Source organism: Nocardia speluncae NBRC 108251 (genome assembly GCF_001613245.1).
Classification (GTDB): Bacteria; Actinomycetota; Actinomycetes; order Mycobacteriales; family Mycobacteriaceae; genus Nocardia; species Nocardia speluncae.
In genome coordinates, this window is record NZ_BDBZ01000009.1 from 57,672 (window position 1) to 115,342 (window position 57,671).

The following is a 57,671-nucleotide window of genomic DNA, read 5'->3' on the forward strand; positions in this document are numbered from 1 at the left end:
TGATGACCGTCGATGTTGTGATCAGCGGAGGTGGCCCGAACGGGCTGATGCTGGCTTGCGAGCTGAGTCTGGCCGGTGTCCGCCCGCTCGTGTTGGAGCGGCTGGCTACACCGAGCGAGGAACCGAAAGCCAACGGGCTACTCGGCCAGGTCGTGCAACTGGTCGATCGGCGGGGCCTCTACGAGCAGCTCAGTGGTAGTCCGGCACCGCCGCAACCGAACTCCACCTACTTCATGTTCGCCGCGATGGCCCTGGACCTGAGCCTGCTCGACGACAGTCCGATCTACGGTCTGCCCGTCCCACAGCATCGCATCACGGAGGTCCTGGAAAAGCGTGCTGTCGAACTCGGCGCGCAGATCCGGCGCGGACACGAGGTCATCGGCCTGGCGCAAGACGACGACGCGGTCACCGTAGACGTCGCAGGCCCGTCCGGAACCTACCGGCTGCGTACCCGCTACCTCGTCGGCGCGGACGGGGCCCACAGCCTCGTCCGCAAACTGTCCGGCATCGGATTCCCCGGTGTCGGCTACGACCGCGCGACCAGCCGGGCGGCGCACGCCACCGTCCCGTCCGACTGGGTGGACCCGGCGACCGGTGCGCTGACCGTGCCCGGTTACGGGACCATCCGGCCGTTCCTGCCGCTGCGCACCGAGTACGGGGGGTTCTCCTACGCGCCATTTCCCGGCCATCCGCCGCTGATCAGCACGATCGAGTGGGACCAGCCCGATACCGGCGCTCCCATGAGCCTCAGCGAACTCCGCGCCAGCGTCCACCGCGTACTCGCCGCCGACATACCCCTCGGCCCGCCCGCCGGCCAGGGACCGCACGTGCTGCGGCGACTGAGCGGCGGCCACACCCGAATCGCCGACCGATTCCGAGACCGCCGCGTCTTCCTGGTCGGCGACGCCGCCCACATCTACACCGCGGGAGGCGGTCCCGGGCTCAACCTCGGCCTGCAGGATGCGGCCAACCTGGGCTGGAAACTCGCGGCCGATATCCGCGGCAGCGCCCCGGTCGGGTTGCTGGACAGCTACGAGACAGAACGCCGGCAGGCCGCCGCCCGCATGGTCACCTACGCCCAGGCACAATCCGCACTGATCGGGCCGGGCAGCGATGTCACCGCCCTGCGCGAACTGTTCACCGAACTGCTCCACGATCAGGGCACGGTGCAGCGTCTCGCCGCTCTCACTGCAGGCACCGATATCCGCTACGACATGGGTGGACCCGATACCCATCCACTCATCGGCCGGTTCGCCCCGGACATGGAACTGCTCACTCCGGAGGGGGCCGTCCGGCTGGCCGAGCTGACCGAAAACGCACGGCCACTGCTGCTCGACCTGACCGGCGATACGGGCTGGGCGGAATCGCTGCCCGAATGGCATGACCAACTCGATATCGTCACCGCACACCCCCAACCCGGATTGCCCACCGCACTGTTCGTGCGCCCGGACTGCTACGTCGCGTGGGCAACTGCATCGCCCCACCCGGACGCCACGGACCGGCAGGCCCTCCGCGCAGCATTGCAGCGCTGTCTCCTGCCGGTCGGGCGGACGAGCCGGCCGTCGGCGCCGGGAGCGGGAGCCTGCTGAGACGCTCATGCGGCTGCCGGAGGTTTCCGTCGTGACGCCGCCGTCGGCATGGCGGGCGAGCTTTCCGCGCAACCGTTCGACCTGTACATATTCGGTTCTGTTGCAGATCCACAAGCAGTTCGCAAATCTCGAACCCCAGCCGCTCACGGAACCGGGCGAATCGCCGGGCACGGTCGTTGTTCTCCACTGCACCGTGTATCCGCCGTCCCGCCCCATCCGAGGACGGCAGCGGGGCCCGGCGACCGGGTGATGATGCCGCCCGCCCGCCGGATGGTCAGTTCGGATCGGTGACGAGCTGGTGGTATGCAGTGTCGAGCGGGAGGTCGACGGCGAACCAGGCAGCGGGCCGATCGTCGTCTCGGGGGCACCACGCTGTCGTGATACACAGGCGGGCCACTTCTGCCGTGGTCAGACCGGGCAGATGCCACGCAACCCCGGCCGGACCCGTGTATCGCACACCGTATTCGACGGTCGTTTCATCCTCATCGGCCGGCAGCAGCTGCGCCCAGCGGGCCGGAATCAGCCGGCCGTCTACGGCCTGGGCGGCGAGTAGTTCGTAATCCGGGCCGCCGATCGAGACCATGAATTCTTCGTTCTCGGCGCTCACGGCTGCGAGACATTCGCCGGAGTCCGGGCCGCTGTCGGCATCGACCGGCATATCGGTCAGTTGGGCCGAGACCACCAGTCCGGATATCCCGGCGCGCGCCCGCACCTGCCAGATCGCGGCCCAGAGCGGGACCGGCGCCCCATCGCCCCAAGGCAGTCCATCGATACCACCGAGCAGTACATCGACCGTTGCGGCCGGATGCCGCCATCGATACAGGTGTGAACCATTCGCCAAACGCCATACAGTATCCGGTTCGGCCGGTAGCTCCTCCGAACCGAGCAGGACGGAAAACCGGACGGTTCCGAGGGTTGTATCGATCCGAACTGGATGCCGGTCGGCCTGGGCCAGGTGGTCGGTGCGGAGCATGCATCCCATTATCATCCGTCTCGCAACCGAAACCGACACCGCTGCCGCACACCACGACCAGCGAGATCGGCGCCCTGAATCCCGAGCTCGGCCACATCGGGGCCGGCGCCCCGCCGCTTTTGGATATTCAAGTACATAATGCGGTACGGTATGGCACATGGGCAGGCCGAGAGGGTTCGACGAAGTAGCGGTGCTCGACGCATCCGTGAAGCAGTTCCGGGTGCACGGGTTCGCGGATACATCGACAGAGCAGCTCTGTGCGGCGGCCGGTGTGCGTCGTAGCAGCCTGTACAACACCTTCACCTCGAAGGACGAGCTGTTCATTCGCTCTCTGGAGCGACATATCTCCATCACGCTGGAGCAGCAGGAGTCGATTCTGGCCGACGCCGATCTACCCGGCGGCGAGCGTCTCGTGACCCTTTTCGCACTGGTCCTCGACGAGGAACGTGCGGCCAGGAGCGACGGGCATGCGGCGGGCTGCATGATCGTGGCTTCGCGCATGGCGCCCGATATCGGCACCCGCGAGCCCCGGGTGCAGCGGATCCTCGACCGGTTCCACGACGGGCAGCTCTCCCTCATGATGGGCGCGGTGCGCGCGGGGCGCCTCGACGGCTCCCTGCGCGCAGACGTCTCACCGCGCGCGGCGGCGCTCATGATCGTTTCGGCGATCTCCGGTATACGCGTTCTCGCACAGTCGGGTACGGCAGTCACCGAGTTGCGAAAGGTCGCGGACCTCCACCTCGAGTCGCTGAGAGCGTAAAGGAAGGCGTGGCGATGTTGCGACGGCGCCGGTATGCCCTTTTTTTGTATTTTATAGTACATAACTAGATCACGATCCCTGAGGAAGTACCGATGAACAGACACCTGTACCTGCTGATGCTGACCATGCTCATCGTGGTCTCGAGCGAATTGCAGGTCCCGGCAATGATGCCGGAGATGGCCGAGGACCTCGGGGTGGATACCGGCAGGATCGGGCTGCTCGTCTCGATCTTCGCGCTGGGCATGGCACTCGGCGGGCCGGTGATCGCCTATGCGCTACGGCACCGTCCGCCCAAACAAGCATTGCTCACAGTGGTCGCCACATACGCGGTCCCCGAAATGCTTGTCCCCGTGGTGCATGAGTACTGGTGGGTGGTGCTGATGCGGATTCTGACGGGTTGTCTCGCCGGGGCTGCCGTGGGGCTGTCGATCGTCTACGCCACCAAGCTGGCACCGAGTCCGGACAAGATCGGTGAGGCCGTTTCGATCGTCCTCAGCGGCATCATGGCGGGCACCGTGGTCGGGCTTCCGGTTTCCCATTTCATCGCCGGCCGCTGGAACTGGCAGGCAACCTTCTACCTTCTCGGTGTCGCCGCGCTGGCCGTATTCCTGGTGAGTCTGCTCGCCCTCCCCCCGAGAAACGCCGCCACCGCGGACGATAACGCCCAGGACCTGCGCAACCTGCGTCTGCCCACACTGTGGTCGCGCTACCTCGTGAGCTTCCTGACCATCGGAGCTGCCTACGCGGCGTTCTCCTACTTCACTCCGCTGCTGGAACAGAGTGCCGGATTCAGTGCCGATGCGACGACGCTGATCCTTCTCGCGTACGGGCTCTGCTCACTCGTAGGCAACCTCATCGTCGGCAAGTTGGCGGACCGGCACGCTGTCGGTGTCCTGCGATTCGGCCACGCCCTGCTCTTCCTCTCGCTCGGGGTACTTGCCATCGCCGGTCAGGTCCAGCCGCTTGTGCTCGCCATGGTCCTCATCGTCGGGCTCGCCGGCGTCACCATGAACCCACCGCTGGTCACCCGTGTTGTCGAGATCGGCGGCGCCGGCAGCCTCGTCAGCACCATTCATACCTCGGTCATCACCCTGGGTATCACTGTCGGCACCGGCGTGAGTGCGTTCACGATCAGTACGTTCGGCGACGACCCCGGCGTTGCGATGTGGACGGGAAGTGTGTTTGCCCTGCTGGCGGCAATCACGCTCGCCCTGCAGAGCGGGCGCCGGAAAACGCACACTCGACGGCCGGTTCGGGAGCCGGCGCAATCCGTTGTGGGCGCGGAGTGACTGTTCGTAGATCTGATTATCGGTGCAGGTCGCGTCGGAGTGCATCGGAATGACACCCAGCACACAACGCGGTGCGGCGTGCAGTCGCCGAATTATGCAGGGTGGAGACAGATGAGCCCGTGTGCACCGAACTCGGGGCGCCGCGAGTGGCATGCTTGCGAGCTCTCAGTATTGGGTGCTTCGCGTATGTTTCGGCGAGTTCGAGTGGAAGAATCCGGTTGTACGACGCCACGGGCGGTAGGGCAGCGCGTGGCGTGATATTTCGAGAAAGGACCTCATGCAGGCATCGAAGATCCTCGGTTTCCTCGCCGTGCTCGTTGCGGTGCCGGTCATGTCGGCGGCATCGACAGGTGTCGCTGCCGCCGATGCGACCGCGACAGTCACTGCGGGTAAGAAGTGGATTGTGGTCTCGGTGACCACCACCGGCGGGGACCTGCCGGAATGGTGCCGGGTCGATCCCTATTTCGGTACGCCACAAACCGTCAGCCTGGAGGTTGCGCCGTCAGGGAACCTCTTCGTCGACAACGTACCGCCGGGGCCGAGGAAGGTGTCGGTATGGTGCCCGAACGGGGGCGCGAGCGTGCACGACGTGGTTGTCCAGGCATGAGCCGAGTGGTCCGCTCCCGTACTCGCGGCGTTGCCGGCGACTGCCGGAAGGCTGTTCTGGTGGCCGGCTGACGGACCGGGGACCCGGCGTCCTGACCGATAGCACCCTCAGCTGCGGTTCCTCGGATATCTACCTGATTGCCGGCGAGTGCCACCGCGGCCCCAGGTCGTGCGGCCCCCTGGAACGCGAGAAGCCCGGCCAATTCTCGTGCTGATCAGGGTTTCAGGCGTCCAGCATCCAGTACCAGCGTCAGATCGGGCCAGTTGATCGGGTGCTCGGTGTGTGCTCAGTCCGGCCAAGGTCGGGGCGACCCCGTTTCGCTGCCTGGGGATAGGGCTTCGCCTCGTGCCGAGCGGCGTTGTCGCCCGGGATCGCGGACCGGGCGAAGTCCGATCCCCAGGGGTGTTCTCGGGGCGCGTCGGGTACAGGTCCTGGCGGGTTCGCTCGTTGCGTTCCGAGGTACTGCCGCGCCTCGGCGGGCCTTGCCGCCGATGACTGCACCGGCCAGGTGGATCCTCGCGCTCTACCGGCGCTGGCGCAGGGCTCGCGACCTAACCAGAGCGGTGTGGAGGCTGTCGGCGGCGACGGTGGCCGTGTGTTCGCCCCTGCGCAGCCCGCCGGCGCGCTGTGTCGGTGGGGTCGGGTGGCCATAGCATTCACTGAAAATCGGGCAGATATAGCGGAGCCGCCGGCTAGGAACGGGTTTTCGCGCTCAGCATGCGCGTGGCGCCGGCTGGGGGAGCGCGCCGCACACATGTCGGGAGCCATAGGTGGCGTACCAGATATCTTGTGTCACAGACGCGCTAATGATCGAGCACCGTTTCGTATCGAAGCGTAACGAAATGGTCTACTCCTCGATTGTCCCTGCGAGGGCGGGGATAAGCGAACAGGAGAAATTCGTGCGAAGAGTATTTGTGGTGGCTGCACTGGTGGCAGCTGCCGTGGGCCTCACCGCCTGCGACAGCGCGGTCGACCAGAGAGGCGCACCGGTCACCACGTCGGCACCGAGCCTGCATGTCATCACGTCCGACCAGCAGACCGCCGGGCCGGCATCGGCGCCGGCGGCGGGCGCGCCGGTGTCCGGTTCGGCACCAGCGCCTGTTACGGCGTCGGAGAATGCCTCGGAGACCTCCGCTCCTGCCAATGGTGGCTTCACCGACGTCGACGCGAGTAAGTATCAGATCGACGGCAGCTATTTCTTCCAGTCACCTTCCGGGAACATCAAATGCGGCATCCTCGCCTCGGCGCCCTACGGTGTCGGCTGCCAGCTGGCGAAGGCGACCATCGTTACGCCGAAACTGCCGAACTGTACTGATGCGCCGGATCGCAAGGTCGCTGCGCACCTCTATGAAGGCAAGTCGGAGTTCCTGTGCACCAGCCAGGGCATCTTCGTCGGTATTTCGCCGGACGGCTCGCCTGCCGGTGGCGCGGTGCTGAACTACGGTGAATCCCTGACTGCCAACGGCTACACCTGCAGCTCGTCCTCGCAGGGTGTCCGTTGTGTCGCGGGCGGCCACGGTTTCGCCATCGCTGCCGAAAACCAGCACATCTTCTGAGAGCGAAAGAGGGAGCGGCGAGGCGAAGGCCCCGGAGGCGCTGGTGTTCCCCGGCGCACGAACTCCGGGCGGGTTGACTCGTGAACGGATGTCGCCCTCGCGGTTGACTTTCCCGTGATGTGTCTACCCGCATGCGACGAGTCAGCGCAGGCGACGAGGGCTTCGGTGGCGTGGTCTTCGCTTTCGGGCGCACACTCAAATGGTGGCCTGTTCGAGATTGTCGATGATGCGTGCCATGACATTCATCATCTGTGTGAACTCCTGATCGCTCACGCCGGCCGAGGAGAGGTCGCGGATCCGGGCCACCGAGTCGGCGGCCGTCATGCGGATGGTCCGTCCGGCCTCGGTGAGGGCAAAACGTCCCTCCGTATCCTGGCTTACCCAACCGCGCTCGCTCAGCGCGGCGACCACCTCGTGTGGGTCTTCGTTCTCGACCTCCCAGAACGGGCGCAGCGCGTCGGTCAGTTCTGTAGCGCCGGCCGGGCCGGCGGCGAGTGCGTTGAGGGTTTGCCAATCGCGCCGGGAGAGACCGGCTTCGGAAAGTCTCCGGTCGAAGGCCAGTTCGATCAGCTGATCGAGACGTTTGACCTGGTGGCCGATGAGCCGGTTTTCGCCGGCCGGTGCCGGTTCTACTGGCGCCGGCTCGGCTGCGGCCGGCTCACCGCAAGCGGCGGCCAGCGGTATGAGCAGCAAGGTGGCGGCGCCGAGGAGCAGGCTGCGGGCGTTCATCGGTTCTCCCATCACATAGATAACAGACAGCAAGTAGTTGTCGGAAGGCATGTACATGTCTGTAATAACATGTTCTGGTGGACGATGTCGAGTGCGTAGAACGAGCGATGGTTGCGATCCGCCGTCGGCAGACCCGGCGAGCGCTCGCGAAAGAGGGGGAACCGGCCGGGCAGTCCTTCGATGTGCTGGACGTGATCGAGGCGACGCCGACGCCCACGGTGTCGGTGGTGGCGGCTGCTCTGGCCGTGGACCAGCCCCGAGCCAGCAAGCTGGTGGCGGCCGCCGTGGCGGAAGATCTGGTCCACCGGGTCGCCGATCAGGCCGACGGTAGACGTTCGGTCCTGGTCCTCACCGAGCGCGGACGCGAAATCCTCGAACTGTCCCACGCCCGCCGCCGGGCCGCCTTCGAGGCCGCCATGACGGGGTGGACCGTGGGGGAGCGCAGCGAATTCGCGCGGCTGCTCGATCGTTTCGTGCGTGCAATGCCGTGAACGTTTGAGAGGCGCGCAAATACGTAGAGCGGCACAACACTTACTCTTGGATGTTGCAACCCGGCGGAATGGGCAGCCCCGCGCGGCGGGAATTTCGACCGGCCGACACCGGTGAGCGGCCCAAGGTGACTCGGCAGGTCGTCGCCCTGCTTCGGGGGGATCGGCGGAGTGCGGAATCCTGGAAGGGCAACCGGGACCTGCGAACTCCCCGCCGCCACAGACGCCGGTATCGGCCGCCGCGGAAGTACGGGGTCGGCCGCGGTGAGCCAGATATCGGTAGAGTGACCTGATCTCGAATCGGACATTCGGTAGCAGGCCAGGCATAGCGCTCGGTCAGTGACTTCATCCTGCGGCAAGTATGCTGATCCGCTCGTCCACACCATCCGGTTCCGGCGCCGAACAGCACTCTTTCGCCGTATCCGATGGTGCTGCCATTCTCGGGAAGGCCGGGTGCCTGCTCGGATGAGAAAATATGTGCTCGTGCCTCGACTACCGGCAAAGGCGGCTAGTTGGAGATCAACTCGGTAGAGGGGACAACCGATCCCAAACCGTCGCCCTCGCCGGGACCGTCGCCGTCGCCACGCCTTTCGAAGCCCGAGGACTGGCAGGTCGAGCTCGACCCTCCATGCCAGGCATCGAAAGCTCTGGCCACCTATGTGGTCAAGGCCCGATCCATTTTCCGAAATGTGGCCGATACTCTGGGCACCCCGGACTATGCGGTCCCCCCACCCATAGCTCCACTCACGAATCCACCCGTGCCGTCTGCCGACATGACCATCAGTTTGGCCGGACTCGCCGCCGCATCGTATTCGACCGTCCAGAATACCCTGCAGGGCCATTCGGCGGAGTGGGATGGCGCCGACGGCACCGCCGTCACCATCACGCAAGGAGCCGCCACCGTAGGATCGGCGGCCCTGCGAAGAGTCAAGTACCTAGTGTGTCGATTACAGGATGTGTTGAACACAACCAACCTCGACCGAACGGTGCCCGCCTCCTACACCGAGCACCCTTCTGCCGGCGATGGTCTTACCTCGTATGCCGAATACAGGCTTGTCCTCACCATCGAACAAACGCTCGATCAAACCGTCGATATCGTCAGCAAGACCCAATCGGATCTGGGCCTCACAGAGTTGATTCCGTTGATTCCGGACTTTCCGATTGTTCCCGAAGGAATAGTGCCGCCCGGGCCCGTCCCCTTGCCCGAACGGCAGCGGCAGCCACAGGGGCCCACGGTGCTAGAGGTTTGACAGGTGGCGCCTCGACGGCCGGCCGTGACCGTCACATGCGCGATTGATATTCGTCGTCGGACCACCACAGGAGCGTCCGACGGCATGATCAAACGGTTCGCTGGGGCCTGGCCCGGATCCGTTGCCCCCCTGTGTGAACCACGCGGGTTCGCGCACCGGCCGCGTGCTGGTGAACGCGTACGAGCGGGAATCCACCGCCACCTCCCGATCGGGTTCGTCCATCGCTTCGGCGATCACTGGCACCCGTTGCATGAGCATCACCGAGGTGCCGATGCGTGACCACTGCCAGAACTTCGTTGTAGACCGTTTTCCAAGGCCCGTATCGTTCGGCAGCTCTCGCCACGCCGCACCGGTCTCGGCCTTGTAGAGCATCACGTTCAGGATCTGCCGATCCTCCACTCGTGGGCGGCCTTTTGCTCCCGAGGCCGGCAACTACGGCTCGATCGTGCGCCACTGTTTCTCGGTCGACTCATGTCTAAGTGCCACGACCACACATCACATCAATCCGGCGCCTCGACAGCACAGGCTTTGAGGACACTCTCCAGCGATCTCCCGGCGTCGCGTCGCCTGACCGATCGCCCCCAACAGTGGCCCGACAACGTGGTGCATGCTGCGACGCACGGGAACCTGACCTTGCTCGGTGAGCGGGACGGCGATGATCTCGATCGAGTCGGGTCCGCTCGGAGTGCGGACGACGGCAGCCCGGAAAGTAGGTGTGCTCATATTTCGCTCCTGTAGGGGTCGGTTCCGATGAGCTCGACAATGGTCCCCGGGTTTTGGAAGGTACTCGGAGCCGACTTGGAACGCTGTGGCCGGTGCACAGGACACCCGCCGCCCGACGCGGTTCAGCGTTGCCGCGGGGACGAAACCTGGCTGCCGAGATCATGATCGGCGTGTGTTCGGGCGTCGGCGGACCAGTGTGGGGCAGGCCACTGGTCGGCGACGGCGGCGGCCCGGAGGAAGTGGGCGGCGGCCTCGTCGTGCCGGTCGAGGAAGAGGGCGAGTTCGCCGAGCGTGTGGACGGTGCGTAGTCATCAAGGCGGGGAGCAGATCGGCTACGACGCCGGTAAACGGGTGCGGGGCCGTAACGGCATCTGCTGGTCGACACCGGTGGGCTGCTGCGTGGGCTGGTGCATTCGGTGTCGGTGCAGGACCGGCCCGGTGCCCGGATGGTGCTGGGCAGTATCCGGGCACGTTACCCGCTGCTGGGACTGGTGTGGGTCGACGGCAGTTACGTCAACACCGTCGATACCAGCGTGGTCGGGTGGGCTGCGGCGACCGAGGGTATCGAGATCGTGGCGGTGCCCCGTCACGCCGATGTGAAAGGCTTTCAGGTGCTGCCCGCAGGTGGGTGGTCGAACGCACGTTTCCTGGTTGACGAGGTGCAGACGATTGGCCCGTGACTACGAACGTAAAACCGCCCACGCCGAGGCGATGATCCGGCTCATGGCCGCCCGCCTCGCCGGGGAAGCCGTGGAACCCTCCGGCCCGATCGAAACCGAGGCCGCCCGCCGGCTAGCAGACGACCTCAGCAACTAACCGATCAGGTTCCCCAACATTTTCTCAGGCGACGGCTGAGATCACAGCAGAATGCGGGAACTATGAAATGTGGCAGCTTGGGACCGATGCGTTTTCCGAGCACGACTGAGCAGTTCGACTGACCACAGCAGCGCCAACAGGAAGCACGCGGCCACAGTAGTAGCGAAATGGCGAAGGCATTGACCCCGGGGTGGAGGCGTTTCGGCGCACAGCGAGAATCGACATCGTCGTGCGGCCGGTCTCCAGAACAATCGAAGCCGGTGTCCACCGATCGGTGGACACCGAATTCGACCGGTCGAGGCTGTCCTGGGGAGGAGGTCGGACAGCAGTATTCGAGTATGCGAAATCGCCTGGTGGCCACAGCCGGCTGGAGTGCACGTCGCCCGTGGCTCGCCATAATCGGATGGTTCGTCTTCGTTGCCCTGTGCATCGGGGTGGGAGCGGGGATCGGCGGGAAACCGGCTGCTACAGAGGATTTCCGGATCGGAGAAGCCGGGCGGGGTGAGGCGATCGCGGCCTCCGGTGGTCTGCAACCGCGAGCGGTGGAGCGGGTGCTCATCACCGGGGGTGGGGCCCGGCTGGACGGCGTGGCCGATAATGTCGCGCAGGAAGTTGCCGATCGGATGCTGCGGCTGCGGGAGGTCGAATCCGTGGCAGTACCGGTGTATTCACCCGGCAATACGGCGTTGCGGGTCGATGTGACCTTGATAGGGGCGGAGCTCGACGGGAAAAAGCATGTCGGTGCGCTGCGGGCGCAGACCGAGGAGGTGCAGCGGGCTCATCCCGAGCTGCTGATCGAGCAGACCGGTGGGCCTTCGATCAGCAGCGGTGTCGACGAGTTGCGCGGGCGGGACCTGGCCCGCACGGAGTTGATCGCATTACCGGTCACCTTCATCACCCTGATGTTCGTCTTTCGTTCAGTGGCAATGGCGCTGGTACCGGTGCTGCTGGCGGTGTCGTCGATCATCGCCGCCATCGGGTTGTCGATGCCCGCCTCGCACCTGTTTCCCGATAACGGTGTCGGCACCAACATCATCCTGCTCCTCGGTCTGGCTGTCGGCGTCGACTACACGCTGTTCTATTTGAAGCGTGCCCGGGAGGAGCGCGCCCGCTCCGGTGGAGTGCTGGGTGCACAGGCGTTGGTGGAACTGGCTGCGGCGACCTCGGGCCGGGCTGTGGTTGTGTCCGGGCTTGCCGTCGCGGCCTCCACCGCGACCTTGTACTTCGCCGATGACGTGATCTTCTCCTCGATCGCCACCGCAGCGATACTGGTGACGCTGGTCGCGGTGATCAGCTCGCTTACCGCGCTACCGGCACTGCTTGCGGTGCTCACCCGTCGGGCCGCACGCAAGGCCGCGGTTACCGCACCGAACCACCGTGAGCCGTCGAACGGCGGGCGATTCACCAGGTTCCTGCTCGGTAGGATAGCGATGAAACCTGCTGCTGGACTGGCGGTAGCGGTGACGGCGATGCTGGCGCTCACCGCGCCGGTGCTAGGTCTGGAACTCACCGATATGGGGCGGGAGACTCATCCGCGCACTATCCCCGCCATGCAGACCTTCGATCGTCTGAACGCCGCCTTCCCGGAACTGAAAGCGATGCACCGGGTGGTCGTCGCGGCGGAACCGGATCGGGCGAACGAGGTCACGGCCGCGCTGTATGCCCTGGCGCGACGGGCCGCGGCGGACCCGGCTCTGACGGGGACCTCGGACCTGCGTACCTCGGCCGACGGCCGCGTCGGTCTGCTGGAACTACCTGCGCCGCATTACGTCAGCGATAAAGCGGCCGTGGAGTCGCTCGAGAGAATCCGAGCGGACTACGTGCCGACCACGATCGGCGCCCTGTCCGATATCGACTTCGCGGTGACCGGTGACGTCGCACGCTACGCGGACTACCCGGCACATCAGAAACAGAAGTTGCCCGTGATCATCGCTGCATTGTTGCTCGCGACCTTCGTTCTGACGGCCGCGGCATTCCGGTCTCTCGCGCTCGGTGCGATCGGTGTGGTGCTGAACCTGCTCTCTGCGGGTGCATCTCTGGGACTGGTGACCCTGGTCTTTCAGCACACCTGGGCCGAGGACCTGCTCGACTTCGACTCGACCGGCACGATCGGTTCCCGGGTGCCATTGCTGCTGCTGGTGATCCTGTTCGGCTTATCGATGGACTATCAGATCTTCGTGCTGAGCCGGATCGAAGAAGCCGTCGACAAGGGGCTGAATACCAGGCAAGCCGTGCTCGAAGGTGTCGGCGGTTCGGCCGCGGTGGTGACCGGCGCCGCATTCATCATGGTCACCGTGTTCGCCAGCTTCGTTCCGCTGCACATCATAGAAATGAAGCAGATGGGCTTCGCGCTCGCTGCCGCCGTACTCCTCGACGCGTTTGTCATCAGGATCGTGATCCTGCCCGCGCTACTGCTCATACTGGGGGAGCGAACCTGGTGGCCGGTCCGGCCGGTCGGCACCACTGAACGCTTCGTACCGGTGAAAGTAGGTTGATCGAAATGTACGAGCAGCCGCGTACCGACGATCGATTCCGGGTGCGGATATTGCGGCGGTGGTACCACGGCTGTTGGGTCCTGTTCGGTCTGTGCCCGCCGGTGATCGCTGTGCACGACAGGATCGATGCCACGAAGTACGGGACGTGGGCGCTGGTGGCAGTACTCGCCGTGACCTACTTCGTCCTGAGGTGTTTTCCCGGCAATCCCCTGGTGCGGCCGAGCGGTTTCCTCTGGGTGCTCGTGCTGGTACTCGGCGGGACCGCGATCCTGCTCGACGGTGGCGCGGCGTTCTTCATCGTGTCGCTGCCCATGTTCTGGATTTATACCGCCACCCAGCGCCAGGCGATCGGCTTCATCGGTGCGGCCGCGGCCGCTACATTGATCGGTACTTTCACCGGGACGCCGTTTTCCCCGGGGAACGTGGTTTTTACCCTGATCGGCCTCGCCGGCGGTGTCTTGCTGGGGCTGTGGATGGACCGGGTGCTCGAACAGGGGGAAGAACGTGCCCGGATGCTCGGCGCCGAACTGGAACGCACACAATCGGAACTGGTCGCGGCGCACCAGCGGCAGGGCGCGGCCGAGGAACGTGAACGGCTCGCCCGCGAGATCCACGACACGCTGGCCCAGGGCTTTGCCTCCATCGTTGTGCTGGCCGAGGCGGCGCGCGCAGGCCTCGAAACCGATCCGGTGGCAAGCGCCGGACAACTCTTGTCCATCGAACGCACCGCCCGCGAAAACTTGACGGAAGCACGTGTCCTCGTCGGGCCGGCGCCGACGGGCGGTGTTGTGTCCGGCGGTATCGCACCGGCGCTTCGGCGCATTCTCGACAGGTTCGTCGAGGACACCGGGCTGGTCGTGGACGCGGAGCTGCACGATATCGGCTGTGATCAGCGCACCAGGATCGCACTGGTGCGCTGCGCCCAGGAATCGCTGGCCAATATCCGCAAGCACGCTGGGGCGAGCACGGTGAGCATCGTTCTGGCAGAAGGTACCTCCGGACCGGAACTCGAAATCACCGATGATGGAACAGGGTTCAGTCCCACTGCGGCCCGGGGGTTCGGCCTGAACGGTATGCGCGCCCGGCTCGCCGAACTCGGCGGTGAGCTCACCGTTACCAGTTCGCCCGGTGAAGGTACCCGCATCTTCGCCGTACTACCCGCCGACGATCGGACGTGATGTGGCAGAACCTCTACGCCTGATTCTCGCGGACGACCATATCGTCATGCGTGCTGGTCTCACGGCACTGCTCGCCGCCGAAGCAAGTATCGATATCGTCGGTGAAACGGAGGACGGCCGCGCCGCCCTCGAACTCGCGAAGCGACTGAAACCCGATGTAGCCTTGCTCGATCTGCGCATGCCGGTCATGGACGGCGTAGCCGCTACCCGGGAGATCACCGGCCGCACCACAACGCGCGTCCTCATCCTGACCACCTACGACACCGACTCCGATATCGAACGAGCCATCGAGGCCGGCGCTATGGGGTATCTCCTCAAGGACACCACTCGCGACCAACTCGTCGAGGCCATCCACTCCGCCGCCCGCGGCCGCACTGTCCTGGCTCCCCGGGTCGCGGATCTACTTGTCGCCCGGATGCGCCGCCCGGAACCGATACCCTTGACCGCTCGTGAAACCGACGTCCTGCAAGCCGTAGCCGCCGGGCTCTCCAACCCTGAAATCGGCAGGTTCCTGAGCATCGCCGAAGCCACCGTCAAGACCCATCTGCTTCGCATTTTCGCGAAACTCGACGTCAGCGACCGCACCCGCGCCGTGGTCGTCGCCCTGGATCGCGGGCTCCTGCCCCGGTCGAGGTCGGAAGGTCCGCGCTAGAGCCGGTCCGGATGCTCCGCTGCGTGCAGTTGCCCTCCGAATCACCATCACCTGCGGTGCATCACCATCACCTGCGGTGCGCCTCCAGCCATTACCGCCGCGGGCTGCGAGGGGACGACCAACGTACTGCGCTCGCGATTGTGATCGGATTAGAGCCGTTTAATTTGTCCAACATGTGCCCTCGGCAGGGCACATCGAAGATGGGAACGGGGACGACCTGCGGTTTTCGCGCGGTCGGTTGAGAATCGGAGCCGATTCCGGCCTGTAGACGCTCGGTGGTGGTCCAGACAGGGGTTGCAGCCATCCGGGACAATGCGCTCGGTGCAGTGGATCCCCTACACGAATCCCGATTCGTAGGCCACGATGACCGCCTGAGTGCGGTCTCGGGCGCCGAATTTCGCCAAGATCGAGCTGACATGGGTCTTCACCGTCTCCGACCCTACGTACAGGTCGGCCGCGATCTCCGCGTTCGATAGCCCTTTCGTCATCAGGCGCAGGACCGCCACTTCTCGTTGCGTGAGGTCAGCGCGGTCCAATATCGCGCGTGCGCTGTCGCTTCTGCGGCCTGCCGCCAGCAAGCGTACTGCGGCCGGATAGAGCACCGAATCGCCTTGTGCGACGGTGCGTACGGCGTTCGCGATCTCGACGGGGCGAGCGCGTTTGAGCAGGAATCCGTCGGCGCCGGCGCGCAACGCCTCGTAGACGTAGTCGTCGTTTTCGAAGGTGGTGATTATCAAGATCTTCGGTGGCTCCGGCACGGCTCGAAGTACCGTCCGGGTGGCTTCGATCCCGTCCATCAGCGGCATCCGCACGTCCATGGCGATGACATCCGGGCGCAGTCGCCTGACCTCGCCGACCACCGACACACCATCGGACGCTTCGCCGACCACCGTAATTCCCTCTTGCGCCTCGAGAATCGCCCGCAGCCCGGCCCGCGTCAACGGTTCGTCGTCTACCAGCAGCACCGAAATGGTCACCGAATCACCCTAGGCCGTGGGTCGGTAGCCGAACCCATGTCCGCCACTGCCCGTCCTCCAGGCCCATACGAGCATCGCCGCCGAGTAGTTCGGCACGTTCCCGAATCCCCCGCAGCCCGCTGCCGTGATCGGCCGGGACAGCTCGATCGGCCGCCGATTCGGCGGCAGGGACAGGATTCGACACGTCCAACTCGAGCCATTGCGCGTCCACGTACACACGAACCTGCACAGCGACGCGGCCGGCATGGCGCAGAGCATTGGTGAGTGCTTCCTGCAGAATTCGATAACCCTCGCGCGAAATCGGACCGGAAACCCGCTCTATCGGGCCGGTGATGTCGATATCGATGGTGGCTCCCGCCGAACGGGCCGAGTCGAACAGTCCGGAAGCCGCGGTCAGCATCGGACGCTGGTCCACGGGCGTGCTCGGCTCACGCAGCACTGCGAGCACGCGCTCCAGATCCCCCAACGCGGTGCGGCCCGTGTCTTCGATCGCAGCGAGCGCGGTGCCGGTGAACTCCGGCTCACCGGTCGCGCGGGCGGCACCGGCCTGCAACACCATCGCGGTGAGCGAGTGGCCGATCGAGTCGTGCAATTCCCGGGCGATACGGTTGTTTTCCAGCAGCCGTTGGGTGCGCTCTTCCAGAGCGTGCAGACGCGTCGAGGCCGAGGGGCCGAGCAACCACCGCGCGCAGGCGGTGACCAACTCACCGAGGCCGACCAGCAGAGCGAGCAGCACCAGAATCGGTAGCGGCGCGATTAGCGCATACCACCACCGCGGACCGGTGAGGGGTAGCAGCGTGTCCCCGGTGGGCCCGGCGCCCAGCGCCGCTCTCACGAAATCCGAGCACAGCAGGATCGCTGGTATGCCGACGCCGAACAACGCCGTGCTCAACAACAATCTGATCTCGAGCCACAGTACGGTCCGCCAGCGATCCGCCCAGTCGGCGGCAGGCGCCACGGCGATCGAGGCATCGGTGGCACCGCGTTCGTGCGGGGTGAGAAACAGTTGAGCCTGGATCGCCTCGGCCAGCCGCATTCCTGGGATCAACCCGATCGGTACGGCCAGCAGGAGCGGCACCCAAGGACTGTGCATGTCGATGAACATCCACAACGCCGCTGCGGTCATCGGCAGGGCCAGATGCAGTCCACGGGTATAGGTCACCGAACGTGCCAGTGGCCGCAACAGTGCTTTGAACACCATGCCATCGTGCCAGCGCTCGATGGCCGACGATTCCCCCGCGCGGGGGAGGCGATACCCGCTCGGTGGGGAAGTCTTGTCATCGCAGCCAGGCGATGGTGTGAGCATGACCAGTATCGAAGTCCGCGAACTCAGCAAGGTTTACCGACGCACCAGGGCTGTCGACGGGATCGACTTCTCGGTCCGCCCCGGGCGCGTCACCGGATTCCTCGGCCCCAACGGCGCGGGCAAGTCGACTACGATGCGGCTGATTCTCGGCCTGGATCGGCCGAGTTCGGGGACAGCGACCATCGGCGGTCGCCGGTTTCGCGACATCGACTGGCCACTGCGCACGGTCGGCGCCCTGCTCGATGCCGCAGCCGCGCATTCGGCCCGCACCGCGCATGACCATCTCCTCGCGCTCGCTGTCGGCAACCGTATTCCGGCCCGCCGGGTCACCGCGGTCCTCGAGGAGGTCGGGCTGGGGGCGATGGCAAGGCGTCGAGTCCGCACCTATTCGCTCGGCATGCGCCAGCGCCTCGGTATCGCGGCCGCGCTACTGGGTGATCCACCGGTCGTCATGCTCGACGAACCGTCCAATGGGCTCGATCCGGAGGGGATCATCTGGATCCGGGAAACGCTGCGCCGCTTGGCGGGCGAGGGCCGTACCGTGCTCGTCTCCAGTCACCTGATGGGCGAGACCGCCGCGTTCGCCGACCAGCTGATTGTGCTGGGGCGCGGCCGAGTGCTTGCCGATACCGCCTTGCAGACCTTCATCGGCGATCACGTGCAGCCGCGAGTCCGGGTGCGTACGACCGACGAAGCGCGGTTACGCGAGGTGCTGGCCGGTGCCGGAATCGATGCGATCGAGGAGTCCGGGCACTGGTTCATCCAGGGCCAGCGCCTCGACCGGATCGGCCCGCTACTCGCGGGCGCGGGCGTCCCGGTCCTCGAACTCTCCGATGAGCAGGCGTCTCTGGAACAGGCATACCTCGAATTGACCTCGGCCGACAGTGAATACGCGGCCACTACCCCCGCATCCGAGAAGGCATGACAATGACGTTCACCCCGGTACTTCGCTCGGAATGGATCAAGGCTCGATCACTGCCATCGCTGAACGGCATTCTGGTGCTGTTGCTCGCGGTGACGGTCGGACTCTCACTGCTCGGCAGCGCCACGCTTGCGCACGAAGCGAAGGGCACAGCGGATTTCGATCCGGTGCTGCTGTCGTTCTTCGGCATCAATTTCGGGCAGGTCATCGCCATCGCCTTCGGTGCGGCCTGCGCTTCGGGACCCTACCGCGACAACGGCATGCGAGTATGGCTCACGGCCGTTCCACGGCGGGGCCTGCTGTACTCGGCCAATCTGACCGTGATCGGTGCACTGACTTTCAGTGTCGGGCTCGTCACAGGTGTGATCTGCTTCCTCGTCGGCCGGCCACTCATCGGCGACGGCGCGATCGGACTGGACGATCCGGTCGGCTGGCGCGCCATGCTCGGCTGCGCGGTGCACCTGACGCTGATGGCGCTGATTGCTGCAGGGGTCGCCACCCTGCTGCGCAGTTCGGCCGCCACCATGGGCGTGCTGATCCCACTCGTCCTGATGCTTTCGTTCGTGCTCGGCGATGTCACCCGCGGTGGGAGCATCGCGGAGTTCCTGCCGGATCGTGCGGGCCGCCAGGTCCTGGTATACGACCCCACCGGCGTCCTCGGTCCCTGGACAGGTCTTGCGGTCACCGCATGCTGGGCAGCGGCGGCCATCGGAGTGGGCTGGATGGCGCTGCGCCGCCGCGACTCCTAGCTGGAACCGCTGGGCAGCAGTCCCGCCGAGGCGATGCCGAGCTCCTTGGCCGGCGGGCGCCGGGTGCCGCGGGGCGGGGCGACACCGTTTTCCCCTGGTGCGATCGCCACACCGATCTTCCAGTACCACTTCGACCTCGAAGCGACCATGTGTCACGTCGACAACGTGCCGCTCGAGGAAACGCGCCGCCTTGCGCGACTCGACTTACCGGCTCAGGAATTCGCTACTCGATGATGGTGTGCATTGTGTGGAATGCCACCGCAGGACGTTGAGAAGAGCTGCGGCCTGCTGTCACAGTGAAACTGCGTTTTACCTGCGGAAACGCGGTCGCAGGTTTGTGCCCTCGGCGGGGCACGTCGAACATGGGAACGGGGACGACCTGCGGTTTTCCTGTGGGCGGTTGGTGGTCGAAGCCGATTATGAGTTATAGGTGGGTGGTGCTGCTGTCTCGCTGTACCGCTTGCCATCGTGCGATCGCATGGAAGGTGTTGGCCTGAAGTCGTGTGAGTGTCTCTGCCTCCGTTCCGTCGGCGAGGATGATTTCGAAGTCAGCTTCTGGTCCGTTTGTCCGTCGAGGCTGGCGGTCGGTGAGGTGTGGCTCGACGGGTTCGGTTGCACGGGGCGGCATGCGGGGGAGTATCTCGTATCAGTTGGTTTGCGAGGAAGGACACGCTCGAACCCTCGGTAATGCCGATCACCGGAGGTTCACGGAAGCCGCCGCACGACGTGCGGGTGGCGATGGTTCGGATATGCGTCGTCGATAGGCTCAAGGTGATGTCGCAGGGCTGTTCCGGTATGGGTATCTCATGCGTTGATCACGGTGTGCCGACCGAGGAGGCGCCGGGTCCGCCGTTGGTGTCTCGGTACGGATCAGGTAGCCACGCCCTGCAGGGCCATTCTCGGGCTCCGGCGGATCGGCAGAAGCGCTGAAAGCTGTTGGCCTTCGACGCAATCGTGAAACCATCTTCGTGTGAGTAACTCGGTGTGCATGGTCTGTGGGGCGAGTGAGGGCGCGCAGGAAAGGCCCGTTCCGATGCGGACGGTCACCTGCGATCAGTGTTGGGACGAGGCGGTAAAGTTCCCGGACCGGGAGCCGGAGAAACTCGACCTCGAGCTGACCGTCGACCAGCTACGCGTCGCACCGGTGGCCGACGCCAGAGAAGGCACACCCACGGCGTGCAAGCACTGCGAGACCGAATGCTCATGGCATCGGACCAGAAACGGCCGTTGGCTGCTGATGGAACCGGGGTTCTATCCCACCGCGAAGATCCCGCCGGGCAAGCGTTGGCGCGTTGCGGGCGATGGCACCGCGATCAATCTTGGTGGTGCTAATCCGACTGACGAGTGCCGGATCACCCATTTCGACGTCTGCCCTGCCAGACGGGCTCCCGAGGACGGGACGCTGCTGCTTGCCATCTGGAGGGGGAACCACCGCGAATGGATGGCGCGACAGAACCAGTAACGATTCCGCGGATAGCTCGGGGACGGGTGTGGTCGGGGCCGTGGTAGTTGATGTTGCGATCTCCACAGGCGCCGACCACGCGATATCAGCCACATCCGTGGGGCTGGGCTAGGCTCAGCGATTATGGCCGTTTACCTCGTCACCGGCGCTGCCGGGTTCATCGGCGCAAACTATGTGCACCTCCTGACCGGCTGGGAACCGGACGCGCAGGTGGTGGCGGTGGACTACGTCGGCTTCGCGGGGAACATGGCCAACCTGGATCCGGTGATCGACCAGGTGAGCTTCGAACGGGTCGATATCGCCGACCCAGCGGCAATGGAGACGATCTATCGCCGGTACCGGCCCGACTATGTGGTGAACTTCGCCGCCGAATCGCACAATGATCGCGCGATCCTCGGACCTGGCGCATTCATGCGGTCGAACGCGCTGGGTGCGCAGGTGATGGCCGAATGCAGCCGCATCGTCGGGGTGACCGCGCATGTGCACGTGTCGACGATCGAGGTGTACGGGGAACTGGCGGCGGGCCAGCGCTGGTTCACCGAGCGCAGTCCGTTGAACGCCAAGACGCCCTACAGTGCGGCGAAGGCGGCCGGGGACCAGATCGTGCGCGCATATATGGCGACTTATCCGGAACTCGATATCCGGATGACGCACTGCGCCAACAACTACGGCCCCTATCAATTGCCGGAGAAGCTGATCCCGCTCGCCGTGACGAATCTGCTGCGGGGCAAGAAGGTACCGGTCTACGGCGACGGGCTGCAATCACGGGACTGGCTACACGTGGCCGACCACTGTTCCGCGGTACACCGCGTCTTGCACGCCGACTTGGACCCGATTCCGGCCGCCGCGGGCACCGACCCCGGACTGTTGCCGATCTTCGATATCTCCGCACGCCGTGAGGTCACCAACCTCGATATCGCCCGTCGTGTCGTGACCGCGCTCGACCTGGATCCGCAGGAGTGGATCGAACACATCCCCGACCGGCCGAACCACGACCGCCGCTACCTCATCGATCCGGCCAAGCTGGAAACCGATCTCCAGTGGCGGCCTGAACACGAGTTCGAGGCCGGAATTGCCGAGACCGTGGCCTGGTACATCGAGCATAGAGACTGGTGGGAGACGATCATCGCCGCCAAGGGCGAGCTCGGGTTCGACTGGAGTCAGATGGGTCCTGCTCCGGCGCATTAGCCGCCGGAGCGCGGTCTCGGCCGCCAGTGAACACGCGACGAATCCGTTCGCTCGTCGAGGCGCGATCGCCGAACTACTACCAGGTCCGTCGCTGGGCTGGCCCGCAAGTTGTCAGGTCAGGAGTACCAGCGCGAAATCGGCCACTCGGGTGCTCTGCCTGCGGGACTCTTCCGCGAATGCCTCGTCCAACCACGGATGGTCGAACCGCATGGCATTGAGTTGAGTCAGGAAATCGGGTCCCACCGCGCGATCCTACGACTTCGCGGGTCCGCGCCCGTCTCCGCCGTGTGGGGCGTTCCGAGAATGCGTCGATTCTTTGCCGGGCTGCCCCAACCCTGCGAACTAACCGCCGATCGCGGCCTCGACCGCGGTGATCACCTGTTCGATAGTTTCGTTGTCCATGCTCCGCCATAGCGGTAGGCAGAGGTGGCGGTCAGCGAAGTCGTCAGCGGAGGGAAATGCGTCGGTGACGTTGAGGGCGGCAAACACCGGCTGGCCGTGCAGTGGCTGCTCGTAGACTCCCCGGGCCAAGGCCACACCGTGCTCGGCGACGGCCGCGCGGAAAGCCGTGCGGTCGATGCCTTCGCCGAGCAGAGTGACGCATTTATGGCCACTTACCTGACCTTGGGGAGCAACGGTCGGGAAGGTCAGACCCGGTGACGCCAGCTCCGCGGCGTAGCGGTCGATAACCTCTCGTCGGGCATCGACATCGCGGGTGAGGTGCTCGAGTTGAGCACTGCCGATCGCGGCGCCGATCTCGGTCATCCGCCAGCTGTTACCGGCGATTATGTGCCGGCCGTTATCGTCTTTGCCCTGGTTGCGGGCTCGGCGGGCGAATGCGGCCACGTCGGGGTCGTTGGTGGTGAGCGCTCCACCCTCGCCGCCGGTGGTGATGACCTTGGTGGCGAAGAACGACCACGCCGCCGCCAGCCCGAACCCGCCTGCCGGTGTACCCGCCTGGTGCGCACCGTGGGCGTGGGCGGCGTCCTCGATCAACGGCACCCCGGCGTGGGCACAAATCCGTGCAAGTTCGGGGAGGTCTGGGCTGAGGTAGCCGCCTATATGGACCACCACCACTGCAGCAACGTCAGGGGTGAGGCGGGCGGCGATATCGTCGAGGTCTGGGTAGAGGCCGGAGTCATAGAGCTGCACTCGGGCACCGGCGTTGCCGGCGGCGGCTGCGGTTGCGTAATTGGTGTTCGTCGGCACCAGCACGGCGCGTCCGGACACCTCGAGGCTGCGGAAGATGATCTCGAGTGCGGTGGATCCGGAGTTGACCGCCACCGCATGGTGGGTGCCGGCCATCGCTGCGACTGCGGCCTCGAAGGTTTCGGTGTGGCGGCCCAGCACGAGGTTCCCGGACCGCAGGATTTCCTCGATGGCTGCGAGTGCGACGCGGACCTCGGCCTCGGGCAGAGCCGCGGCGAACGGAACGATCATTGTGCCTGCACCTCCTGGTGGACCGCCCACGGCGAGATCCCGACGAGTTCACGGGCACCGTCGAGATCGCGAAGCGTCGCGGGCGCCAAGCCCAGCGGTTGCATCTCACCGGTGACCGCTGCGGCCACGTCACGGGAGGCGTGCAACGCCAGAGTCATCTTTCCTGGTAGTACGGTCCACAGCCCGCCGATCTGTTCACGCCGTTGATGGTCGACGACGGTGTAGTTCGGGGAGGTGCCCCACTGGTCCTGGTCGCGGATCGTGTGTTCGGTCTTCGAACACACCCACGCGACCGGCTCGGCATGGTCGATCACTCCCGGCGCGATCCACTCGGCCAGTTCCCCGTCGAGTGCGGCGGCTTCCGCAGTGGGAACGGGCCAGCGCCCGCGCCGCTCTACCGTGCGTTGTGCTCCGCCGTAACGAGAAGCCAGCACGGTGCCGACGACAGCGGCGGGTGCGAGGGCCGGCCAGCCGAACTCCAAGCCGATGACCGGACGGGTCAGGGCACCGGGTAGGCGGTCAGTATCTCCAGCCGCGAGGCCAGCTCGGCACCGATCACCGAGCCGGCACGATCGAGCAGGTCTCGGGTTCCTATGCCCGCGCACACCACCACCTGCCGCGCCCGCACCACCCCGTCACCGGTGCGTACGCCGCGGACCCGGCCGTTGTCGATGAGGATCTGGTCGGCGGTGAGGCCCACCGACACCTCGACTCCCAGGTCGATGCAGCGTGCGACCAGCACGGTCAGCAACGCCCGCGTGTCGATGACCACCTCGTGGATCGCGCAGGCCGCGATGTCACGGCCTTCGGTTCGGAAGACCGCGCCGAGGAGGCGACGATCGACCCTGTTGTGGACGATATCGTGTCTGCGCCAAAGGGTTTGGTAGATGTGCAGGGTCTTCGAGGTCGCGAAGTACCAGCACGGTTCGGCCGAGACCAGACAGTCGGGGAACGAGGACCGGTAGGCGAGCTGTGCTTGTCGGCAGGCGGCGACGATTTCGGGATGCCATCGGGCGTATAACGCCCCGGAGTGAATGAGTCCGTGGTTGCTGGTAGTCGCGCCTGCACCGAGTAGGTCGCGCTCGATCAGCCGTACTCGTCGGCCGGATTCCGCGAGTCGGGCCGCGGTCATCAGGCCGGTGACCCCACCGCCGACGATCACACAATTGACATCGATTGCCATCGTCCACCGCCTTATCTGCCTGTGGTTGGAAGGCATCAGGCGCCCAAGCCTCCGCCTCGGCCTCCGGAATTCGGAGAACAGCTCAGCCCAGCTCCGAAACCCGCCGCACGGGCATACTCCCGGGCACCTGATGCTGGTATCCAGCCTGCATCGAGCCAATACTGTTGAGCGAGCGCATATACCGGGCACGCGAATGTGCAGAATATGCGGTCGACAACCACGGCTCCCGCATACAGTCTGGGCCATAGTGACGGAATCAGTGCAGGTCAAATAGGTGGTGGGGCTATGAATGACCCGATGTTCGCATGGGATACAACAGAATTCCGTGCCGCGCTGGCCCAGGGACGACCAGGGCGTGCGTTCACGCTGGTCCGCAAGGCCGCCGGGCTTACCCAGGCCGGGTTCGGTGAACTCATGCACTGGAACCGCACTCACGTGGGCCGGATCGAGCGCGACGAGGTCGCCACGCTGTGCGATATCTACCAGCTGGGACGTGCCGCCGACGTGCTCGGGATCCCGCGGTTGGCGTTGCTGCCGGCCTTGCTCCAAACCTCGGAGGTTGGGAACATCGAGATCACCGACTATGAAGGAGCCGATGTGGACCGTCGACAGTTCGGGCAGGTCAGCGCCCTTATCCTTGGCGCGGCCCTGACCACGACCGCGTCATCGGCGAATGCTGCCGCACCAGCTACGCCCCGGCTGGTCGGGGCCGACCATGTCCGGCATTTCGCGGCGACTGCGGATCGGTTGTGGGCCCATGACAACGATTTCGGCAGCGGCGGCATGCTTCAGGCCGCGGTTGATCAGTTCACCACCGCGCAGCGGTTGCTCGATCACGCCGACTACGACACCGCGACCGGGACCGAATTGTCGGCCGTGACTGCTGATCTCGGACTGGTGAGTGGGTGGCTGGCCTACGACAGTGGCGATCAAGCCACGGCCGCCCTCTGCTACAAAGATGCGTTGATCCTGGCCGAACGTGCTGGTGATGATTCCGTGGCCGCAGACATCATCGATGCACTACGCCAGCAGGCATGGACCGGTGGGCGCATGCGCGAAGCGTTGCAGCTGAGCCTGTGGGCCAGTGACCGCAGCCGCGGTGATCGCTCCGCGCGTTTGCAGGCCATCCTCACCGCTCGCGAAGGCGTCGCTTACGCCGCAGTCGGTGATCGCCGTGAATGCGAACGCACGCTCGCCGCCGCCTGGCGCCAAGTCGACCGGGGCCTGGACGACCCGGACGATCCGGTCCGGCTGCATTACATCACCGCGGATGAAATTCGCACCATCGAAGCCCACGCCCGCCGATATCTCGGTGAATACGACACCGCCGCCGGGATCTACCACGACACCATCCATGCGGGCCGGCAACCCTTGCGCGACGAGGCGTCATACCGCGCCTACTACGCCGCTTCTCTGGCCGATCTCGGCGACACCCAGGCCGCATTGGCCGAAGGGCTCACCGCCCTCGCCCTGTTCGAAGGACCCGTGAAATCCCCGCGGCTGGTCAACGAGATGCGGCCAGTACATCACCTTGCGCTCAGCACCTCCGGCAGCGACGCCGAAGAGTTCCGGATCCGATTCCATACCCTGACCACCATCGCTGCCTGATCGAGACAGGGCCATCGGACGAAACAGAACGGGATCTAACAATTGAGTAAGAAGAAAAGGAATAAATCCGGCAAATACAAGCGGGATAAAAAGGGCTTCGACCTTCTTATGGTCGCAGCGAAAGATGCCATCGAGGCTGTCGTGAGGCCTGTGCTCGGCGATATCGCTTTGGGTGATCTGGACGCCGACATCGTAAAGTCGCTGCGGGACAATATTGTGGCAGCAGGCTACTCGGACTTGTATGCAGACCTGGTCCGTTTGATACTATGCGACATGATCGATCTCGCGGAGGTCCGTGAGGTTGTCACCAACAATGTAGCAGCTGAACTTTCGTCATCGGTCGGGGGATTCGCGAACTTCTTTCAGAGGCTGGAGTCCGGAAACGAAACGATTGAACCGGAGTCATTCCGCGATCTCGTAGCCTACATTCTCCAGCGTTATGTTCTGCCGATTCGTGAGGGTGCGACACCCGATACGACGCTCACCGACGCATGGGTGGAAGTCGAGCGCATTGCGGGAGATACCCCCGATCTCTACATAGAATTCGCGAAACTCGTATTCTCCGAGGCTGTCGTGGCAGCGCATCGAGACGGATACGACCCAGCTCAGCTCTTTGATGCTTCTGGCGGCACAGAAGACCCCTACCAGAACTTGGTAACCGTGCTGGAGCATCTACGTGAATCCGATGAGGGGATGGAAAAATTTGAAGAACTGGCTTCCAGTCCCGATGGCGATGTGAGTAGCACTGTTCTAATCGCGATGCTGACAAATGAGGTACTCAAACAGTTCGACCTGCAGACTATGCCGTCGCATAAGCGGTTGCACCGGGATGTGGTTGAATTTGTGGTCGGTCTTCGATGGGACGAGGTCGATCTCGACGCTAGCGAGCTTGCCATCCCGGAAGACTTGGCCGTACGGCTAGAAGCCGAGCGTGACCGAATGTGGGGGTCTCAGAGCTAATTTCTTGTCGTGCAACGCTCGTTAGGTAATCGGGTCGCCGGATTCGGGGCCGACGGTGAAGTCGTGGACCGGTTCGGCCTGCTGGACCGGTTTAGTCCGTCACCGGCGTGAGCGAGCTCGACCTCGGAGTTGCGCCACGCCCGTTGAGCGATCGCTGCTGCGGCAATTAGCATCGGATCTGCCTCGTCACCAACGGTGCTCCGGAATGCCGACCGCAGGGCTTCTATGTCGATGTTCTCCACAGTAGGCTCCCCTCGTGTATCCCTGGTTCGCCCGCCACAGGCGAAGCGGCACGAAACCGTGCCGCTGGTCGTGAGGCCTTCGGGGGATGGCCGCGAGCGTCGAAAGTCTGGTCTGCTCCAGGCATTCAGCACAGCGTCGAGTCGGTTACTTGTATGGAGCCGGCTTCACGACGGTCATCGGCTGCTGTCGCGAAGTGGCGGGTAGTCGGACGACGTTGTGTGAGCTTATCGGCGAGAATGTCCGCGTAGTTGCCACGCTCGGTGCGTGGATGGCCGACAATTGTCGGTATGGCTGGCGCGGAACAGGTCGATCCCGCCGACTCGGCGGCAGTGGGGTTGGAGGTATCGCCGAGCCAGGGATCGGCTGACACCGCAAGTGCGGAAGGCCACGATGTCCATCGTGGTTGTCTGGGCGAGCTACCTGGTGCGCGCGGTGGCGTCTCGGCGTCGTTCGAGATTCGCTATGTCGACGGTGGGGAAGGAGAGCGCCGCGCCGCGGTGCAGGCCAAGGCGATTGCCGAGCTGTTGGTCTGGCTCCGCGATCATGGAGACGGTGGCGGTGTGAGCTGAATCCGGGCGGTGCTGGCCAGGCAGGCGATCTCCCTCTAGTTCAGCAGCCGGTCTGGAAGGGGTAGCAGCCCGCTGGGAGTTGTGGCTGCATAGGCGCAGGCAGCTCGTCGACCGGCGCAGGCAGCTGTTCTTCCGCAGGAGGCGGCGGTAGTTCCACCGAAGTCGCAGACGGTGGGGTCGTTTCCTGGTCAGGTGCTCTGTTGGCTTCGGGTTGGAGGTGGGTTGTCAGCCAGAGGCCGCCAGTGACTGCGACGATTGCCGCCATGGCGGCGACCAGTGGGCCCCCGACACGGCGGCGGACCGGGGTGGATGCCTGTGCTGCGGTTGTGGGCGGCGCCGAGACTGCGGGAATGGGCCAGCGGTCGGGGTCGCCGAAGCGGCCGGCTGCAGGAATTGCCGTGCGTGGTGCGGTGGGTGCCGGACGTGGCGACACCGGCTGAATCGGTGTCGATGTGGGATGAGGCAGCCGGGCTTGCGGCATGGCGGCGGGCCTGGGTTTCGACGGTCTCGGGACCTTTTTGACGTCGGGGAGTTGACCGTCGACGAGGATTAGTTGTTCGATCTGGGTCTTTGTTCCCCGGACCAGGGTGGTGCGGCCGACAGGGTACCAGCTGTGCGGATCCCTCCCGTTGCCATGGTATTTTCCGCCGCAGGCGCATACACAGTCCCACACTCGCGTCACCTTTGCGGTTTGGCATCGTGTGTCGCACTGCTCTTCTATGGTTCTTCCTTCGTCTACACGTGTGATCTCAAGGCGTACTTTGGTGGGGCCGTACGCGTGGGCAATTGACCCGACCAAAGGAATCATGTGGCTTGCGGCGAGCTTCCAGGCCGGGACTCCGTGGCGGCGAACCCGCTCGATCGGGATCCCTTTGCCGAGTACGCGTCGAAGCCACCTGCGGGCCGAGTACTCGTCGTCGGGCAGGTAGACGTACAGCTCGGTTGTTTCGGTTCCGGGCGCGATCGCGCGCTCTATCCAGGGGCGGGCCGACATAGATTCTTCCACTTCGTGTTTCCGGCGTTCGTCGAGCCGGTCGGATCAGGTTTCCGACTCAGTGTGGGGAGAGGTACCGACAGGATCCGTGCAGATCATGACGGTAAGCGTCACGCAGTGACGGCTATGCGTCATCGTCACGTATTTTTTTTGCGTTCCGGGCTCGGTAGGCGCGCTGCCTGCATCGGGCCGAACAGTGTCTGGCGTCGGCGCGCAGAAGCCGACCACCCGGATTTATTCGCGACCCGCAGCCGAGGCACGCAATCCCGATCTCGGGCCCCTCGCCCGCGTCCAGGTACCGGCTAGCGGCCATCGTTCGTTGGTGGATCATCACGCAGCGCTTGCGGTCACGGTAGGCGCGGGCGACGCAGGCCGCTGAGCAGTAGCTGCGCTTCGGGTGCGCGTCCCGGGACAGTACCGTCCGACACACGGGACACCTGCGGCGGGAAGACTGGCCCATATCTCCATATTCACCCACCACAACGCTTGCAGTGGCCGAACCATCAACGGCAGGTAGAAATTTCGTGTTCGCGGCACGGCTCGCCGTCAGCGCTACCTGGGTACCTGGCCACCAGGTCCGCCTAGAAACAGCGGTCAGGATCTATCGGCGCCGATATCCGAACGTCGGCGAGAGCGGGCACCGATGCAACTACATCCGGGGGAATCGGGCTGGTTCTGGCGACTCGGTGCACAGTGACGGCCACGGCAGTCCGAACAGTCCTGGCTGGCCAGACAAACCCCAGATCTGGCGAAGTTTCATCCGAACAGGGTGCTGTTCACCAGCCATGACCTGCTGTTCTTCTGGATCGCCCGGATGAGGATGTTCGGCACCTACGCCATGGACGGGCAACCCTCGTTCAAGACGGTCGCGTTGCACGGAATGGTGGGTTTTCAACACGGAAAGAAAATATCGAAGACGTTGGCAATGCGGTCGACCCGCTACGCACCTCGGAACCGCGGCAAACCGGTAGGGCGTCCCCGAAGTGGCTTTCTAGGGGCCGCTATGGATGAGCGCTGCCCACAAATCAGGGCGGGTTGGATGTTGAGCGCGTAGGTCGCAGGTGGTGCGGTGCAGGGCGGTCGCGGCGTGGTCGACCGTCGGTGATGGCGGGAGCTGCCGGTAGAAAGTGGTGGCGGCGGTCGCGGCGATGTGGTCGGCGAGGGGCCATAGGCTGGCGATGACGTGTCGGAATCCGGCGAGTTGGAAGGCGGAGGCGGGGTGGAGGGATTCGTCGGCGTGGCTGGTTCCGCGATTCGCGGTGGAGCAGGCAGACAGATAGGCCAGTTCGGCGTGGGTGAGCCGGAGCTGACTGATCTCTGGCAGTGACAGGGTTCCGTTGTGCAGGTGCAGTCCGCCGCGGGAAGGGGCGGTGAAATCGACGCTGGCGTGGGTGGCGAAATGCGCCCACGTGGCGTTGGGAAGAGCGGCCAAGACGCGGTCGGTGGTGGCGGTGTCGTCTAGCAGCAAGGGGGTGTCGGGGTGGTGGGTGTGCAGGGTGGTGGCTTCGACGAAAGTGCCGGGCAGATCCGGCAGGCCCGGCGTGTGGTGCAGGGCCACGGTCAGTTGGCGGCGGGCGGCGGCTGGTGGCCGGGTGCGAGCGTGGGCCAGCGCACGCAGGGTCGGGGTGTAGGAGGAGATCATGGTATCGAGGGCGCCGGGCCGTCTGGTATGTCCGGCGGCGTGAAGAGGGAACAGGCCGAGCAGGCCCGTAGGCAGCCACCACACCCGCGGCAGTGACCCCTCGCTGCCAGTCAGGAGTGTGGCCTGCAGTACGGGGTGCACGATGGCGTCCCAGAGCCAAGCGAGGATCTCGGGGACCACACGCTGGCGTTGCAGTATTCCTGCGAGGACGGGGCCATAGCTCGCTTGCAGCAAGGCTCCGGCGTGAGCCTCGACGTCGGCGCGTGACAGGTCAGGTAGCCGAACAGGCACCGGGCCGGTGTGGAGGCCGAGAACGATCGCGTCGCTGCGATGTTGTGCCGTGTTGACCATGATGACGAAATCGCCATCGTCCGGAGCGGGCTGGAGGTCTGTCAGATTGGGGGGCCGCTGGAATCGGTCGAGTCCGGGGTGTCGGCGGATTTGGGTGATCAGTTGGTCGTGCTCGTTCCACCAGTGTCTACGGTCCTCGATCGAGACGGTTCCCTTAGCAGGTGACTCGTTTGGTGCCCCGTCTCGGGAATGTGGGGTATTGAGGAGGTCACGCACCTGTCGCAGTCGTGCGGCTAGGTCAGGAAGAACGCGGTCGAGATCGGAAAGGTCAGTGCGGGCGTCTAGCTGGGCCGCAAGCAGCATCCCCCGGCCTAGCTCGGCGATCTCCACCGCACCCGCGGGGTCGTCGATAGCGCAATGCGCAGCGATTGCCTCTCCTACCAGCCCGGGGAGTTTTCCGAGACGGTGTTCCTGGTCTTCCCAGTCTGACTCCCGTGGTGCCGTCGACGGCATCAACGCCACCGCGGCGTCGAGCAATTCCACCGCGAGAGCATGCTCGTTCATCGCAGACGCCAGCGACCCCACTGCACCTCCGGCCAGAATGCGCCCGACCGGCGAAGCTGTCACCGCCGCCCCAACCTGCTCGGCAAGGTCGTACAGGGTTTCCCGGTCAACGCCCTGCCGTCCCGCACTGAACCGCGCCATGTAGGCGACGCCAAGGCTGGACAGAATTCGAGCCCGGTCGGGGTGGTCGGGAACTGTCGCCGTTCTTGCCTTCTCAATTAGGCCGATGGCGAGCTCAAGGTCGACCGCCACCCCGTCACACGCGAAAAGCCCCAAATGGGCCACACCGAGGTTGTGCAGGAACCTTGCGTGGTGGGGGTGGCCGATGGGAGCCGCCGCCACCGCTCGCACCCCCGCGTCGATGGCTCCGTTCAGGTCATCTGTGTCCCCATCGAGCTTGTACCGAGCCATGTAGGCGTCGCAGAGATTGGACAGGCGCCCAGCCCGGTTGGGGTGGTTGTCGACTGTGGCCGTTACTGCCTGCGCGTACACCCCGATGGCGTGGTCCAGGTCAGCTGGGTCAGCTGTCGCCCCACCTCGCTCGAACCGTCCCATGTAGGCGTTGCCGAGATTGGACAGGCGCCTGGCTCGTTCCGGGTCATCAGTGGGTGTCGCCGTCACTGCTTTCTCGCCCATCTTGATGGCGCAGTTCAGATCAGCCGTCACCCCGAACCGCCTGAAGCGTGCCATGTAGGCGATACCGAGATTGGACAATCGCGAGGCCAGTTCCGGGTCATCAGTGGGTGTCGCCGTCACTGCTTTCTCGCCCACCTTGATGGCGCGGTTCAAGTCAGCCGCCGCCCCCACATGCTCGAACCGCACACGGCAGGCGTTGCCGAGGTTGGACTGGAGCCCAGCCCAGTTGTGATGTTCGATGGGTGTCGCGGCTATCGCGTGCTCAGCAAGGTCGATGGCGCGGTCAACGTCGGCTACCATCCCTTCCCGCTCGAACCGCGTCAGATAGGCGATTCCGAGATTGGCGCGCACCGCCGTCTGGTCGAGGTGTTCGGCGGGTGCGGCGGCCAGTGCCTCAGTGTGCAAGCTGATGCATACGTTGAGAAGTATTGGGTCGGCCGTGGTTTCCGCGTGCTTTAGCATGTCGGCGGCGAGGGCAGCTTGATCGCTGGCCTCGGCGCCTGGACCGAGGATGGTCCGCAGCTGTTCTGGTATCGCCTCGGCCTCCTCAGCCCAAAGGCCAAGGAAGGCAATGGTGCGGGCCAACTCCGGCAGACCCATGCCATTGGGTAGGGCGTTCGATCGCATGAAATGCAGCCAGCCCAGTGCGAGAGATGCTGCCGCTTGGCAGTGACTCTCCTCAGGTGTGGGGTGGTCGGGATCGGCCGGCAACGCTGCCTGCGCCAGTTCGGTAATCTCGGCCTGCACCGCGTCGCCTAACACGGTCTCGGCTTGACGCGACCGCCAGAAGTCGGCGACTCGCTGCTGGATCCGCTGAAGCAACTCATCGAACGACATATCAAGGCCCCCGCGTGGTTTCGTTGCACACTGCACTTTCCGCGTGCAGTCAGTACGTGACATTATCGGGTCAGTGTGGTGGGCGGTCGTCACGCCACAGCGATAGCCGCAATTGAGGGGAAGAGGTTCTGGTGGAGGGTGCCGAGCGGGCGGTGTTGACGGCACTGTGTACGGGGCTGGACGCACTACGGGCAGAGTGTGCCCAGTGGCCCGAATCCCGTCGGCAGTTGCTGGCACGGATCGAAGCCGAAGCCCGAGCACGACGACCGATCCTGCATCTTGTGGCCCAACTCTTGGGCACCAGCCAGGAAGAGACGCGGCAGATGACTTCCGGTGGCCTGGCCGGATTCGGCCCCGGGCGGGCGGACGAGGAATCGTTCGGTTGCCCCGACCGCGCCTGCGATCAGGTGGCCACAACCCTGCCGGCAGGGCCGTTGCCGCGCTGCGTGCTTACTGACACCTCGATGCGGCGACAGTAGACACGGTGGGCACCTTCTTCCAGGAACTGGCCAAGAAACTCGCCGAACGATGGATCACGCTGCTGGCCGTCCCCGGCGCGCTGTTCGTTGCGACCGCCGGGATCGGTATCCGGCTGAGACATCAACATGCCCTCGACTACACCAGGCTACGCACAATCGTCTCCGATGCCACCGCCTGGATGGCACGCCAGCCCGCAAGTAGCCAGGCCGTGGCGGTGGTCGCAGTGCTGCTGGCCGCCGTAGGCGTCGGGTTGGCCGTGCAGGCGTTGGCGGGGATCACCCGAACGATATGGCTGGGCCCTTGGCCCCGCCTGCTGGCCCCACTTCAGTACCAGCGGGTCAAAAGCCGTCGACGCCGATGGCGCACCCGGGTGAACCACCGACACACGCTGCAACAGACCCATCTGCCAGCATCTCGAACCCCCGAGGAGCAACACCAGATCGACACCGCCGCTGAGAAAGTCAACCGACTTGCCCTGGCCGAGCCAGGTAGGCCCACCTGGATGGGCGACCGCATCCACGCCCTCGAAACTATCGCCCACAACCGGTACGGCATCGACCTGAGCTTCGCCTGGCCCCGCCTCTGGCTGGTACTCCCCGACACCACCCGCACTGAGATCACCACGGCGAACGGGGCGTTCGCTGCCGCCACGGCCACCGCTAGCTGGGCATGGCCCTATCTGTTCCTTGGCGCCCTGTGGTGGCCCGCGTCGCTCATCGGAATCGGTGTCGGTGCCACTGGATGGGTTCAAGCCCGCGCGGCCGTCACCGACTTGACCATTCTGTCTGAAGCAGCCCTGGACCTGAACGGACGCAGCCTTGCCACCGCTCTCGGTGTCGCCGAACCCGACCAACTCGGTCCGCTCACCCCCACCGAAGGCCAACAACTCACCGCCCTCATCCGCAAGGGACGCTAATTCGCAACCGAACCAATCCCACACCCACCGAATGACCACGCCGCCGAGGAGCCACTACCCCTTCCCATCCATGCCGACCTTTGCCGGGATGATTTCGACGTCCGCTTGTGGTGTGGTGGGTCGTTGTCGCCGCAGGTTCTCGGGTGCGATTGTGCTGGTTCGCGTACGCCGTTCGGCATGTCGAGGAGTATTCCGTACCAGCTGACACTGCGGTGCGCTGACACGCCGAAACGCTCAGCAGTGCCGATCAGTGTGTCGGTGACAGAACCGATTCGCGGCCTTTGCGTCTGAGTCGCGTACCTGCCTGTGGCTGAATGATTCCGGTCTGGCTGACTGTTGGTCGATGAGCAACTCGTCGCCGCGGCGAGACGGAGGACCGTTCCTGCAGGATCTCGGGTCCAGCCTGGTTGTGGCTGGCTCGGTGGCGTCGGATTCGCTGCACATGGATGTATGCATGACGGACCGGTTCGACAGCTAGGTCCTCCGGTCCCGCCGATCGGCACCGAAGTGCGCTATCCGGTGAGGCCGGACTTGGACGGGCCTGGGCGCCATCCAGGTAGCCAGCAGCCAGTACCTCGGGCTCGCCGGGGATACCAAGCGCACCGGTCGGGCCGTACGACACCATCCGGAAGGTGATCTCGCCATGGTGCCGTCCAAATCGGCATTGCCATGAATTTGCCCGGCGCAGGCGACTGGCCCGCCCACTGCTCAGTCATTTCGACACAGGTCGTGCCGGAGGTAGTGAGAACGGCAGGTGGATCCGAATCTGAGGCAGAATGTACTCCTCAGCAACAGGGCTGGGTGCGCCCGCCGTCCGAGCTTGGGCGTTTGAGCCCAACGTTGGGTTGGGAGCCGGAGTAGGTGGTGTCGATGACTGCTGGTGGAGGCACAATCGCTGCGTTCGGCTTGAAGTATCAATATATGGCGACCATCGAGCAGTTCCTGCGGCACTTGCGGGGCAACCTGGACCTGCTGCCACGAGTGGCGCTTGAGGTCGAACCTCCAGTGTTCGCTGCGGGTGGTGCGGTCGACGACATTGTGGACTTCGGATTCCTGACCGATGGAATCGCTACCCACCACTATCAGGTGAAGTCGTCTTTGAATCCGGCTGAGAATCCGCTCACGCCCGCTGCGGCACGGGAAGTTTTGCAGCGACTCGCTTTCCACAATGCGCAGGATTTCGCGCTGTATACGAATAAGCCCTTGTCGCCGGCGCTGGCCCACGACGTCACGGTCGACAACCGTCGATCACCGTGTGCCGGGGTCGTGTCCTACGAGTGGTCACCGGCACTAATTGGCGTGTCGCAGCCTGATCTCCATCCCACGATTACGGTGGACAGCAGGGGTCGACGTGAGATCAGAGGGTCGATCAGCGCGCTGATCCGAGATTTTCGCAGAGACCGCCAGCTCAGCCTAGGAGAGATAACATGTGATTTGCTGGTGCCGATCCTTTTGGAAAAGGTTTTCGACGCGGCGGCATCGGATTCACCGTATCGGATCGACGCACTCGAAGTCGTGGAGCTGCTCGCGATGCCTGATGCGAGGATTGCGAAGATCGTGGGCGGTTTCGATTGGGGTCTGCCGCTGTCCGGTGTTCCCCACTACGCCTCTACAGTTCCACGTCTCGCCCACCTTGCGAAGATCAGAAGTGAATTTCCCGACGACTCCGCTAACCGGCCACCTCGGATCATCTTGGCCGGTCACACCGGATCTGGGAAATCGGTCGTTGCGTCTGACTACTGTCACCTCGACGCAGTGTCGTTCGCATTCATGTGCTGGCTCGACTGCCGAGACGCCGCTTATCTCGATTCTCAGATCCGTGATCTTGTGCTCCAATTGACTAGTGGTACTCCGGTATCTGATGCCGATATTGCTCCGGTCTTCACTGGTCTCTTAGGTCGGCATCCAGGGCCGTGGCTTCTTGTGTTCGATGGCGCTCTGTGCCGGGGCGACATCGAACAGTATCTTCCGACGCGAGGCCACGGCGTCATCCTGATCACCAGCGTCAACGAAATCGGATGGTGGTCTGACTCGACGGTTATCGAGATCAAGGGCTTCACATCGGCGGAAGCCGAATTGTGCTTCCGAGCGTACTCCGGTCTGCAAGAGAACGAAGTGGACGACCATGTCGTAGTGGAGATAGTCGAGTCACTTGGGAGTATTCCGCTTGCCGTGAGTATGGCCGGACTGTATTTCAAGAATACTCAAGGCTCGGTTGGTGAACTAGCGCCGCAGTATTTCGCAGATCTCGCCGCCCTCGATGACAGCCTGTCGATTCCGCCTGGCTTCAACCGGACGGCCTTCAAAGCGGTGCAGCATGCTGTCGCTACGCTGGCAACTGACGGCCCGACCGGGCACGGCACAAGTGCCCGCGCGGTACTTGAGATGGGATCATTGTTCGCGCCGGAACAGATCCCACTGAACCTTATGTTGCAGGCGACGGTGCCGACGATCAAGATGGACGCCGCCAAGGCGCCGACGCCATCCGAGGCAGATCCGGCACTTCGACGAGGTGTCGTCGCGACCCTCCGAACTCAGTCGATCGCGCGACGGACACTGCGCACCGGCGAAAGCCAGAGCCCCACGGATGAGACCGTCGCCGTGCACCCGCTGATCCACCAGATCTTGCAGACATCACGATTGCGCGCCCTTCCGCCGGGCCAGCTACAGGCGGACTCGACTGTGTTGATGCATTTCCTGAGAGGATGGCTAGGGTCGCTGCGCGTGGGGGGTGATTTTCTCGGCACCGACCAAATCCGCATCCATGCGGAAGCGGTCCTCGCCATCGTTGATGCGCACGAGCCGCTTCACTCCTACGGCCTACAGGAACAACGTGTCTACGCCTACACCAAGGCGTTACTGCAAGCCGAACTCAGCACTTGCCATGCGAGCAGAGGACGCTACGACCGCTCCATCCACTTCGCGCGCGCGGCTGCCGCCACATTGAGGGTCGTCGGTACCGAACCAGCAGCCAACGCGATGTTTGTTCCGATTCTCACCAATATGATTCATGATCTGTCGTTCATGCAGGTGTCACCTGACGTCGTTGCTGCTGTGGCAGTCCCCGTAGTGTGGGGGATCGAGGCGGTGATCGCCGATTCACGCCCAGCCTATCAAGATCTCGGCTATACCTTCGCCGGGGAGCTTCGATTCTGGTTGACCCGCACGGCTAGCTATCAGTCGGCCGAAGCGCTGCGCGGACCGAACGAAATCCTGCGAAGGATCATCGACTCCGACCCTAGGGCAGATACACGCCCAGCCGCACAGAATGCGCTTATCAATGACCTCTATAACGCGCGAAAATTCGAGGATCTCGGCAGACTCATCCCATCGCTGCGCGCCGACGCCGATCCCGATACCCATATCGGACTCGCCGCGCTCGATATCGTCGTCCAACTTCGCACCGGAAGCACCGACGACGCCCTCATAAAGCTCTACGAGCTTATCGAACTAGACCCGCACGCAGGATATCTGTCGCACTCACTCATTGAAGCGCTCTCGAAAGTTAACCGAGAGATTCACAGAATCATCCACGAAGGGGATAGCGTCGATTCGCGAATCTCCGGAGTCCTTGCAGTTATCGCCGCGCGGGTCGCCACACTACAAAGCTCATGATGTACCGGTGCCTGCGTGACGGTTCTAAGTGGAGTCGATCCTTTTGCATTGTGGTCCCCCCTTTCCCGGGCGCTCGGAGCCCGGAGAGGGGGAAGCGGGGATGATCGCCTGACCGCGTACCGTTCGAGGGATGGCCTCCACGACCGGCGAAGTCCGGTACGGGCCGAACGATTCTCAGGCCAAAGCGCTGGCCGGAACTGCGTTGCGCACTACGATCCGCTCACCAACGGGCAGGTAACGTGTTGGATGGATAGATTCGATGGAAAGTGGGGGATGACAGTAAAGCGTCCTGCGAATCCTTCGGTGCAGAGTCGATTGCGATTCGACTTCGATTCCGGGCCGGAAGCCTTGCAATACTGTCATGCGGTTACCGAACACCTTGTGGCACTCAGCGAGGGGGTCGTCGCATTGCCTGCGGTATCGAAACATATAGTCGGTACGGAGGTATAGGCGGTTCTCCTGCTTGTGGCTAGCTGCAAGCACTTTCGTCGTTCGTGTCGAATCGGGTGCGGACGCTTCTGCGATGTGTCGAGCCGCGGTCGGTCGCACGGACCGGGCCGCGTAAAGAGCTGTGCGGGTCATGCCACCCGGTTGGGGCCGTGAGTCCAAGTGGGGGAGGCTGTAGCATCGCCTGTCGGCAGCGTCCGTGGGTGAGGGGAGAAGTGTTGGCGGATCAAGCATCTGGCGGTGGTCAGGAGCAAGAGATGGCTCCCGTCGGCGCAGACATCGCCGGAGTCGAGTCGTCAGCGACTCTGGAGGCCTCTGACGCGGGTGAAGGCAGAGCTCTTCTCGTGCAGGTTGACTTCGGCGAACAGGTATCGCTTCGGGAAGTGCACGAGGCACAATCGCTCGTCCGGTCACTACTCTTTGATCTTGTCGCCTACGAAGCATCGAAGATTGATCTGCCCAGCTGCGAGGGGTCCGCATGGGTCCGGACGGCGTGCTGGTCGACATTCGGGAGGAACTCGCGAAGCAGGGAAGTTCACACGGTATTGCCTTGCCGCACTCCGGTCGCGCAGTAGGCACAGTCGGCGGGTTCCTTGAACTTCTCGATGGGTGGCTGACAAGTGCGATCCGGGTATCGAGCAGCCTCAGTGTCAATCCGTGGCAGGAAATCGAACGCCAATGCGATTCTCGACTTTGTCGTTCGAGCATCAGCCTTCAAAGTGGAGCGAAGGGTACGCCTCGCAGAATTGGAGGCGGAGGCTTTGAGGCAAAGTAACGCGATTGTCCAGGAAATCTTTCAGGCAAGCTCCGATTCCACAGTGGCTAGCAAGACGATCGGAACTATCGAGGTCTTCTCGTCCGAGGTGGCCAGTCGCGTGCGCATCAGCGAAATCTCGGCAGAGGAAGCAGAGACTCGGCGTCTTGATCTTCTGAACCTGGTTCGTGGTAGCGAAACTCAACAGGAGTAGGCCCGTGGCGCGCGAATGATACGACAGCGCGACACGCATGCGGAAGGCTGAGGGTTGCTCGGCTCAGCCTGACAATCGACCCTGCCCAACTTCGGCTTCCTCCCCGTGCGGTGCAGGCTACGGCGATTGCTGAGTTGCGATCTGGCTGCGCAATCATGGAGACGCTGGCGGTGCCGGCTGAATCCGTGCGGTGTCGACCCGGCAGGCGGTCTGGCGAAGGCGTGTCGGGGCATTTGGTCCGTGTGTCGCTCGTCCGTAGGGGCGCGAACCTGCGACGCGTGACCTGGGGCTTCTTGCCCAGGCTGGATATCCGACCTCTTGTCGTCGATCTGACCGGCGCAAATGGGGCGCAGGTTGTGCCCTCTGCGCGGGGCAACTCGAACATGGGAACGGGGACGGCCTGCGGTTTTCGGGTGGTCGGCGGGTTATCGAAGCGGATTGCCAGCTCTAGTGACGGGTGGCGCTGCTGTTCTACGGGGGCGTCTCGGCCACAACCAACACCGCCGACGCGCCCTCATCGACGGCATTTGTCACTCCCCACCACGAAACCGCTACCGGAGATAAGTCGGGACCTAAGATCCAGACGGACGAGCAGGTTGGTTTGAGAACCGGCTGCTTCGTGAGGGGGTATTCATGCAAAGCTGATCGAATGGGTGACAAAACCGACGCTGAGGCGCGGCTCGCAGTGGTCGAAGAGTGGCTCGCGTCACTCCGCCAGAGCCTGGTCATCGGCGACCTGACGTGGGAGGCCGTAGCGTCAGACCTTCGCTTGCTTGCAGTGAATTACATCGTTCGGCGTCAACTCGAAGCCCTCGAAGCCGCCGTGGTGTTGGCGAAGTCTGGCTTCGGTCATTTGGCCGTGGGGTTCGTACGGCCCGCCCTCGACGAGTTGCTGTGGATCGACTGGGTCAAAGGTCTCTCGAAGGCCGCAGCGCACGAGCTGCTACTCGACATGGGCAAATACGATGCGGTGCGCTCATTGGTTGCCCAGCGTGGCTTTGTGGGTGATGAAGTGATGCAGCAACTCTGGTACCCAGTGGCTTTTCTGGACACGGCAGCAAACCAAGAAAGCGAGTTGAAGGGTGAGCTGAAGAAGCGCGGCGAAGCCCTCGGGTGGGGGAAACGTGTGTCCCCGCTCGCGGACTGGGTCGCGGAGCAAACCGGCCGGGGGCCGCTCTATCGCTATCTTCACAGCGCTACGAGTAGATCGCTGCATTTTTCGATGGGCGAAGCTATGAGGAACGGATGGGGTGAGCCCGGGGGGATTCTCACCACCATCAAGCCCGAGTTCCGGAGTAACCGAGCTGATTTCGCCCTCTATCAGCTTCCTCGACTGTTCCAGGACACACTGGTTACGTGCGATTCGCTGCATGAAGGCGCCGGAATCGAATTCGAGGTCGAAGATGAGGGGATAGCGAACCGGATTCTCACCGCGAGTGAGAGCCTCGCAGCGTGCGGCGCAATACCGCTCGTACACGCTCACGAGTGGAATCTCGGGCCTGACGGTCTGATCGGATCTCGGGTCGAGACGGATGCCCCTCTTCACGGAGATTGACTGGACGGACGCGCCGTGTGTTTGCGCTGTTCGTGCGGTCCGGAACTGCTAGTAAGACACGGATGCTGGGCCCGCACTCCTTGCGGCGCCCGGGCGGCTTCTGATCGGTTTTCCGGCGGACCGAGAGCTGTGGATACAGTCGCCAGGGTGGAGTCGAAGGCGGATCGGCGGGTCGCTCGTGACCGGGTCGCGGGCTATCACAGGGTGTAGCTGGGCGAGTTGATCGGCCACGTCGAGCATGCGGTGGCGGGGTTCCGGGCTGGCGAGCTGGATGCGTTCGAGGTCGACGCGGTGATCCACCGGTATCACCGGACCAGTGTGCCGCCGGGCTATAGCACACGGTGGAGTTCCCACAGTACCGGGAGGCGGTCGTCGAGGTAGCGAATGGCCAGGGCGACCGGGCAGATGTCGATGGTGTTATCCGGCAGCCAGTACACGGCTGCGTTTGTGTCGGTTGGCCCGGTTGTCCGGCACGAACGATCGCATATGTTCGGTGTGCGTTCCCATGTTCGATGTGCCCTACCAGCACCGTGTCTGACCTGGGGTTTCTCAACGCGGCGATTCTGGGATCTTCGCGGAAAATCCTGCTGACCTGCGGAAACGCTGTCGCAGGTTTGTGCCCTCGGCGGGGCACGTCGAAGATGGTAACGGGGACGACCTGCAATTTTCAGGTGGCCGGTTGGTGATCCAGGCGGAGTACCCGCTATAGCCGGGTGGTGCGGGCGTCTGTGCGGTCTGCTTGCCAATGGGCGATCTCGAGGAGGACGGCAGCCTGTTGCTGGGTGAGTGCCTCGCTGTCGGCTTCGTCGATGAGGATGATTTCGACATCCGCTTGTGGTGTGGTGGTTCGTTGTCGCTGCCGGTCGTCGGGGTGCGGGTGTGATGGTTCACGTACACCGTTCGGCATGTCGGGGAGTATTTCGTATCGGCTGACACTGTGGTGCGCTGACACGCCGAAATGCGCGGTCGTGCCGATGAGCGTGCCGGTGGCAGAACCGATTCGCGGCCAAATGTGTCTGAAACCGCGTACCTGCCTGTGGCTGAATGATTCCGGCCGGCTGACTTTTGGTCGATGAGCAACCCGTCGCCGCGACGAGACGAAGGACCGTTCCTGCAGGCTCTCGGGTCCAAGCTGGTTGCGGCTGACTTGGTGGCGACGATTTGCCGCACACGGGTGTATTGCGTGACGGACCGGTACGACAGCTGGGTCCGTAGGTCCCGCTGATCGGCATCGAAGTCAACGCGGGCGCACTCATCGGTGCTTTGCACGGCGCTATCCGGCGAGTTCGGGCTTGACGGGCCTTGGCGCCATCCAAGTAGCCAGCAGCCAGTCGACCTCGGGCTCGCCGGGGATGCCGAGCGCGCCGGTCGGGCCGTAGGACACCATGCGGAAGGTGATCTCGCCAGGGACGCCGTCCAAATCGGCCTTGGCATGTATTTTCGCGGCGCAGGCGACATCGAAACAGACTCGCGAGATCGTGAACGCGCCCAGGCGATGGCGTTCCAGCATAGCCTTGGCCTGCACCGCTGATTGCTTGGCTTGACCGGTCGACGGGGGCGGCGCGAACCCGGCGACCAGACCCCAGCGCTGGTGTTGCCAAGCCCGCAGGAAAGCTGTCGCCTGCACCACGACATCCTGGTCGTCGAAACCGGGATCGCCGGGCAGCAGCTGCGAGGGCACGAACTCCTCGTGGAACCGGCGCTGGGCACAGTGCTGCTGGATCTGTGGCCACAGCGTGTCCCAACTCGGTTCAGGTAACGCGGGTGCGGCGGCATTGGTGGTGGCACGAGCCCAATCCGATACTGCGAACAGCATGCACCACGCCTTGGTCGCGACGACGACGTTGTCGAAGTTGACGATCGAGCCATGCACCATGCCGTGCCGGTGGACCTCGAAGACCTCCACGTCGACACGCTTTTTGAACGTCTTGCGAAAAGCTCTCATCGCGTGGGTGAGCCCGAGGTGATGCCCGACCACCGAGTCCCACGCCACCATCTCCGCTGGCTCACGGGCGGCCAGACCTCGGCGCGCCGCGGGCTGGAAATCATTGACGAAACCATCCATGACAGCGATCAATTGCAAAGTAGCACTGTCGAACTCATCAGAAAAGTAGTGCTCGAAGGCACGTTGGATCTGACGGCGGCGCACTTTCAGGCCGTGATGGGCGTTCAAACGCAGAATCCACAACGAGAGGGTATCGCGGTCGCGGTAGAGCTCGATCAGTCGCTGTTCGGCGGCCTCGGCGGTCGTAGTCTGGGCCAGGATCTTTTCGATCTCCGCGATGTTGAGCAGGTCGTGGAAGATCCACTGCCGCACGCCGAGACGGTCGTAGAACTCATCGACCACCGCGACCAAGCGGTCCAGATCGTGGCGGATCGCCAGGATCGGCTTGCGCTGGGTGCGCATCGCAAGATGGGTGATCGACCCCAACACCTGGATTTGCCGATTCAACTCGCGGTAGCTGGGCAGATCCTTGGCCGAGCCATACGGCTTGGGCGTGGGCGAGACCGACGCGGCGGACATGGGGACCATACTAGGACTGCAACCTGCCGTCCCTCCACCGATTTCCCCTCTGCCTTCTTTCCGTGGTCGACCGGGCTGCGGCCGGTCAGCGAGCCCCTTCTGTCGCCCGTAACGACGCTGCGTTCAGGATCGCCACATTCCAGTTGAGCTCGCCGGCCGCTTCGAGCCGGTCGAGCACCTCTCGGTGCAGCGCATCGAATACTCCGGTGCCGGCCCACACCATGAACCGTCGATGCGCGGTCGGAACGCTCATCCCGGTCGAGGGCGGCAGGGGCCGCTACGCGCAGCCGCTGGTCAACACAAACACGACCGCGGTGACACAGCTCGTTCGTCCACCGGTGAAGTCCCACCGCCCCGAGGCTTGGAGCCTGAACTCCGGTACCAGCGGTTTCACGATCTCCCAGGTCTCGAAGTCCGCCTTCGGTCCGGTGTGACGCCGCTGACTACCGCGGCCGCGGGACTGGTCGTGCGAGAAAGCGCAGCGACAGCCACCATCACGGCAAATCCCGGGGAACCGGGGCCGTCGACGGCCAGCGAGGTCGGGATGGCCGGCAGCATCCAGGGATCATGGTTGCCCTGTTACTCCAGGTCAGGGGGGTCGCCGCGCCTCCCACGGGGACCTTTCGCCCGACGGGCGCAACCCCCGTCCACTGGCATGTTGCTCGCGCAGACGATAATGAAGCGCGTGCGACGGCCCTAGCGTAGCCAGCCGTCCATCAGCAACGCCGCAACAGACTTCTGGAGCCGCAGCCAATGCCACCGTGAGACCTACCGGGCACCTCACCGCTGACGAGGCGCCCGAACTGGAGATAACCCTGACCGAGTTGGAAGGCATGAGGTGCGAGGTGCAACGGCGTCTGGTGAACCTGACTCCAATCGCCGACCACACTCGGAGGGAGGCGTCGACAATGATCTGACATCGCGTCAAGCTACCCAGTCGAGCCTTGCAAGTGATGCCCACCAGACGTAGTGCTGTATTTTCCGCCCTTCGCAGCACGACGAGAGGAGCTACAACGCCGTGCCGCCGCGGAAAAAGAAGGACGTCAAGCCCAAGCCGCTGAAGGCGGTTCTCTGGGAGTCCGCTGACCAGCTACGAGGGACCCTCGACGCTGCCGAGTACAAGCACTTCGTGCTCGGCTTGGTCTTCCTAAAGTACGTCTCAGTGGCTATGGCCGAGAAGAGGGCGCAGCTGGAGTCCGGGCTCAGGGACGGCAGTTTGCTTGCGTCGCTCGGTCTCACGGGGGTTGCCTCCGAGGATCTAATCGTCCAGACGGTGGAGGACCGCAGGCAGTACACGGGTGCTGGGCTCTTCTACGTACCTCCCAATGCTCGCTGGGAAGTGGTGATGGAACGAGCGAGACTGACCCTGGAGGGCGAATCGCTCGGCGAGGTCATCAATGGCGCGATGGACTCCATCGAGAAGGTCAACCCAGCCCTCCGGGGGACCCTTCCGCAGGAGTACAACAGTCCGCGGGTCAACGAAACGACACTGGCTGGCCTCGTCAAGCTCCTCGACCGTCTCGAATTCCAGTCCCAGGTCGGCGAGGATGGGATGCGTGCTGGTGCCCGGGACCTGATGGGCGAGGTGTACGAGTACTTTCTCGCACAGTTTGCACTGGCCGAAGGGCGTAAGGGCGGGGAGTTCTTCACGCCCGAGTCCATAGTCCGCCTCCTCGTCGAGATGTTGGAGCCACAAGAGGGCGAGCGTGTCCTCGACCCAGCGTGCGGTTCGGGCGGCATGTTCGTACAAGCCGAGAAGTTCATCGAAATGCATGAGGGCAACCGCTTCAACATCTCTGTGTACGGCCAGGAGCGCAACCTCACGACGTGGCGACTGGCGAAGATGAACCTCGCCATCCACGGCATCGAGGCCAATCTCGGCGAGGAGCCTGCCGACTCCTTCCACGAGGACCAGCACCCCGAACTGAAGGCCGACGTGGTCCTCGCAAACCCGCCGTTCAACATATCCAACTGGGGTGGTGAGCGGCTCGGCATGGACCCTCGCTGGACGTATGGCGTACCACCGGTGGGCAATGCGAACTTTGCGTGGATCCAACTCATGGTGAACAAATTGCGGCCGGGTGGACGGGCGGGCATCGTACTGGCCAACGGCTCGATGAGCGGCAAGTCGGGGGGCGAGGGCGACATCCGGCGGCGCATGGTTGAGGACGACCTGGTTGCGTGCATGGTGGCGCTGCCGGGACAGTTATTCCGGTCGACTCAGATTCCGGCGTGTCTGTGGTTCCTGGCGGAGGGGAAAGGCACGCGGCATGCGGAGTGGATTAAGGGGCGTGTCGGGGAGGTGCTGTTCATCGACGCAAGCGGGCTCGGCACGATGGAAGAACGCACGCTTCGAGAACTCAAAGCTCCAGACATTGAGCGAGTCGCTTCAACGTTTCGCGCATGGAGGGGAGTCCTTGGGGCGGGAGCATATGCAGACGTCCCGGGGTTCTGTCGGAGCGCGTCGTTGGAAGAGGTGCGGAGCAACGACTTCATCCTGACACCCGGACGCTATGTGGGGGTCGCCGAGGCGGAGCAGGACCCGGATGCGGAGTCTGCGGAGGCGAAGGTAGAACGACTTACGAAGGAACTGTTGCTTCTTTTCGAAGAAGGGGTGCGGCTGGAGGCGGCTGTGCGAGAGCAGGTAGGGAGGCTGTGACGAAGGATCAGCGGCAGTGGACAATAAGGGAACTAGTACTGGCTGGCGAGCTTGAATTTGGCGACGGGTACCGCACGAAACGCTCCGAACTAGGGGCTTCGGGTTTCCCGATCCTCCGAGTGGCGGAGGTGCTCGATGGGAAGATCGCTCCTGTCTACTCTGAGTTCGTCCGGCCGGAGTTTCGATCCGCCATCAGGCAGAAGATTGCACGCCCCGGCGACATTGTGCTCACGACCAAGGGCACCGTGGGCCGTGTAGCCGTGATCCCTGCGCAGTCCGCCGAGTTCTCATACAGCCCACAGGTTTGTTACTTCCGAACTACGGGCGGTAACAGGGTCATCTCTCGATACCTTTACTACTGGCTTCGTAGCGATGAGTTCCGCGTACAGGCCGCCGGCCTGAAGGGGCAGACGGACATGGCCGACTATCTGAACCTTGCAGATATCGGCTCACTTAAGGTCACGCTCCCCGAGCTTCAATCGCAGCGATCCATCACTGAAATCCTCGGCGCGCTCGACGACAAGATTTCCGTCAACGAGCGGATCGCCGAGACTGCGCTCGCGCTTGCCAAGGCACGCATAGAGGCCGTGGAACACGCCGAACCTATGTGTATCGGAGACGTAGCCGACGTTTTCGACGGTCCACACGCCACGCCGCAAAAGACTACCGAGGGACCGTGGTTTCTCAGCATCAGCAGCCTCAAGGGAGGTGTCCTCGATCTGGCCGAATCGGCGCATCTCACGGAGGATGACTTTCCCCGCTGGACTCGACGTGTGCAGCCGAGGGCGGGCGACGTCTTGTTCTCCTACGAGACACGGTTGGGCGAGGCTGCGCTCATGCCTTCTGATGTGCGGGCGAGCCTTGGTCGGCGAATGGGCCTGTTACGCCCCAAACCCGGTGCCGTCAGGAGTGCGCTCCTACTCCATGCCTATCTCAGCCCGCGTTTCCAGGAGGAAATCCGACGGCGCACCGTGCCTGGGGCTACGGTCGACCGGATCCCGCTAAAGGAATTGTCGACGTGGCCAATTTCGCTTCCTGTCGCAGGTGTTCGCGAACAGCTGTCCGCCGCTCTCGAAGCACTGCACGCGTTGATCGATCAGATGACCGTAGAGAACCGCACTCTCGTCGAACTCCGTAACACTCTCCTTCCTCAGTTAGTCACCGGAGAGATCCGTGTCAAAGACGCCGTGCGTGTCGTGGAGGACATTGCGTCATGAGTAGAGAAACCGTTGCCGGGGCAGGGGAGCTCGAGGAGCACCCCTTCTCCGACCATTCGGAGAAGGTTTGGGAAGCGTTCGCTCTAGTTCGGCTAGACGAGGCCGGCTGGCAGCCGATTTCCGGCAAGGACCTTAATCCGAGCAGCGGTCACCGTAAGGACTGGGGTGACCTCGTCCTGTACCCGCGCCTGCGTACCGCCATCGCCACTCGTCACCCCGAACTCCCTTCGTACGCAGTGGAAGAGGCGATCACCGAGCTGCTACGACAGACGCCCGGCAGTGATGTTCGTAAGAACTGGGACTTCTACAAGAAACTCACCGGTGGTCTGAAAGTCAGCTATACGGACTCACTCACCGACAAGAAGCGCAGCGTGACTGTCCGTCCCGTCGATTTCACCGACCCGCACGGAAACGATCTCGTCGCCGCCTCGCAGGTGCGGATACGCGCGGCCAGTGAGCGTGCGTTCGTCTTCGACATCATCCTGTACGTCAATGGACTCCCGCTCTGCGTCGTCGAGTTGAAGAAGGCGAGCGGGCCGGATGACTCCCGCACGGCGTACGACCAGATCCAGAACTACCGGCGCGAACTGAAGGTTGACAGCACCTTCCGAACCGTGTGTCTCGCTGTCGCTTCCGACGGGGTAACCGCCCGCCTCGGCACCCCGTTCACGCCGTGGGAGCATATGGCGCCCTGGCACGCTGAGGATGGGGTTCTGCTGAAGAAGAAGGCCGAACGGGAGGACGGCCGGGCCCTGGGGCGGATGATCGCCGGGGCGCTCGATCCCGACCACTTCCTCGGCCTGATTGCTGGATTCCTCTCCTACTCTGCTGAGGGGACCGGTGGCAGCGTCGACACGGTGAAGCTTGCTAAGGCTCACCAGTACATTGCGGTCAACACGGCCCTCGCCGCCACCGCGTCCGCCGCCGCCACGGACGGCAGAGCAGGTGTCATCTGGCACACGCAGGGGGCCGGTAAGAGCGAGGAGATGCTCTTTTATACGGGCAGGGTGGGCGGGCTCCAAGGTCTGTCCAATCCGACAATCGTCCTAATCACCGACCGGATCGACCTCGACACCCAGCTCTACAGGACGTTCAACCTCAGCCACAGCCTTCGTAGGGCCACCGGTGGTGTCCCGGAAAAGGCTCATAACAGTGGCCAGCTGAAAGATCTCCTCACCCGGCGTGAAGGCAGCGGCGGTGTCATCTTCACGACGCTCCACAAGTTCCGGATCAGCAAGGCGGAGAAGGTCGCCGGTGCCCGGCATCCGCTGTTGTCTGACCGCCGGGACATCATTGTCGTCGTCGACGAGGCGCACCGTAGCCATTATGACTTCGAGGACGGCTTCGCCCGCCATCTACGGGACGCGCTGCCGCACGCCACGTTCATCGCCTTCACCGGCACTCCAATTGATAACCGGACGGGCAACACTGTTGCTGTCTTCGGGCCGACGATCCACACCTACGACCACACGCAGGCAGTTAATGACGGGGCTACCGTCCGAGTCTTCTACGAGCCGATCCTCCACAAGGTGAAGCTTCCTGACGACCAAGACCTGGATGAGATGAACGCTCGGGCCGAGGGGCTGGTCGAGGGGCTGAGTCAGGAAGAACAAGCTCGTGCCCGTGCCCAGTTCGCCACGTTCGAGAGCGTAATCGGTGCACCGGAGCGTATAGCGAAGCTCGCCGATACCCTCCTGTCCCATTGGGACAGCCGCAGCATGGAAATGCTCAAGTTGACGGGTGGGCCCGGCAAGGGGATGGTTGTCTGCTCCTCTCGCAGGATTGCGGCGCGGCTCTTCAACGCCCTCGCGGCTCGTCGGCCCGACTGGGCCGGCGAGCCCGACAAGAAGACCGGGTTGCTGCCCGACAACACTGGAAAGATCCGTGTCGTCTACACCGGCAACCCCGGCAAGGACGACGCTGAGATCGCCCCGTACGTGCGCACACCCGCCAAGATCAAGGACATCCAGACACGGGCCACCGACCCCGACGATGAACTCGAACTCGTCATCGTCCAGTCACTGTGGCTCACAGGATTCGACTCGCCCCCGCTGCACACCCTGTATCTCGACCGCCGGATGCGCGGCGCTGCGCTGATGCAGGCCGTTTCCCGTGTCAACCGCACCTGGGGCGAGAAGCCGTCGGGCCTGGTTGTGGACTTCCTGGGGGTAGCTCAGCACCTCACCAATGCAATAGCCGAATTCACCTCCGACAGCGACGAGAACGAGGAGACCCTCGCCGCGGAAATCTCGGAGGCCGTCAAGGTCGTACGGGAAAAGCACCAGTCGATCACTGAGCTGCTCGAGGACTGCCCATGGCGTGAGGCCCTCGGCTCGGCCGGCTATCAGGAAGCCCTGTATGCCGTTCTGGAGTTTCTTCAGGAGGCCGAGCCCGCACTGCAACCCGGGATGCCAACCCGCCTTCAGCGCTTCATGCACTTCGGCAAGCTGCTGTCCCAAGCTTTCTCTCTGTGTCCTACCCACGAGGGCGTCAAAGATGTACTCGACGATATCCGGTTCTTCGCGTCGGTGCGTGCCTCGCGCGAGAAGTTCGACGTGGATGCCCGGGCCGACCAAGGGCTCGCCACCGCCGCCGACCAGCTCCGCTATATCGAGCAACTCAATGCCGCAGCGGTTGTCGCCGACGGGGTGGTGGATATCTACGACGCGGCAGGTCTCACCAAACCTGATCTTTCCCACCTAGATGAGGAGTTTGTCGCGCAACTGCAGGAGAGTCGCCACCCCAACCTGGCGCTCGAAGCCCTGCGCCGCTCCCTGATGAAGGAGATTCGCGATTCCCACCCAGGCAATATCACCCAGCAGCGCGCCTTCACCGAGCGCATGCAGGAGACGATGAATCGCTACCACAACGGGATGATCACATCCGCCGAGACGATGGATATCCTCGTCGAGTTCGCGCGCGAAGTGTCCGCCGACCGGGTTCGCGCTGCGGAACTCGGCCTGACGGAAGACGAACTGGCCTTCTACGATGCGGTCGCCGCGAACCCCTCTGCTCTGCAAATGGGTGACGACATCCTCCGTCAGATCGCCCAACACTTGTGCCGGTTGGTATCGGAGGATGTAACAGTCGACTGGCGGATCAAGAGCCAGGCTCGTGACAGGATCCGTGCCAAGGTTCAGTTGCTGCTCAACCACTATGGCTATCCACCGGACAATGCGCAGGACGCAATCGACCGAGTGCTGAAGCAGACCGAGGCCAAGGCAGAGGAATGGGCCTGAAGCTCGGCCGGGTGATTCGGTCGCGGTCACCGCTGCATCCGTGTCAGCCTCCCATGAGATGCTGAAACAGCCAATCATCAGTGCTGGACGGAGGAGGAGTTGTACGTAACCGGGGTCGGCTTCTCCAATGTCCGAGGTTTCACCGGAGCGCGCGCGGTAGATGAGCTCCGGCTACCGGCCGATGGTGGCGGCAGCTGGACAGTCATCGCCGGCCGAAATGGTTCGGGAAAGTCGACCTTCCTGCAGGTTCTTGCGCTCACACTGGCCGGCCCTCAAGCGGCTCGAACGCTTGTCCAGGACTTCAGCAGCTGGATCACCACAGGTGAGACCTCAGCCTGGGCACAAGTGAGCGTAAAGCCGGACTATGCCATCGACAGGCTTACCGGCCGGGGCAGACCGCCTGATGGTCCTGTTGTTCTGGGATTGGACTGGACCGCCCCGGAGAGTTCGCCGAGCAGACCCCTCTATGCCACGCCACAACAGCCCCAGCTGGCGCCCTACGACGGCGAGGTCTATGGATGGGGAGGCGCGCCGCGTGGCCCTTGGGCTGACAATCCGCAGGGCTGGTTCTGCGCCGGTTACGGTCCGTTTCGTCGGTTGGCCGGCGGGTCCGGGGAAGCCCAGCGGATGATGCTCGCATCTGGCCCAGCGGGGCGCATGGCTTCCCTTTTCCATGAGGATGCTTCCCTTGCCGAAGGAGTGAGCTGGCTCAAGGAATTGCGGCTGAGAGCGCTTGAGGGGCAGCAGTCGGCGTCCGACCTTCTGGAGACTGTACAGGGGCTGCTCTCCGATGGTTTGCTGCCAGATGGGTATCGCGCGATGAGGGTGAGCTCGGAGGGGCTCTGGGTTTCGCCAGCCAGCGAACCAGATCGCGCGTACCCGCTGCGCGAGATGAGCGACGGCTTTCGAACCGTCACTTCGTTGGTGCTGGATATCGCGAGGCAGCTGCAGAATGCCTACGGGACGATTGACGCGGGCACAGATGACAATGGGCATCCGGTGGTTCAGATGCCCGGGATTGTAATCATCGACGAGGTGGATGCGCACCTTCACGTCACTTGGCAGCGGCGAATCGGAGGCTGGTTGCGCGCCCACTTCCCACGGATCCAGTTCATCGTTACCAGTCACAGCCCGTACATCTGCCAAGCGGCGGACCCTGGCGGCTTGGTTCGACTGCCGGGCCCGGAAGAAGATCGGCCACCTGAAGTCGTCGACGACGCGCTGTACCACCGCATTGTGTACGGCAGCGGGGAAGACGCTGTGCTCTCGGAACTGTTCGGCCTGGAGTCGCCGTACTCCAGCCGTGCTGAAGAACGACGTAGAGACCTGGTACTACTGGAGCGTAAGGTCTTTGCGGGCAAGGCCAATGAGCAGGAAGCCCGAGAATACCGCCAGCTGGCCGCCGAGCTCAGTAGTTCCCGCTCAGCACGAGTGCGCGAGGTGGCAGCCCGACTGGGAAATGATTAATGATTCCGATCGAGAGGCTGCCAGCCACTGAACGGCTGGTCCGGCTGTGCGATAACCGTACGGAACAGATCCAAGAATTAGGGGCAACGAGCAAAGCTGCCAGAGACACATGGCGACTTGCAGTGACGGCAAAAGGCGAGATCCGTACTCTGCTAGAGAAGATGGCGCCAGGAGTGCTGAGGTGCATGTACTGCCTGGACAGTTTCGGTACCGATATCGACCATTTCGAACCGTTGTCACTGACCCCCCTGCGAACTTTCTGCTGGCACAACCACTTGCTGGCCTGCTCCAGGTGTAACAGCAACTTCAAGCGCGAAGACTTTCCCTGTGACGGGGAGACCGGAGAGTGCCTGTTGATCGATCCAAGCGCAGATGACCCGGCCGACCACCTCGAACTGCTTGTGGCAGTTGGTCAATATGAGGGCAAGACCCGCAAAGGCATCGAGAGCATCCGGGTCTTCGGCCTTAACCGTCAGGACCTGATACAAGGGCGCTTCGATGCATATGTCAAGTCATGCGACATACTCACCTCTTGGCACCGCAAAACTCGTAAAGGCGATGTGGCCGGAGCATCCCAGTCTGCGGGCGCCCTGCGTCGTGAGCCCTTCGGCGACGTACTGCGAGCTTTGGAGAGGCTGGCGCGTTTGCCCTACGCCTCTATGGCCCTTGATGAAGAAGTAGCCGAATCATTGGCGGCCTGGATCCGTAACGGTGAACAGCCACGGACAGCTCACAGATAGACGATGTCAAGCTCGTGAATTTGCCGAGTGGCGTGGCCTCGGCCCGATCTCACTGAACCGCCCCGGGTTGGTGCTCACCTTCTTGGGAAGGATGGGCAGCTTACGAAGTACGACGAAGCGACCAAGGCCAAGGCTGCCCGGTTGGTCATCGATCACCGTGACGACTACGACAGCGAGTCGGCCGCGATGCAGGCGGTCGCGGCCCGGTTGGGGATGTCCACCGAGACTCTGCGTAAATGGGTCCGCCAGGCCGGAGTCGACCAGGTGAGGCTGACGGCGGGACGACGGAGGCCGCGCGGACGATCCTCGAGTGGAATGGAAGATCGCCGAGCTGGAACAGACGATCGAGATATCCTCGGCAGCAACATCTTTCTTTGCGCGGGCGAGCGACCCGCGACAGAATTGATCTGTGGATTCATCGCTGAGTATAGGGCTCAGTTCGGGGTCGTTTCGATCTGCCGGGCGCTGACCGCGCACGGATGCAAGATCGCCCCGAGAACGTTCCATGCCTGAGCGTGGCGGGCACCATCGAAGCGATATCTGTGAGCCTCAGTTGTCTGGCGAGGATGGTTGCATTTGCTCGATGTGCGTTCCCATGTTCGATGTGCCCTACTAGAGCCGCGTCTGACCTGGGGTTTCTCAATGCGGTGATTCCGGGATCTTCGCGGAAAATCCTGCTGACCTGCGGAAACGCTGTCGCAGGTTGGTGCCCTCGGCAGGACACACAAAACATGGGCAACTGGAAAACGCCTGGTCATCGTGGGCGTGCACCCAGTCTGACGATTTCGTCGACACCGAGCCGGGGCTATCCCCTGAGGACGCCGACCGGGTATTCGAGCGATTCCACCGAACGGACAGGCTCCTGGATTCGCACAGAGTTCCCATCTCTGCCCGGAGTCCGCGGATCGTATCCGGTCACAGTGCTCATCTCACCGATCTGAAAATGAGGGCCATGGCGGTCACCGCGCCACCGGTGACCGCCCACCGAGCTTCCGGTGCCGACGCCGAGCTGGTGCGTGATCGGATGCCCCGGCGCGGGACTCGGGTCCGGGTGCGCTAGCGCTGGTAGACCTCTACATAGGCGTTGGTAGCCACCGCGAGGATGCCGGGGCCTGCCCCGGTGCAGCCGGCGGTGACGCGATCGCCGGACGGTGTGAAGGGGTAGCTGAGGGTGTGGTACGGGCCCACGGCGTAGAGCGGGAACGGACCGTTGGCGTAGAGGCCGAGGCATTCGACGCGCAGGACGTAGTTGCTGCCGCCGTCGGGTCGGCAGATCGCCGAGGCGCCGAAGAGGTCACGTTCGACGGCACAGTCCCGGGGTGCGGCCTGGGCGGTGCCGGAACCGATGATCGCGACGAAGGCCAGGCCCGAGATACCGGCGGTCGCGAGTCGCGCTGCCGAAACGATGTTCTTCTTCATTGAAGTTCTCCTGTGTCGAGGTGGTTGACGAGCTTCGCCGCATCAGCGGCGTCGGTTTCGATATCGAAGATCTCGGTGAGGAGCCTCGGAACATCGGAAGATCGCACCGTACGGGTCTCGCCGGTGCCGTCGGGGTAGTTGGTGTGCAGGGTGAGACCGTCGAGCATGTGGTGAACCTCTGGGCGGAGGCGCTGTGCGATGGGGCGAGTGGTGAACGGCGAATGCGAGGACGTCGAGACGTAGTAGTTGCCGACGGCCTGGTCGATCGGGTACTGCGGGTTCATCGTGAAAGTGCGACGAGTGAGCCAGCCGTTGCGGGAGAAGTGGCGCAGGGTCCACAAGCCGCCGCCCAGCACATCGGTGTCGCGTTCCAGCGTGAATCGCCATGCACCAGCGGTGAGTTCGCCGTCGACGGGGGCGAGTTCGATCGGTTCCAGCGGTCCGGAGCCGAAACCGACATCACACAACCAGCCTCGTTCGTCATCGGTCGTGGTGACGTGCAGCAGGGCGTGTGTGGCGGGGAGCAGGCGGGTGTCCGCGCCCAGGAAGATCCGTCCGGCCAGGCCGGTGACCCCGAAGCCGAGCCGTTCCAGCACCGCGGCGAACAACGCGCAGTTCTCGAAGCAGTAGCCGCCTCGGCGGTGTCGAACCATTTTGTCCTGCATGGACTCCACGTCCAGCCGGACCGGCCGGCCCAGGATGATCTCGAGGTTCTCGAAAGGGAACGTCGTGGTGTGCCGATAGACCAAATCGCGCAATGTCGCCAGGGTCGGTGCACGCACGCCGGTGAGGCCGATGCGGGCCAGATACGCGTCCAGGTCCAGGTCCGCACCGCGCCAGGTGCTCATGCGCGGCCCGGTCGGCGGCCGAAGTGTTCGACCAGCCGGGAGTAGCTGTCGTCGCCGTGGCCGGCGACCAGGGCGTCGGCCACGAGTCGCCTGGTGTAGGTCGGTAACGCTATATCGATTCCACGGGCCTCGCTTTCTGCGATCACATCGTCGATGGAGGGCAGGTGGTGTTTGAGAGCGCCGAACGGGGTGGCGAATTCGGCGCGGTCGATCTCCCCGGCGAACAGCCCGAACAGCGACGGCAGCGCCGCCAGAGACGGATCCGCCTGTTCGGTGTAGCGGCCGATCGGGATTCCGGCGTCGCGCAGCAGCGCCGCGGCGTGCAGGAACCCGTTCAGCAGACCCCACATGATGTCGTGGAATGCCATTCCGTACAGCAGTGGTACCGCGGGGTCGGTGGACACATGGGTCGCACGTCCGCCGAGTGACCGCAGGACCGGTTCGTACCGGTCGAAGACCTGTCGGGGGCCGCCGAAGAAGATCACCGCGTCCGGCGAGCCGATCGCGGGAGCGATGGTCATGATCTGGCCGTGCAGGTAGTCCGCGCCCAGGCCGGTCACCAGGTCCGCTGCGACCCCGGCCTGTTCGGACGGCCCGTCGGTCAGGTTGACCACGGTACGCCCGGCCAAGGCGGGGCCCGCCGCCCGCAGCAGCTTCTCGGCCACCGCGCCGTCCTGGACGTTGACGAGCACCAGTTCGGCCGCACGCACCGCCGCTTCCGGCGACTGCGCCGGCCGGGCGCCCGCGGCCACCAGCGGCTCGGTTTTCCCGGACGATCTGTTCCAGACGGTGAGCGGGTGCCCGGCGGCCAGCAGGGCGGCGGCCAGCGCGGAACCCATCTCACCCAAACCGAGTAGTGCGATTGTCATGATTCTCCGATCTCGTTGCTTGCACACGACGGTAAAACCTCAACCCTTATTGAGATCAAGAAGGCGAGACGTAGGCGACCTCGGCCGGCACCGCGCGCCGATTGGGCAGCGAGCAGGCCGCGAGCAGGCCGAGGAGGATGAGGGCGGAGGCGACGCCGACCGTGCTGCGCAGACCGTCGGCGGTGGCCGTCGGCAGTGCGTCACCGTCGAGGCCGGTGGTGCCCGCGTTCGCGATGCCGACGAGGACCGCGAGTCCGGCGCCGATGCCGACCTGCATGGCGGTGTTGGCCATCCCGCCCGCCGTGCCCTGTGCCTGTTCGGCGACACCGGTGCCTGCGGCGGCGTACATGGTCGGGTAGACGGTGCCCATCCCGGCGCCGTAGACCAGGATTGCGGCCACGATCGTGCGGTAGGAACCGTCGGCGACCATCCCGGCGGCGAGCAGGGCGCCGCCCACCGCGCCGAGCAGCAGTCCGGCGATCAGCGTGGCGCGGATGCCGATCCGCACGATCAGTCGCTCGGCGACGAAGTTCGCGACCGCGATGACCAGCGATAAGCTCAGGAACACCAGTCCGGTGACCAGCGCGCTGTAGCTCCACACGTTCTGCAGGAACAGCGTGAGGAAGTAGACGATGTTCTGCATGGTCGCACCGAAGACGAAGATCACGGCCAGCACCGGCCCCAGCCCACGAGCCAGCTGCAGCGGCATGAGTGGGCTGTCACTGCGCGATTCGATGACCAGGAACGCGGCCAGCAGCACCACCGCGAGCGCGCCGCCGCCGAGGACCGGCGCCGAGGTCCAGCCGGATTCCGGTCCCTGCGCCACGGTGAACACCAGCAGTGTTGTGCCGAGGGTCCCCGTGAGCGCGCCGGGCACGTCGAACCGGCCCTGGGCGCGCGGACCGTCCGCGCGCAGCAGCGGGAACGCCGCCACCGCGCCGACCACGACCAGCGGTATGTTGATCAAGAACACCGCCTGCCAGCCGAACGCGCTGGTCAGCACGCCGCCGAGCAGAGCGCCGAGGCTGAGACCGCCCGCACCGGCCATCGCCCACACCGCGAGCGCGCGGATGCGCTGTCTGCCCTCCTCGAACATCGTGTTGACCAGCGACAGCGTCGCGGGGAACAGCAGGGCCGCGCCGGCTCCCTGGACAGCGCGGGCGGCGATCAGCGCGAACGTGGTGGTGGCCACGCCGCCCAGCAGCGACGCGATACCGAACACCACCATGCCGAGCACGAACAGCCGCCGCCTGCCGAGCAGGTCCGCGCAGCGTCCGCCCAGCAGTAGCAGGCCGCCGAAGAAGATGGCGTAGGCGCTGACCACCCACTGCATGGAATGCCCGGAGAATCCGATATCGCGGGCGATATCGGGCAGGGCGACGTAGATGATCGTGAAGTCCAGCGAGGTGATCAGGCTGGAGAAGCCGAGCAGGGCGAGTGTTGTGGCGGGACGTCTCATGACGGTGTCCTTGTCTACAGCGGGTAGGGCCGGGCTTCGCGGGCGTCGTGCAGCGCGCGGGCCCACCAGGTGAGCTGGTTGAGCAGCGCGGTGGCGGCGGCGCCCGCGCCCGCGCTGTCGAGCGGCTGACCGGCGTCGTCGAATTTGTTCCAGCACGAGTGGAAGCTGACGGTGTCGCGGATCGCGATGGCGTGCAGTTCGCCGAACACCTGGCGCAGCTGTTCGGCGGCGCGCAGACCGCCGGAGACCCCGCCGTAGCAGACGAACGCGACCGGTTTGGCCTTCCACTCGTCGACGTAGGAGTCGATGGCGGTTTTGAGCGCGGCGGGATAGCCGCGGTTGTATTCGGGCGAGACGATGACGAACGCGTCGGCCCTCGCCAGACGTTTAGACACGGCCGCGACCGTGTCGTCGGGGCGGTCGAGGTCGGCGGGGAGGGGGATCTCGGCGAGGTCGATCAGGTCGAGATCGAGCCCGCCGTGCTCGACGGCGTGACCGTGGAACCAGCGGGCGACCGTCGGCCCGAATCGCTGGGTACGGGTGCTGCCGATGATGATCGCCACGGGCAGGAGG

General features: G+C 64.1%; 49 protein-coding genes and 2 pseudogenes (1 of these 51 only partly in view). 32 read left to right on the forward strand and 19 right to left on the reverse strand.

Features of this window, described 5'->3' with window-relative positions; genetic code table 11:
• Positions 1-2 precede the first annotated feature (2 nt).
• Positions 3-1,589, forward strand: coding sequence for an FAD-dependent monooxygenase (locus NS6_RS12510; protein WP_068041037.1), 1,587 nt, complete (start codon positions 3-5; stop codon positions 1,587-1,589).
• Between the two features lie 274 nt (positions 1,590-1,863).
• On the opposite strand, the gene NS6_RS12520 is transcribed toward NS6_RS12510, so the two are convergent.
• Entirely contained in the window at positions 1,864-2,562 is a 699-nt protein-coding gene (locus tag NS6_RS12520) for a hypothetical protein (RefSeq protein ID WP_068040865.1), read from the reverse strand.
• Positions 2,563-2,719: 157 nt separating this feature from the next.
• Between NS6_RS12520 and NS6_RS12525 the strand changes: the two genes are divergently transcribed.
• The 4 genes from NS6_RS12525 to NS6_RS12540 all read left to right on the forward strand — a co-directional run bounded on the left by NS6_RS12525 (position 2,720) and on the right by NS6_RS12540 (position 6,774).
• A complete protein-coding gene (locus NS6_RS12525) occupies positions 2,720-3,322 on the forward strand; it encodes a TetR/AcrR family transcriptional regulator (protein ID WP_068040867.1) in 603 nt (200 codons plus the stop codon).
• Between the two features lie 92 nt (positions 3,323-3,414).
• Positions 3,415-4,611, forward strand: coding sequence for an MFS transporter (locus tag NS6_RS12530; protein ID WP_068040870.1), 1,197 nt, complete (start codon positions 3,415-3,417; stop codon positions 4,609-4,611).
• A 277-nt stretch (positions 4,612-4,888) separates the two neighbouring features.
• On the forward strand, positions 4,889-5,218 hold the full coding sequence (locus tag NS6_RS12535) for a hypothetical protein (protein ID WP_068040871.1): 330 nt from the start codon (positions 4,889-4,891) through the stop codon (positions 5,216-5,218).
• Positions 5,219-6,024: 806 nt separating this feature from the next.
• Positions 6,025-6,774 (forward strand): DUF6636 domain-containing protein, encoded by a 750-nt coding sequence (locus NS6_RS12540; RefSeq protein ID WP_157112730.1) that lies wholly within the window; start codon positions 6,025-6,027, stop codon positions 6,772-6,774.
• A gap of 195 nt (positions 6,775-6,969) precedes the next feature.
• On the opposite strand, the gene NS6_RS12545 is transcribed toward NS6_RS12540, so the two are convergent.
• A complete protein-coding gene (locus NS6_RS12545) occupies positions 6,970-7,554 on the reverse strand; it encodes a MarR family winged helix-turn-helix transcriptional regulator (protein ID WP_245669295.1) in 585 nt (194 codons plus the stop codon).
• Between the two features lie 26 nt (positions 7,555-7,580).
• On the opposite strand from NS6_RS12545, the gene NS6_RS12550 reads away from it, so the two are divergent.
• On the forward strand, positions 7,581-7,994 hold the full coding sequence (locus tag NS6_RS12550; protein ID WP_218024265.1) for a MarR family winged helix-turn-helix transcriptional regulator: 414 nt from the start codon (positions 7,581-7,583) through the stop codon (positions 7,992-7,994).
• Between the two features lie 770 nt (positions 7,995-8,764).
• Positions 8,765-9,241, forward strand: a complete 477-nt coding sequence (locus NS6_RS12555) for a hypothetical protein (RefSeq protein ID WP_068040876.1) — start codon at positions 8,765-8,767, stop codon at positions 9,239-9,241.
• Here NS6_RS12555 and NS6_RS12560 read toward each other — a convergent pair.
• The gene (locus tag NS6_RS12560; protein WP_084470998.1) at positions 9,230-9,673 is read right to left on the reverse strand and encodes a transposase; all 444 of its coding nucleotides are present in this window, start codon (positions 9,671-9,673) and stop codon (positions 9,230-9,232) included. The genes NS6_RS12555 and NS6_RS12560 overlap by 12 nt on opposite strands.
• A 63-nt stretch (positions 9,674-9,736) precedes the next feature.
• The gene (locus tag NS6_RS35800) at positions 9,737-9,964 is read right to left on the reverse strand and encodes a hypothetical protein (RefSeq protein WP_245669296.1); all 228 of its coding nucleotides are present in this window, start codon (positions 9,962-9,964) and stop codon (positions 9,737-9,739) included.
• Positions 9,965-10,056: 92 nt separating this feature from the next.
• On the opposite strand from NS6_RS35800, the gene NS6_RS34685 reads away from it, so the two are divergent.
• From NS6_RS34685 to NS6_RS12580, 6 genes are all read left to right on the forward strand, one after another.
• A complete protein-coding gene (locus tag NS6_RS34685) occupies positions 10,057-10,272 on the forward strand; it encodes a hypothetical protein (RefSeq protein WP_169812502.1) in 216 nt (71 codons plus the stop codon).
• Positions 10,273-10,380: 108 nt separating this feature from the next.
• A complete protein-coding gene (locus NS6_RS35440; protein ID WP_210747422.1) occupies positions 10,381-10,644 on the forward strand; it encodes a hypothetical protein in 264 nt (87 codons plus the stop codon).
• A complete protein-coding gene (locus NS6_RS35445) occupies positions 10,634-10,780 on the forward strand; it encodes a hypothetical protein (RefSeq protein ID WP_210747421.1) in 147 nt (48 codons plus the stop codon). Before NS6_RS35440 ends, NS6_RS35445 begins: the two co-directional genes overlap by 11 nt.
• Before the next feature lie 338 nt (positions 10,781-11,118).
• Positions 11,119-13,275 carry an MMPL family transporter gene (locus NS6_RS12570; RefSeq protein WP_068040880.1) on the forward strand — a complete coding sequence of 719 codons (2,157 nt, stop codon included), beginning with the start codon at positions 11,119-11,121 and terminating at the stop codon, positions 13,273-13,275.
• Positions 13,276-13,280: 5 nt separating this feature from the next.
• Positions 13,281-14,453 (forward strand): sensor histidine kinase, encoded by a 1,173-nt coding sequence (locus NS6_RS12575; RefSeq protein ID WP_068040882.1) that lies wholly within the window; start codon positions 13,281-13,283, stop codon positions 14,451-14,453.
• Position 14,454: 1 nt separating this feature from the next.
• Positions 14,455-15,105 (forward strand): response regulator, encoded by a 651-nt coding sequence (locus NS6_RS12580; protein WP_218024266.1) that lies wholly within the window; start codon positions 14,455-14,457, stop codon positions 15,103-15,105.
• A gap of 335 nt (positions 15,106-15,440) precedes the next feature.
• On the opposite strand, the gene NS6_RS12585 is transcribed toward NS6_RS12580, so the two are convergent.
• A complete protein-coding gene (locus NS6_RS12585) occupies positions 15,441-16,082 on the reverse strand; it encodes a response regulator (protein WP_068040884.1) in 642 nt (213 codons plus the stop codon).
• 4 nt (positions 16,083-16,086) lie between these two features.
• A complete protein-coding gene (locus tag NS6_RS12590) occupies positions 16,087-17,388 on the reverse strand; it encodes a sensor histidine kinase (RefSeq protein ID WP_210747420.1) in 1,302 nt (433 codons plus the stop codon).
• Between NS6_RS12590 and NS6_RS12595 the strand changes: the two genes are divergently transcribed.
• The 4 genes from NS6_RS12595 (at position 17,387) to NS6_RS12610 (ending at position 21,709) form a co-directional block, all read left to right on the forward strand.
• The gene (locus NS6_RS12595; protein ID WP_068040889.1) at positions 17,387-18,313 is read left to right on the forward strand and encodes an ATP-binding cassette domain-containing protein; all 927 of its coding nucleotides are present in this window, start codon (positions 17,387-17,389) and stop codon (positions 18,311-18,313) included. The genes NS6_RS12590 and NS6_RS12595 overlap by 2 nt on opposite strands.
• A 2-nt stretch (positions 18,314-18,315) precedes the next feature.
• Complete coding sequence (locus NS6_RS12600) at positions 18,316-19,059, forward strand: hypothetical protein (protein WP_084470999.1); 744 nt, start codon at positions 18,316-18,318, stop codon at positions 19,057-19,059.
• Between the two features lie 970 nt (positions 19,060-20,029).
• The gene (locus NS6_RS12605; RefSeq protein WP_174552591.1) at positions 20,030-20,521 is read left to right on the forward strand and encodes a DUF6083 domain-containing protein; all 492 of its coding nucleotides are present in this window, start codon (positions 20,030-20,032) and stop codon (positions 20,519-20,521) included.
• Between the two features lie 123 nt (positions 20,522-20,644).
• Positions 20,645-21,709 (forward strand): dTDP-glucose 4,6-dehydratase, encoded by a 1,065-nt coding sequence (locus NS6_RS12610; RefSeq protein WP_068040893.1) that lies wholly within the window; start codon positions 20,645-20,647, stop codon positions 21,707-21,709.
• Positions 21,710-21,820: 111 nt separating this feature from the next.
• On the opposite strand, the gene NS6_RS36220 is transcribed toward NS6_RS12610, so the two are convergent.
• The 4 genes from NS6_RS36220 to NS6_RS12625 form a co-directional block, all read right to left on the reverse strand.
• Positions 21,821-21,952 carry a hypothetical protein gene (locus tag NS6_RS36220; protein ID WP_281211409.1) on the reverse strand — a complete coding sequence of 44 codons (132 nt, stop codon included), beginning with the start codon at positions 21,950-21,952 and terminating at the stop codon, positions 21,821-21,823.
• A 99-nt stretch (positions 21,953-22,051) separates the two neighbouring features.
• Complete coding sequence (locus NS6_RS12615; RefSeq protein WP_068040895.1) at positions 22,052-23,149, reverse strand: DegT/DnrJ/EryC1/StrS family aminotransferase; 1,098 nt, start codon at positions 23,147-23,149, stop codon at positions 22,052-22,054.
• Positions 23,146-23,631: a hypothetical protein gene (locus tag NS6_RS12620; RefSeq protein WP_068040897.1), complete on the reverse strand. Its 486-nt coding sequence runs from the start codon at positions 23,629-23,631 to the stop codon at positions 23,146-23,148. Before NS6_RS12620 ends, NS6_RS12615 begins: the two co-directional genes overlap by 4 nt.
• Before the next feature lie 17 nt (positions 23,632-23,648).
• Positions 23,649-24,332 (reverse strand): NAD(P)/FAD-dependent oxidoreductase, encoded by a 684-nt coding sequence (locus NS6_RS12625; RefSeq protein WP_168443528.1) that lies wholly within the window; start codon positions 24,330-24,332, stop codon positions 23,649-23,651.
• 297 nt (positions 24,333-24,629) lie between these two features.
• Here NS6_RS12625 and NS6_RS12630 point away from each other — a divergent pair, with 297 nt between their 5' ends.
• The 4 genes from NS6_RS12630 to NS6_RS34690 all read left to right on the forward strand — a co-directional run bounded on the left by NS6_RS12630 (position 24,630) and on the right by NS6_RS34690 (position 29,760).
• Positions 24,630-25,940 (forward strand): helix-turn-helix domain-containing protein, encoded by a 1,311-nt coding sequence (locus NS6_RS12630; RefSeq protein ID WP_157112732.1) that lies wholly within the window; start codon positions 24,630-24,632, stop codon positions 25,938-25,940.
• A gap of 42 nt (positions 25,941-25,982) precedes the next feature.
• Positions 25,983-26,900: a hypothetical protein gene (locus tag NS6_RS12635; RefSeq protein ID WP_157112733.1), complete on the forward strand. Its 918-nt coding sequence runs from the start codon at positions 25,983-25,985 to the stop codon at positions 26,898-26,900.
• A 530-nt stretch (positions 26,901-27,430) separates the two neighbouring features.
• Positions 27,431-27,712, forward strand: a complete 282-nt coding sequence (locus NS6_RS12640; protein WP_068040905.1) for a hypothetical protein — start codon at positions 27,431-27,433, stop codon at positions 27,710-27,712.
• A 1,763-nt stretch (positions 27,713-29,475) separates the two neighbouring features.
• The gene (locus NS6_RS34690) at positions 29,476-29,760 is read left to right on the forward strand and encodes a class I tRNA ligase family protein (protein WP_245669298.1); all 285 of its coding nucleotides are present in this window, start codon (positions 29,476-29,478) and stop codon (positions 29,758-29,760) included.
• Here NS6_RS34690 and NS6_RS12645 read toward each other — a convergent pair.
• Positions 29,698-32,676, reverse strand: a complete 2,979-nt coding sequence (locus NS6_RS12645) for a CHAT domain-containing protein (RefSeq protein WP_068040907.1) — start codon at positions 32,674-32,676, stop codon at positions 29,698-29,700. The genes NS6_RS34690 and NS6_RS12645 overlap by 63 nt on opposite strands.
• A 131-nt stretch (positions 32,677-32,807) precedes the next feature.
• Here NS6_RS12645 and NS6_RS12650 point away from each other — a divergent pair, with 131 nt between their 5' ends.
• From NS6_RS12650 to NS6_RS12670, 5 genes are all read left to right on the forward strand, one after another.
• Complete coding sequence (locus NS6_RS12650; RefSeq protein ID WP_068040909.1) at positions 32,808-33,155, forward strand: hypothetical protein; 348 nt, start codon at positions 32,808-32,810, stop codon at positions 33,153-33,155.
• A 5-nt stretch (positions 33,156-33,160) separates the two neighbouring features.
• Complete coding sequence (locus NS6_RS12655) at positions 33,161-34,072, forward strand: hypothetical protein (RefSeq protein ID WP_068040911.1); 912 nt, start codon at positions 33,161-33,163, stop codon at positions 34,070-34,072.
• A gap of 870 nt (positions 34,073-34,942) precedes the next feature.
• Positions 34,943-37,687 (forward strand): tetratricopeptide repeat-containing protein, encoded by a 2,745-nt coding sequence (locus NS6_RS12660; protein ID WP_157112734.1) that lies wholly within the window; start codon positions 34,943-34,945, stop codon positions 37,685-37,687.
• A gap of 1,094 nt (positions 37,688-38,781) precedes the next feature.
• Positions 38,782-39,102: a hypothetical protein gene (locus NS6_RS12665; protein ID WP_157112735.1), complete on the forward strand. Its 321-nt coding sequence runs from the start codon at positions 38,782-38,784 to the stop codon at positions 39,100-39,102.
• A gap of 649 nt (positions 39,103-39,751) precedes the next feature.
• On the forward strand, positions 39,752-40,657 hold the full coding sequence (locus NS6_RS12670) for a hypothetical protein (RefSeq protein ID WP_157112736.1): 906 nt from the start codon (positions 39,752-39,754) through the stop codon (positions 40,655-40,657).
• 703 nt (positions 40,658-41,360) lie between these two features.
• Here the strand turns inward: NS6_RS12670 and NS6_RS12675 are convergent.
• The 3 genes and pseudogenes from NS6_RS12675 to NS6_RS35805 all read right to left on the reverse strand — a co-directional run.
• Positions 41,361-41,564, reverse strand: a complete 204-nt coding sequence (locus NS6_RS12675; RefSeq protein WP_068040917.1) for a hypothetical protein — start codon at positions 41,562-41,564, stop codon at positions 41,361-41,363.
• A gap of 366 nt (positions 41,565-41,930) precedes the next feature.
• Positions 41,931-43,181 (reverse strand): hypothetical protein, encoded by a 1,251-nt coding sequence (locus tag NS6_RS12680; protein ID WP_157112737.1) that lies wholly within the window; start codon positions 43,179-43,181, stop codon positions 41,931-41,933.
• A 53-nt stretch (positions 43,182-43,234) separates the two neighbouring features.
• A pseudogene (locus tag NS6_RS35805) lies at positions 43,235-43,578 on the reverse strand (transposase); the annotation flags it as partial.
• 621 nt (positions 43,579-44,199) lie between these two features.
• Between NS6_RS35805 and NS6_RS12690 the strand changes: the two are divergent.
• The 6 genes and pseudogenes from NS6_RS12690 to NS6_RS35810 all read left to right on the forward strand — a co-directional run.
• On the forward strand, positions 44,200-45,840 hold the full coding sequence (locus NS6_RS12690) for a class I SAM-dependent DNA methyltransferase (protein WP_068040921.1): 1,641 nt from the start codon (positions 44,200-44,202) through the stop codon (positions 45,838-45,840).
• A complete protein-coding gene (locus NS6_RS12695; RefSeq protein WP_084471003.1) occupies positions 45,837-47,057 on the forward strand; it encodes a restriction endonuclease subunit S in 1,221 nt (406 codons plus the stop codon). The genes NS6_RS12690 and NS6_RS12695 overlap by 4 nt, the downstream gene beginning before the upstream one ends.
• Positions 47,054-50,296, forward strand: coding sequence for a type I restriction endonuclease subunit R (locus NS6_RS12700; RefSeq protein ID WP_068040926.1), 3,243 nt, complete (start codon positions 47,054-47,056; stop codon positions 50,294-50,296). The genes NS6_RS12695 and NS6_RS12700 overlap by 4 nt, the downstream gene beginning before the upstream one ends.
• 99 nt (positions 50,297-50,395) lie before the next feature.
• On the forward strand, positions 50,396-51,763 hold the full coding sequence (locus tag NS6_RS12705) for an AAA family ATPase (RefSeq protein WP_068040928.1): 1,368 nt from the start codon (positions 50,396-50,398) through the stop codon (positions 51,761-51,763).
• A complete protein-coding gene (locus NS6_RS12710) occupies positions 51,763-52,503 on the forward strand; it encodes an HNH endonuclease family protein (protein ID WP_068040930.1) in 741 nt (246 codons plus the stop codon). Before NS6_RS12705 ends, NS6_RS12710 begins: the two co-directional genes overlap by 1 nt.
• A 141-nt stretch (positions 52,504-52,644) precedes the next feature.
• Positions 52,645-53,013 (forward strand): annotated as a pseudogene (locus NS6_RS35810) (transposase); the annotation flags it as partial.
• Between the two features lie 546 nt (positions 53,014-53,559).
• Here NS6_RS35810 and NS6_RS12720 read toward each other — a convergent pair.
• The 5 genes in view from NS6_RS12720 to NS6_RS12740 are tightly spaced (at most 55 nt apart) and all read right to left on the reverse strand, a layout consistent with a single transcriptional unit that may run on beyond the window.
• Positions 53,560-53,922, reverse strand: coding sequence for a hypothetical protein (locus NS6_RS12720; RefSeq protein WP_068040932.1), 363 nt, complete (start codon positions 53,920-53,922; stop codon positions 53,560-53,562).
• Positions 53,919-54,770: an arylamine N-acetyltransferase family protein gene (locus tag NS6_RS12725; RefSeq protein ID WP_068040934.1), complete on the reverse strand. Its 852-nt coding sequence runs from the start codon at positions 54,768-54,770 to the stop codon at positions 53,919-53,921. Before NS6_RS12725 ends, NS6_RS12720 begins: the two co-directional genes overlap by 4 nt.
• On the reverse strand, positions 54,767-55,639 hold the full coding sequence (locus NS6_RS12730; RefSeq protein WP_068040936.1) for an NAD(P)-dependent oxidoreductase: 873 nt from the start codon (positions 55,637-55,639) through the stop codon (positions 54,767-54,769). The genes NS6_RS12725 and NS6_RS12730 overlap by 4 nt, the downstream gene beginning before the upstream one ends.
• 55 nt (positions 55,640-55,694) lie before the next feature.
• Complete coding sequence (locus NS6_RS12735; RefSeq protein WP_068040938.1) at positions 55,695-57,098, reverse strand: MFS transporter; 1,404 nt, start codon at positions 57,096-57,098, stop codon at positions 55,695-55,697.
• 14 nt (positions 57,099-57,112) lie between these two features.
• A protein-coding gene (locus NS6_RS12740) for an NADPH-dependent FMN reductase (protein ID WP_068040940.1) crosses the window boundary here: on the reverse strand, positions 57,113-57,671 show its 3' portion. 14 nt of this gene lie beyond the right edge of the window; the window shows 559 of its 573 coding nt (coding positions 15-573); its start codon lies beyond the right edge, outside the window — the gene reads right to left on this strand; its stop codon occupies positions 57,113-57,115.

What these genes read in the sequence shown, in the direction of transcription:
- NS6_RS12675 (WP_068040917.1), bottom strand. Translation starts at nt 41,564, where the DNA reads ATGCCGAACGGTGTACGTGAACCATCACACCCGCACCCCGACGACCGG.
- NS6_RS12735 (WP_068040938.1), bottom strand. Translation starts at nt 57,098, where the DNA reads ATGAGACGTCCCGCCACAACACTCGCCCTGCTCGGCTTCTCCAGCCTG.
- NS6_RS12700 (WP_068040926.1), top strand. Translation starts at nt 47,054, where the DNA reads ATGAGTAGAGAAACCGTTGCCGGGGCAGGGGAGCTCGAGGAGCACCCC.
- NS6_RS12595 (WP_068040889.1), top strand. Translation starts at nt 17,387, where the DNA reads ATGACCAGTATCGAAGTCCGCGAACTCAGCAAGGTTTACCGACGCACC.
- NS6_RS12590 (WP_210747420.1), bottom strand. Translation starts at nt 17,388, where the DNA reads ATGCTCACACCATCGCCTGGCTGCGATGACAAGACTTCCCCACCGAGC.
- NS6_RS35800 (WP_245669296.1), bottom strand. Translation starts at nt 9,964, where the DNA reads ATGAGCACACCTACTTTCCGGGCTGCCGTCGTCCGCACTCCGAGCGGA.
- NS6_RS12630 (WP_157112732.1), top strand. Translation starts at nt 24,630, where the DNA reads ATGTTCGCATGGGATACAACAGAATTCCGTGCCGCGCTGGCCCAGGGA.
- NS6_RS12730 (WP_068040936.1), bottom strand. Translation starts at nt 55,639, where the DNA reads ATGACAATCGCACTACTCGGTTTGGGTGAGATGGGTTCCGCGCTGGCC.
- NS6_RS12645 (WP_068040907.1), bottom strand. Translation starts at nt 32,676, where the DNA reads ATGTCGTTCGATGAGTTGCTTCAGCGGATCCAGCAGCGAGTCGCCGAC.
- NS6_RS12570 (WP_068040880.1), top strand. Translation starts at nt 11,119, where the DNA reads ATGCGAAATCGCCTGGTGGCCACAGCCGGCTGGAGTGCACGTCGCCCG.
- NS6_RS12625 (WP_168443528.1), bottom strand. Translation starts at nt 24,332, where the DNA reads ATGGCAATCGATGTCAATTGTGTGATCGTCGGCGGTGGGGTCACCGGC.
- NS6_RS12540 (WP_157112730.1), top strand. Translation starts at nt 6,025, where the DNA reads ATGATCGAGCACCGTTTCGTATCGAAGCGTAACGAAATGGTCTACTCC.
- NS6_RS12725 (WP_068040934.1), bottom strand. Translation starts at nt 54,770, where the DNA reads ATGAGCACCTGGCGCGGTGCGGACCTGGACCTGGACGCGTATCTGGCC.
- NS6_RS12510 (WP_068041037.1), top strand. Translation starts at nt 3, where the DNA reads ATGACCGTCGATGTTGTGATCAGCGGAGGTGGCCCGAACGGGCTGATG.
- NS6_RS12555 (WP_068040876.1), top strand. Translation starts at nt 8,765, where the DNA reads ATGACCATCAGTTTGGCCGGACTCGCCGCCGCATCGTATTCGACCGTC.
- NS6_RS12575 (WP_068040882.1), top strand. Translation starts at nt 13,281, where the DNA reads ATGTACGAGCAGCCGCGTACCGACGATCGATTCCGGGTGCGGATATTG.
- NS6_RS12680 (WP_157112737.1), bottom strand. Translation starts at nt 43,181, where the DNA reads ATGTCCGCCGCGTCGGTCTCGCCCACGCCCAAGCCGTATGGCTCGGCC.
- NS6_RS12720 (WP_068040932.1), bottom strand. Translation starts at nt 53,922, where the DNA reads ATGAAGAAGAACATCGTTTCGGCAGCGCGACTCGCGACCGCCGGTATC.
- NS6_RS12520 (WP_068040865.1), bottom strand. Translation starts at nt 2,562, where the DNA reads ATGCTCCGCACCGACCACCTGGCCCAGGCCGACCGGCATCCAGTTCGG.
- NS6_RS12535 (WP_068040871.1), top strand. Translation starts at nt 4,889, where the DNA reads ATGCAGGCATCGAAGATCCTCGGTTTCCTCGCCGTGCTCGTTGCGGTG.
- NS6_RS12660 (WP_157112734.1), top strand. Translation starts at nt 34,943, where the DNA reads ATGACTGCTGGTGGAGGCACAATCGCTGCGTTCGGCTTGAAGTATCAA.
- NS6_RS12525 (WP_068040867.1), top strand. Translation starts at nt 2,720, where the DNA reads ATGGGCAGGCCGAGAGGGTTCGACGAAGTAGCGGTGCTCGACGCATCC.
- NS6_RS12545 (WP_245669295.1), bottom strand. Translation starts at nt 7,554, where the DNA reads ATGCCTTCCGACAACTACTTGCTGTCTGTTATCTATGTGATGGGAGAA.
- NS6_RS12610 (WP_068040893.1), top strand. Translation starts at nt 20,645, where the DNA reads ATGGCCGTTTACCTCGTCACCGGCGCTGCCGGGTTCATCGGCGCAAAC.
- NS6_RS12710 (WP_068040930.1), top strand. Translation starts at nt 51,763, where the DNA reads ATGATTCCGATCGAGAGGCTGCCAGCCACTGAACGGCTGGTCCGGCTG.
- NS6_RS12640 (WP_068040905.1), top strand. Translation starts at nt 27,431, where the DNA reads ATGGCTGGCGCGGAACAGGTCGATCCCGCCGACTCGGCGGCAGTGGGG.
- NS6_RS12530 (WP_068040870.1), top strand. Translation starts at nt 3,415, where the DNA reads ATGAACAGACACCTGTACCTGCTGATGCTGACCATGCTCATCGTGGTC.
- NS6_RS12615 (WP_068040895.1), bottom strand. Translation starts at nt 23,149, where the DNA reads ATGATCGTTCCGTTCGCCGCGGCTCTGCCCGAGGCCGAGGTCCGCGTC.
- NS6_RS12670 (WP_157112736.1), top strand. Translation starts at nt 39,752, where the DNA reads ATGGGTGACAAAACCGACGCTGAGGCGCGGCTCGCAGTGGTCGAAGAG.
- NS6_RS12600 (WP_084470999.1), top strand. Translation starts at nt 18,316, where the DNA reads ATGACGTTCACCCCGGTACTTCGCTCGGAATGGATCAAGGCTCGATCA.